The following is a 51,697-nucleotide window of genomic DNA, read 5'->3' on the forward strand; positions in this document are numbered from 1 at the left end:
CATTAACCCGGCAAAATGGGTTTCCGGGCTTCACCGCGCTGCAGCAGATTATGGTGCACTTGTTCAGGGCAACACAGCTGTTCTCGGCCTGCAAAAATCACAGCGTGGCTATTTGGTCAAGACCACACGAGGTGTGGTCAAAGCCAACAAAATATTGCTTGCAACCAATGGATACACACCCCCCCAAATGGGCGCATTGCGCCGGCGGGTGTTTCCGGTTCCTTCCTTTATAATCAGCACTGATGAACTTGGCCGTGACCGTATCCGTCAGCTATTCCCAAGCGATATGATGGTTGTCGAGTCGCGCACCCGTCATTGCTATTACCGTCCAAGCCCGGACAAAACCCGCATTATTTTTGGCGCGCGCGCTGCCATGTTTGACGCACCCGAGGCACTTGTAGTGAGCCAGTTGCGCAAATTGCTAGGTCAGATTTTCCCACAATTGCGACAGGTTAAAATTTCTCACAGTTGGCGCGGATTTACCGGATTTACATTTGAATTTATGCCGCATGTTGGGCAAATTGACGGGGTTTGGCATGCCGCAGGATATTCCGGCAATGGCAATACATTAGCACCATGGTTGGGGCATAAGGCGGCGCTGCAAATGATCGGCGATCCTGCAGGTGAAACCGCATTTTCCCATACAGAGTTGAAAACAAGGTGGTGGTATCATAATCGGGCCTGGTTTTTGCCCTTTGTCGATGTGGCCTATCGGAGCCGGGATTTTTGGAATGATTGGAACCGGACTTAGCAGTGCTGGCAATTGAGCCAAATTCCATGATTTATTTTCTTATGACCGGTCCAAAGCTCAACTGTGAATGGCTCAAGCACGAGCAAGTTCTGGATGCAAGTATGCCTTAGGATAGGGCATCGGGCGCAAAGGGCCAATGGGAACAGCAGTGTTTCCAGACCGGCCAAAATAGCCCTGGCGACAATGTTCCAAAGAGCTGCTCTGCGACACGCCCGGCAGAGCGTAAACGCGGCAAAGCCAGCGCCAAAGGTTTGGATAATCCAAAATTTTCGCGCCATTAAGCTTCATACGAAGATAGTAAATTGGATCATGGCGATAAAGAGTTGGGAAAAGGCGCAAATCGGCTTCGGTAAACCTTTCCCCCGTCAAGAACGGCCGCCCATCTGCAAAAGCAGTGTCAAGCGCGGCGAGCAAGTCAAAATATGCCTTAAATGCTTTTTCATAAATGGCCTGATCCGAAGAAAACCCCGCCTTGTACGCCCCATTGTTGATGGCATTATAAATACGGTCATTCCAGTTTTCTATTTCGGCCCGCAGGTCAGCATCACAGGGATAAAGGTTTGGTCTTTCCGCATCAGATAAAGCGCTGCCAAGCGCGGCTGACCACTGATTGAGCATTCGGATTATCTCGGCGCTTTCGTTTGACACAATGCCTCGGCTTTGCTTGTCATAAAGGATCGGGACCGACCGTTCATTTGAACCCTCTGCGGCATAAATACCCCGAATAAACCGATAGCTTTGACCGGTTGCGGTTTCTGCAGTGCACTCCAGCAGTGGTTCGCCTGTCAATGTTGCGGCACGCTCAGGTGCGAATTGCCAGTGATTGGGTCCGGCGGGATCTTCTTCGCCGGTACGGTTTGGAAACAATACGTCCAGTGTGATACTGCGCTGCAATCCAAGTATATTGCGCGCCAATGTCACTCTGTGGCACCAAGGACAATTGAGCGCCACAAAAAGGTGATACCGATTTGGTTCAGCAAGAAAATCCATATCACCGACCGCGTGTCGACAGCCACTGACACCGCGCACAAATTCCCCCTTTCTACGGCGATCTTGTGCGGCGGTTTGGTCTTCTTCAACAGATGTTTAGGAGTGAGTTTCAGCCAAAGGTTTCTCCATATTTTTGCTTGTGAGCTGCGCGGTATTTTTGGCGCCTAGCTATTGAGTCTCTGCCAGTTTAACCAACTCGCTGTTTCTTAATTTTTTTTTCGAATCTACGTCTCAACCCTTCAGAGTTTCTCTGATTTCAGTGTCTGTCACGTTCGTGAAATTCAATTTTCGTTTCAATATGCTCAATCAGCCACGGTTGTGCGGCGTTGTAAAATCAGTGTCTGGTCCTGTTGGAACGATTCGTGATGGATTTATGGAGGTATGGCTTTCATAATAGTGCCGTTTGATATGCTCCATATTGACTGTTCTGGCGATACCAGGCTGTTGATAAAGATCGCGTAGGTAATTCGACAAATTCGGGTAATCTGCAATCCGGCGAATATTACATTTGAAGTGGCCAACATAAACTGGATCAAACCGGATTAGGGTGGTGAATAACCGCCAGTCTGCTTCAGTAATCTGCGCACCAGTTAAATAGCGTTTTCGCAATAAAATATCTTCGAGCCAGTCTAAGGTGTCAAACAGAGGCGTAATCGCTTCTTCATAGGCTGCTTGTGTGGTTGCAAACCCACAGCGATAGACACCATTGTTCAAAGTGTTGTAAATGCGCTCATTCAGAGTATCAATTTCTGACCGCAAATGTTCAGGATAATAATCCCCCTGCGCCGAGCCAACCTCATCAAAAGCCGTATTGAACATGCGGATAATTTCTGGAGATTCGTTTGAAACAATTGTTTTTGTGTGCTTGTCCCAAAGCACCGGCACGGTTACACGGCCCGAATAGTCAGGCTTGGCTTGGGTATAAACCTGATACAGAAACTGCGCTCCATTTACCGTATCTGGCGCAACACCATCGCCAACATCAAAGGTCCAACCGTTCTCGGCCATATACCAATGAACGACGGATACCGAAATCATCTTCTCAAGCCCTTTGAGTGCCCGAAAAATCAAAGTACGGTGGGCCCAGGGGCAGGCTAAAGAAACATAAAGATGATAGCGCCCTATCTCAGCTTTAAAACCACCCTTTCCACTTGGTCCTGCCCTCCCATCGGTGGTGACCCAATTGCGAAACTGTGGTGCTTTGCGAACGAAACGGCCATTTGTTGATTTGGTGTCATACCATTGATCAACCCATTTTCCTTCTTGGAGTAAACCCATCTTTAAATCCTTGGTTTAGTGGTCTTTTGGCTTGATAAAGCGGTTGTTGCGAAGATCCGTAAACGCTTGATGTAATTCTTCGCGTGTGTTCATAACAATCGGACCGTGCCACGCGACAGGCTCTTGTATGGGAGTGCCAGCCACCAATAAAAACCGGATGCCTTCTGGTCCAGCTTGCACAACAAGCTCATCCCCAGTTCCAAATTGTACCAACGTCCGGTTGCCCGACATATCGCGTATGTTTAGCTCTTCACCGTGTACTTCTTTTTCCAAAAGAACCCCTTGCGGCGTTGAAGCGTCTGCAAATTTACCCGCGCCTTCGAAAATATAGGCAAATGTATTTCGGTAAGTATCAACCTTAAAGGCTTTACGGCGATTGGCTGGAACGGTGACATCAAGGTAAAGTGGATCAGCCGCGACGCCATCTACGGGGCCGCGTTGACCCCAAAACGCGCCTGTTATCACTTTGACCTGGGTGCCATCATCATCGATAATCTGTGGAATTTCTTTGCCCTGTACATCCTGATAGCGCGGCGTGGTCATTTTAAGGCTGCCGGGTAGATTGGCCCATAGTTGAAAGCCATGCATTTGTCCGTTTAGGTTACCACTTGGCATTTCTTGATGCATGATACCTGATCCCGCAGTCATCCATTGAATGTCTCCGGCCCCCAGCGTTCCACTATTGCCCAAGCTATCGCTGTGCTCAACTGAGCCGCTTAGCACATAGGTGATGGTTTCAATGCCGCGATGCGGATGCCATGGAAAGCCTCCAGCATAAGCATCTGGAGTTTCGTTGCGAAAATCATCAAAAAGTAGAAAAGGATCATGCTTTTTTGGCTCGTTAAAGCCAAAAGCCCGATGCAGATGGACTCCAGCCCCTTCTAAGGTCGGGCTCGCACTGCTTGTTGAAATAGCTGGTCTAATTGACATGATCACGCTCCTTTACTTTTCCACACCCCAAGAAGTAAGGCCTTGGTACTAGATTGCGAGTTCCAATAATGTGACGTCAGTGTTTTAATGATTGATCCTCATTTTCACGTCTTTGAAGTTAGACATTTAGTCTGTGTGGTTGAGTATTCCAGGTTTTTATGATTAGAATAAGATATAAAAAAAGTTACATATGGTGCTAATTAGGAGAACAGTTTGGGACAGATGGAGGATTTGCGACTATTCACCTTTGTCGTAGAAAATAGAGGCATTTCAAAAGCTGCGGACAAGTTAAATATTGCAAAATCGGCTGTTAGTAGGCGACTAAACCTTTTGGAAGAGCGGTATTCTGCCAAGTTGATTGATCGTGCCCCTGGCCGTTGGGATGTCACCGAGGTCGGAAGAGAACTATATCAACGCGCAACGCGGACGGTGAACGACTTCGAAGAAATTGAAGCAGACTTTAAAAGTACCCACACCGATATTTCCGGTCCATTAGCAATCTCAGTTCCACGAGAGTTTGGTATTTCCTTCCTTAGCAAGGTGTTCACCGATTTCAAAAGTAAATATCCTGAAATTCAACTGACTGCTGACTTTGACGATCGGATTATTGATCTCGATCGCGATAATTATGATTTTGCTGTTCGCATCACACCAAACGTAGATAAAAAGCTGATACTGGAAAAAATCGGAGTTGTGCGACATTATCTTTGTGCATCCCCAAACTATCTAAAGGAAAATCATACTCCAAAAACACTTGGTGATTTACAAGCTCATAGCTTGCTTCATTTCGGAACTGCCAAGCGCGGAATGTGGAGTTTTAAACATGAAGATCGAAAAAAAGAGGAGGTTTTTGAGTTTTCGCCAGCCCTAAATAGCAACAGTGGACAATTTTTGTTTAATGCAACTGTGCAGGGCCAAGGCATTGCAAATTTGCCAGATTTTATTTTAGGAAACGCGTTTGAGACGGGTCAACTCGTTGCTATTTTGCCTCGATATCAAATTGCAGATTACTCGATTTGTTTGCTACGGTCAGAGCATCGGCGCATGAATCGCCGAATGTGTCTGTTTTCAAAGGAAATAAAAGTAGCTTGCAGTCATTTCTAATTCCACAATCTAGTATATGGTTTAACCTAAAAGGTTTCTATTTTGAGAACTTAAAGTTCAAAATTTGAGGTATTTGCAAAACAGTTTGTATAGCGGAACGTTGCAAATATTCAGGGATCTCAAAACACTCCTGTTAAATAGCTAAATGTGGTTATATTTTATCTATCTGAAATACACATTATTTGTGGTGTGGCAACGGATCTTAACCTCCCTATTTTAACGCGCTTATAAAGCTAAAAAACCAAAGAGTGAAAAGATCAAATTAATAATCACCAGTTCTTTGCTAGAGATCATTATGTCGTTAGCTGACACTGTGAGTGCCGGACTAATTCAAATTAACCGCAAGTCTTTGCACCATGTCCGATGGTGCACGATTGAGGGCAAGAAAAACCGTCGATAATGACATTTGTGGGTGTTCAGATGATCCAATGTTTGCAAAACCTAGACAAGCAATAGATAAAATACACAGAAGTAAGTTCAGCCTTGGTTGGGAAGGACACAAAGTGAAACAGAACTGGTCATATTACACGACATCCGTTGCCCATAAAGATAAAAAGTATTCCTCGCATGAGCATTTGAACGAGATGGGATCCAAAGGTTGGGAACTGGTCTCGGTTGTTGCCCATGCCGATGACGGCGTAAGTGTATTTTATTGGAAACAACAAAATCTAAGTATTCATGAACATGAATCTGATTTTGAAATTGAACCTGTGCTTGAATCACAAAGCGACATAAACATCTCGGTGCCTGATGAACCCGAGCCACAAGAAGATACCACTAAGCCTTTTGAACCCGCAAAGATTGCCTTTGAGATTGGTGATCAAATTCCTGACTTCAAATTGCGCTCAACCGATGGGACATATTTTTCAACATCAAATCTAACAAAGAAGACCGTCTTGTACTTTTATCCAGCAGACGGCACAGAATATTGCACCATTCAAGCCAAAGGCTTTTCAGCTGTATATGAAACTATGACTGATATGGGTTTGGATATCATTGGAATATCGCCAGATGATATTGAGGCACACAACAGATTCAAAAATGACGAAGGCATCCCGTTTCATCTATTATATGACGAGGCTTCAAGAGTTTGTTCCACCTTCGGCTTGTTACAGAATCCGCCACCAGATGATAGATACCCAATGAGAACGACGTTTTTGATAGACACCGATAAAATAATCCTAGGTCTCTGGAATGATGTGGATGTTTCCACACACTCAGATGATGTCGTATCATTTGTCTTAGATGTGTTGGAAAAAGCTAACTAAAAGCCTTTTTTAATTTAACTGAACTCAATAGACCCATGCCATCCATTAAAATGGAACACGTAATTTCTATGCTTACCATAAAGCATGTGAACCTCAGCATTTCTTTGTATACTAAGTCATAAGTTCTTTAAGGTTTTTGGCATGATCTAAATTATAATTATGGCTTAACACGCATATGCAAAGCACTTAAGGTAAAGACCCATAGCCTAAAAAGGGTTGATAAAGCTCCGAGGACATCGAACACTTGATGTGGAGGCAAAATATTGATTTCTAAAAGTACTAATAATGAGAATGTTGTTAAATGACTTTGGTGGCGGCCCCTGAAGGACTCGAACCCTCAACCTGCCGATTAGAAGTCGGCTGCTCTATCCAGTTGAGCTAAGGGGCCGCAAGTAGATAATGCCTGATAAACCGATTACGAACGGAATTCAAAACCTAAAACTCAAGTTTTCAATTTTGTTTGCTATTAACTGATCGATTGGTGCAAGCTTTGCAAAAGCTACGCACCAAAGGCGCTCGACAATGCCACAGCCCCCAGTTTTTGATCTTGATCCGGATGTATTTCATAGCAATCCATATCCGATCCTTAAAAACTTGCGTGCTAAAGCACCAATTGCGTTTGTGCCGGCTTTGAATGCCATTTTAATCACCCGACGTGATGACATTTTTGCCCTTGAGAAGCAGATTGATGTCTTTTCTTCGGACCAACCTGACGGATTGATGACAAAGCTGATGGGCCAAAATATGATGCGTAAAGATGGCGCTGAGCATTTGGCAGAGCGCAAAGCTATATTTCCAACAGTTTCGCCAAAGACTGTTCAAAACGTATGGCGAAAAGCATTTCAGCGGGCCACGACTGCTGTTCTTGATGGCATTATGCCAAACAGCACAAGCGATTTGGTCACGGATTTTGCTATGCCAGTTTCAGCAGAAGCCCTCAAGGCAATGACCGGTCTAGTGAATATGAGTTGGCAAGAAATGGATCGGGTCAGTCAAGGCATGATCGACGGGTGCGCCAATTATTCGGCAAGCCTGCAAGTAGAGGCCCGATGTAACGAGTGTACCACATCGATAGATCGCCACATTGATCAAAGAATGGCTTCTGGATTTCTTGAAGATGATCTTTCGTTACTTGCTGTGCAACTCCGCGCGGGTTTAAGCCTTGAGCAAACCAGAGCAAACATCAAACTTGCGATTTCAGGAGGCCAAAATGAACCTCGCGATGCTATTGCAGGTCTTGTTTGGGCGCTTTTAAAGCACCCAAACCATCTTGCTGAACTTATTGCCGGCGCACTTAGCCATATACAGGTCTTTGAGGAATACTGCCGCTGGATTGCTCCTATTGGAATGTCGCCACGAAGAGTGGCAAAAGCATATAGCTATAAAGACTTGCAGTTTAACCCTGAACAAAGGGTTTTTTTCATGTTTGGATCTGGAAATCGCGACGAAGAAGCATTTGAAAACCCTGATGTCTTTGATCCTCATCAAGACAATTCAAAGGCCATTACATTTGGTGCTGGTCCTCATTTTTGTGCTGGGGCATGGGCCAGCAAATGCCTTATTGCAGAAGTTGCGATACCGATGCTTCTTAGACGGTTTCCTAGCTTAAAAATTGCCGGCCCTGTTGAATTTTCTGGCTGGGCATTTCGTGGGCCAACCTCTGTTCCAGTGGTGTGGCGGAAATAGATGTTTATATTTTTTTCCAGTTTCGCTTTTACTTAACCAGAAGATTGTTTAGAGCTTTTCTATGATGTGGACCATTCCAAATATACTGACTGTCCTGCGGTTGTTGGCAGCGCCAGGTGTGGCCGTGATGTTTTTGTATTTTACCAGACCTTATGCTGATTGGTTCGCACTCTTATTGTTTGTCTCAGCCGCAATTACGGACTGGTTTGATGGATTTCTAGCGCGCGCTTGGAAGCAAGAAACAAAATTGGGCACCATGCTAGATCCAATTGCTGACAAAGCCATGGTTGTCATCGCCTTGATGATTATTGTCGGGTACTCAAGCATGTCACCATGGTTGGTTTTGCCAGCGACAGTGATTTTGTTTAGGGAAGTGTTCATATCCGGGCTTCGGGAATTTCTGGGGGATACCGCCGGAATTCTTAAAGTCACAGTTTTGGCAAAGTGGAAAACTACGGCCCAGATGGTCGCCATTTCTTTTCTGTTCTCACAAGGGGTCTTTGAGCACTATCTCATCATGTCATCTATCGGCATGGATCAAGACGCTATTGCCTCTGTTCTGGATGGCGGCATTGATGACGAAATGGGTCTGCGCTGGAAATTCCATGCTATGGTATGGTCCGGAAATATTGGTCTTGGCCTGTTATGGATTGCTGCAGCTTTGACATTAATGACCGGGTTTGATTATTTCTCAAAGTCATTGCCTTTTTTAAAGGACGACACGTGATGAGAGTACTCTACTTTGCTTGGCTGCGAGAGCGTATTGGACTACCTGCCGAAGACATTGAAACATCGGCACAAACCGTAGAAAATCTTGTTCAAGAGCTTAGAAGTCGTGCGCCACGTTATGAGGCCGCTTTTTCTGATCTTAGTGCTGTCCGCTGTGCGATTGATCAAAACCTTGTCTCGTTTGACGCCCCGCTCGGTGATGCAAGAGAGGTTGCATTTTTTCCACCCATGACGGGCGGCTGATCATGGATGTAAAAATACAAGAAGCGGCTTTTGATGTTGGCGCCGAGATCAATGCGTTTTCTCAGCGTCATACCAAAATGGGCGCGATTACGACCTTTACGGGCATCGTACGCGATAATGACGACGAGACCCTTCAAGCAATGGAGATTGAACATTATCCAGGGATGGCCGAAAAAGCCATTTCAGAAATTATGCAGACCGCGGTCAAACGATGGTCACTGGGCGATGCTTTGGTTATTCATCGCTATGGCACACTTGCACCTGGCGAGATCATCATGATGGTTGCCACCGCCGCTATCCACCGAACAGACGCATTTCAGGCTGCTGAGTTTTTGATGGACTATTTAAAGTCTCGCGCGCCATTTTGGAAAAAAGAAATCACCAAAGAGGCGGTGACTTGGGTGCCAAGCAGGCAAAATGATGAAGATGCTCTAGACAGATGGTGAGCTAGGTTTTGTCTTGATCTTTGTTCAGCTGTGACTGCAAATCTTCGTTTTCAAGCCGCGCATTGTGCAACCCATCCATAGCTGCCTTTAATTCAGCTTCGATTTGCGCCATCTGACTGGTAAGGTCAGCTTCCCGCTGCTGCATATACGAAACCGCGCTATCGCGGGCTTCCTCTGCATCATTGAGCTCTTGCGCCATACGCTCAAATTCACTGATGTCCGATTTCGCAACCCGCGTAAAGCGAAGCAAAAGCCAATGCGCAAACCAACCCACAGCAAACGTCACAAACAAAACTATGGCAGTTGCGATGATAAATTCAATTCTGTTCATCTAAGGCCTCTTTGGGTTGTGATTGCGGCTCAGTTGGGTCATCTGACTGAAGGTTAGTTTGGTCATTAATAAGGTTAAACTCTATGCGCCGATTGGTTTCGCGCCCATCTTCTGTATCATTAGGCGCAATAGGCTGGCTTTCACCATAGCCTTTTGCAACAAAACTTGACGTCAAAATTCTTCGCCGTTGAAGCTCAACCAGAACCGCCTGAGCACGCGATTGGCTAAGGTTCTGGTTCATCTCTTCGCGTCCCTGACTGTCAGTGTGCCCTGCAATTTCAAGAGGTATCTCACCGCATGTTTTAAAGACGTCTGCCAAGTCATCTAAAAGATTATGTCCTTCAAGATCGACCCGGTCTGAACTGGGCTCAAAATTAATTTTCCGCTCGGCAAGCAATCCATTAATTTGTACAAGACACTCCTGTGCGGATGGTACATATACTTCAATTTTGCGCGGCGGGGCATATTCAACTTTTACTCTAAAGTTGTACCCTTGGGGCAATTTTTCGATCAGTTGATTGGTAATATCAGCCTTGGCCGTTTCGTGTTCTGTGCGTCCCCTAACCTCAACCTCATCCAGAGTAATGGTCACAATGCCTTGTTTTAAAAGCGACAGTGCCTCGACGCCTGCCAACACATAAATTGACCAGTCCTGAGGTAAACTGTCATCTAAACTAAGAGCACTATAGACCGCATCCTGACCAAAACGAGCTTTCGCCAAACTCTCAAATATCTCTTCGTTCACAGCGGTCTTAACCAGTCCACGAAACTGCGCTAAACCTTCAGGGCTCAGTGTGGCAATAAATTCAGCTTGACCAGGCCCAGACGTTGTTTTGGGGTGAGGCAGAATTCCTTGCACGTTGTAAACATCTGGCAGTACATTTTCTAAATCGCCAATAGCTTGATCAAATTCTTGCTGCGGGGTGGCCGCATCGCCCACCAATTTAATCTCTGTGTCAGTAATTGTTAAGCTGCCAGCTGCCAAGCTATCCAAGGCCATTAGAGAGTTTTGGATCGCTTTCGGCCAGTATACATCGGGCATACCCAATCCTATTTGGCAGCTTTGCTTACCCTCAAATGCATAAGCCATTATGCTTTTCAATATCTGACCTTGAATCTCGGCGTCCAGCGCAGAGCATGCTTCAAGACGAAAGCCCTCATTGAGCTTGATAGCGCGGAAAACAAACGGAGAAATAACTGGTCGCGGCACTGATATTTCCAGCAAAAGTACAATCCCTTTGGGTATTGAGCGCCCTAAAGAGGTCTGTAATTTACGTTTTTCCACTAAAGAATCTGCTAGGGTCTCTACCGTTACAGACCCAGCGGAAACCGTGATTTTCGCTATTTCAGTTTCTTTGACGGCCGCAAGTGCAAGGCGAAGGGTGGGCTCCCAATTGACCGGAGACGGATATGCAGTTGCAGTTATCAAATCGTTAACGTGCTTATCCACACCAGCTGCTTTAGCTAATTTTTTCAAGAATCCAGCACGGTCACTGTTTGTCGGCATCAACCCGATAACTGACACCGTTGAGATATTCTTTAAAATTTCTAAGGAAAAATTGGGAGTATACCCATCTGAGCTGTCCAACAAATCTGTTTGATCAATAAGGCGGGCTGCGTCTACAACACTGCCCGCAACACTGATTGCTTGAAATCTTTCAGCTTCATCTTCCGCGTCTCCAATGATAAAAACTTGTAGACCATCAGCTTCTGCATGAGCCCAGGTCAACCCTGCCTCTTTAAAGCTTTGATTGATAGCGTTCTTAGACGCTTCTTCTATAAATCGCACTGAAAAACCTGCTGCCGAAACACACAGACATGCTGCGATAATAAAGCAAACTAGGGGGTAAATCACCCAAAACAGTCGCATACTCATTCCATAGCTAAGAATTCTCTTGGCTTTGATAAAGCCAACCCCTTCATGTTTCAATCATGCGATCAACGCAACTATGAAAAATACAATTGGCAATAATCCTGCATCCCGATTTGATCTAAATATTGTGAGCAAAACTGTTTCGTCCTTTAAGTCTAAGCGCCGAATTTGCCATAAGAGGTGGCTTATGAACGCAAAAACTCCAAAAGTACAAAACACCCTTGGGCCTGCTTCTAGGGCAACAAAAATTGCTGAAACCATTAAAACACCGCTGGTGACCGTAAACCATCGAAGCCAGATCAAGCTATCATCGCCAAACAGCCGCGCTGTCGACTTTATGCCAATTAACGCATCATCTTCTGTATCTTGATGGGCATAGATCGTATCATAAAACAGTGTCCAAGCTATGCCAGCGAAATACAAAAGAAAGGCCGGCCAACCTAGGCCACCACTATGCGCTGCATAGCCGAGCAAAGCGCCCCAATTAAACGCAATTCCTAAGAATGCCTGAGGCCACCAAGTAAATCTTTTGGCAAAAGGGTAGATCGCAACTGGCAACAGAGCGATTACACCAAGAAAAATTGCGGCTTTTTGAAAAGACAATAAAATTAAACCCGCTAAGGCAACTTGAACAAACATCCAAATCAAAGCCTGTTTCACACGTACTTGACCAGACGGTATAGGCCGAAATTTTGTGCGCGCCACTTGTCCGTCTAGGTTTCGATCCGTGATATCGTTCCATGTGCACCCCGCTCCGCGCATCAGCAACGCGCCCATTGCACATCCGACAAATATCCATAAATCAGAAAGCCGTGGATCGTTTTTTTCAAGAATTGCCAATAATAATCCCCACCAACAGGGAAGCAATAATAGCCAGGTTCCAATCGGTCGATCCATTCGGGACAATCGTAGATAGCCTTGCGCCCAAGCCGGGGCTTTTGTATCAACCCAATTTCCTTTAACGGCATCAAAAACTTGAGCACTGGCCTCTGGCTTTGTGTCTCGCTCGGTCATATGTTGGCTTTCATGACAACTAAAATCAGGCTCTTTGTAGATCAACCACTTGGCACAGCGCAATCTGTTGAATTGACGCGCGAGCAAGCGCATTATTTATTTTCAGTTATGCGACTATCCGTAGGGACATCTGTGTCGCTCTTTAATGGCAGGGACGGTCAATGGCAGGCAGAAATAATCGAAGCGGGCAAACGCAAAGGTCTATTGCTTTGTCAAAAACGCACCAAAGCTTTGCAGATGCCGCCAGACCTTTGGTTTATGTTTGCCCCGATTAAAAAATCACGCACCGACTTCATTGTAGAAAAAGCAGCCGAAATGGGCGCAGCGCGCATCTTGCCTATACAGACGGAATTCACCAATTCCGAGCGTATCCGCCGCGATCGCCTACAAGCCCATGCCATTGAAGCTGCGGAACAATGCGGTGGCACCTATGTGCCCAAAGTTGAAGAAATGCGCTCTTTAGAAAGCCTTCTTTCCGAGTGGCCGTCAGACAGACATCTGCTGTTTTGTGATGAGGAAAAAGTAGGTCAAGCCAGCTCTCTTGCGGGTTTTGAAAATGGGCCTTGGGCAATATTAATTGGACCTGAAGGAGGATTTTCCCACACTGAGCGGCAAAAGCTAAATAACCTGACATACGCCCAAAGCATCGCTCTAGGTCCGCGCATTTTACGCGCGGATACAGCAGCCGTTGCTGCATTAACCTTGTGGCAGACACACCTTGGTGATTGGTCATGATCAGACCCGAGGCAAAACGAACGCTTTGGCGATGGCGCGAAGTTTTGTTCGGGATCTCTATTTCCGCTCTGGGCTATCTTTGGGTAGTTTCCTATTTCGGACTTTTGCGATGGCTGGGCATTGTTCTTATAATTGTTGGCGGCGCTCTTTTATTTATTGGGTTTCAACGCGGCCGTTTTCGCAGTGATCAAGACGGTCCCGGCGTACTAAAGGTGGTCGAAGGACAAATCGCATATTTTGGCCCATCAGAGGGCGGTATTGCCGCAATTTCGGACATTAGCCACATTTCTTTGGTGACACGTAACCGCGAGCGCTGTTGGCAATTGGAGCAAAAGGAATTGGCCACAATCTATATCCCTGTCACTGCCAAAGGTACGGATGACCTTTTTGATGCTTTTGCAACATTACCCGGCCTAAAGATCGAAACCATGGTACAAAAATTAACCCAAGACACTTCCAGGTCTATCTTGGTATGGGAGCGCTCAGATATTTCTCGTTCAAAAAATTATTTGCATTGACAGCACCCGTATCCACCCCCACATCTAGCAGCCAGAGCAGAATGGAGTGCCCTTAATGTCTATCCCCCAATCCGGTGAAGGGTTCATTGAGAAACCTGAACAAATGGTTGAATATCTGGCATCGGGTTGCAAGCCTAAATCGGATTGGCGCATTGGCACTGAGCACGAGAAATTCGGATACTGTAAAGATACACTTAAACCTATACCCTATTCTGGCAAGCGCTCGATCCTCACAGTATTAGAGGGCTTACGAGATGAATATGGTTGGGCTCCAATTTTAGAGGCTGGTAACCTCATCGGGTTGAGCAAGAACGGCGCCAATGTTTCGCTAGAACCGGGAGGTCAGTTAGAATTATCTGGCGCGCCACTCGAAACCATTCATGAAACCTGTGATGAGGTGAACACCCATTTGCGTGAGGTAAGATTGGTGGCTGATCGGGTAGGCGTGGGCTTTATTGGATTGGGTGCTGCGCCCACATGGAACCACGAAGACATGCCAGTGATGCCCAAAGGCCGCTACAAGCTCATGACTGATTATATGGACAAGGTTGGCAGCATGGGAAAATCCATGATGTACCGCACTTGCACTGTTCAGGTTAATCTAGATTTTGGCTCTGAGGCCGATATGGTTCAAAAAATGCGCGTCGCATTGGCTTTGCAGCCTGTCGCAACGGCCCTCTTTGCCAACTCTCCCTTTTTTGAAGGTAAACCAAACGGTCATCAAAGCTGGCGCAGCCGCATCTGGCGCGATTTAGATGCAGATAGAACCGGCATGTTGCCTTTCGTATTTGAGGACGGCTTTGGTTTTGAGGCATGGGTTGATTATGCTTTGGATGTACCGATGTATTTTGTCTACCGCGACGGAAAATACTTGAATGCCCTCGGTCAATCTTTTCGAGATTTTTTAAAGGGGCAGTTGCCTGCCCTTCCCGGCCAAATTCCTACCTTGGGTGATTGGGCAGATCACCTAACAACAATTTTTCCAGAAGCGCGCGTGAAACAGTTCATTGAAATGCGCGGTGCGGACGGTGGCCCATGGCGCAGGCTATGCGCCCTTCCGGCATTTTGGGTCGGATTGTGCTATGATCAAACCACATTGGACGCTGCTTGGGACTTGGTCAAAGATTGGGATGCCGAAACAAGAGAGAATTTGCGCGTAGCCGCATCGCAAAATGGTTTGAATGCGTCTGTCGATGGCATCGAATTGTTAGCCTTGTCCAAAGAAGTGGTAGCGCTTGCGCATCAGGGGTTAGAATCGCGGGCGCGCAAAGGTGCCAACGGATTACTAGCAAACGAAACCCATTTTTTGAATGCGCTGCATGACACTTTGGCCTCTGGAAAGTCACCGGCAGATGAATTGATAGAACTTTACAACACTGAGTGGCAACAAGATGTCTCACCTATTTTCGATGCAATGAGTTACTAATAGCAAAGTTACAAACATTCAATTTTAGCTATTAACGTATTGGTTAAGATATCCACCGTATTCTCATCATTGGGTGAAATAGGTGGTGAAATGCAAAGGTCTGACGATTCTGTCGCTCCGATTATTATTAAGCGAAAAACAATTATAAATAGCAGCGCGCACCATGGCGGGGCCTGGAAAGTGGCCTATGCTGACTTTGTAACGGCTATGATGGCATTTTTCATGTTGATGTGGCTCTTGAATGCAACAACAGAAAAACAACGTAAGGGCCTTGCCGATTATTTCAGCCCAACGCTTTCCATAAACCGGACAAGCGGTGGTGGCAGTGAAATGTTTGGTGGGGACTCCGTCGTATCGGTTGAATCTCTGCCTCATCAAGGTACCGGAGTGACATCGCCTCAAACCCCTGATTCATTAGGTGTTCATGGCATCAGTGGCCTGCAATCCAGCGCGCAAAACAGTAAAGCAGATCAGCGCGCGCTGCAAATAGTGCAAGAAAAGTTTATGGGGAAAACCGGAGAAAGTTCTATCGACGATTCTGTTCTTAAACATGTCATTACGCGCATAACCGACGTTGGCTTGATCATTGATATTTATGATCAACCAGGTTCTGTTCTTTTTGATGAGCTCAAATTACCAAGCGACACACTTAAACGTCTTTTAAATATGTTTGTTGAAGCCGCACCCATAGTAACAAATGACATTGCAATCGAAACACATGTGAGTGCTTCTCCGATCGTGCTGCAGGAACACCGAGAATGGAAGACCTCTTTCGAAAGAGCGTCAGCAGTGAGGCTATATCTGGAACAACAAGGGATGGATGCCCAAAGAATTAAAAGGATGACAGGCCATGCCGATCGAAGCCCATTTGCTGGCAACCCGATGGCAAAAAGAAATAACCGCATTTCGCTCATATTCCTGCGAAAAAAAATGCCGTAAAAATTTGACCTATTAGTCTGTTGTTAAAGCAATCGTCTTACCTGTTGCATTGAATATCCCGTTTTGCGACAGAAAGGCGTATTAAATGACTATTTCCTCATCCCTAAATGCTAGCGTTGCTGGTCTTGCGGCCAATGCAACCCGTTTGGCCACAATTGCAGATAATATTGCAAACTCTTCAACATATGGCTACCGCCGCGTCGAAACCGACTTTCACTCTCTGGTGATTGGAAGCAAGGGCGATAAATATTCTGCTGGTGGCGTAAGAACTACGAATAAACGTCTGATAGATGAGGGCGGCGCTCTTATCACAACATCAAATTCAACCGACCTTGCAGTCCGCGGCCGCGGAATGCTACCGGTTTCACGCATCTCGGAAATTTCCGCAGATAATGGCAACAGCACAATGCTACTTGCGACAACCGGATCTTTCCGCACCAACGAAGATGGTCTCTTAACGACCGAATCTGGCTTGGTGCTGATGGGATGGCCAGCGCTTCCGGATGGAACAATTCCAACGTTTCCACGTGATACAAGTGATGGGCTAGAGCCTATTCAAATCAATGTGAACCAGTTTTCTGGCGAGCCAACAACCAAGATGGATATCGCCATAAATTTACCCGCCACTGAAACAGATTCTAACGCCTCCGGAGAAGCAAAAAATACATCCATAGAGTACTTCGATAACCTAGGGCGGTCTGAGAATTTGCAAATTGAATTCTCCCCAACAATTCCTAGTGATGGGTCTTCTAACCAATGGACAATGACCTTTCGAGATACCGCGTCAAATTCTGATATTATTGGGGAATATATCATTGAATTTGAAGATGATCGTACCTCGGGTGGGACATTGAAATCCGTCACAATGACATCTGGCGGTGATTACGACAGCGGCTCCGGATCGTTGACCGTTGCGTTGGCTGGTGGACCATTAGAGATAAAAATTGGAAAAATTGGCGATAACGATGGATTAACTCAACTTTCTGATACATTTGCAAATGTTTCAATTCAGAAAGATGGATCATCCGTCGGAAACCTAACTTCAGTTTCAGTGGATGAGTCCGGTGATGTCTACGCATCTTTTGATACAGGAATATCGCGCCGCATCTATCAAGTTCCTTTGGTAGATTTACCAAACCGAAATGGTCTGGTTGCATTGGACAAGCAAACTTACATGCCATCTCCTGAAAGTGGCAGTTACTTTTTATGGGATGCCGGTGATGGGCCCACGGGCGATATTGTGTCTCATGCCTTAGAAGAATCATCGACGGATGTGGCCGAAGAATTGACGAAAATGATACAAACCCAGCGGTCCTATACATCAAATGCCAAAGTCATCCAGACTGTAGATGAAATGTTGCAAGAAACCACAAATATAATCCGCTAGAACACCCAAAAAGGTAACCCATGTCTATAGGCTCTGCTCTCTCAAATGCCCTATCTGGTTTAGGGGCCGCCGCGAAATCGGCCGAGCTTATATCTTCAAATGTCTCAAATGCTCTCACTCCGGGATATGCAAAGCGGGATTTGATAGTATCAAGCCGCCATTCCTCTCAGGGCGGCGTCAAAATTGATGGTGTTCTGCGTCAAGAAGATACAGTTGTCATCAAGGAGCGCCGTCTGGCAGATGCCAAGAATGAGCAATCATCAGCGCGGTCGCTCTTTTTTGACAACTTGATCAAGTTAATTGGCGAAACAGGTTCGGGGAATACACTTTCGGACGATATATCTAACTTAGAAAGCAAATTAATAGAAGCTTCAGGTCTGCCAAAAGATACAAACCGTTTACGGGCCGTTTTCAATGCTGCAAGCGCTGTAGCCCAGCGCTTCAATAAAATTTCAAATGGAATTCAAAAAGAAAGATTGCAGGCGGACAATACGATAAATGAGCAAGTAAAAGCACTTAATACATCATTAAATGCCTTGAAAAAATTGAACCAACAAATTGTAACTGCACAATCCTTATCAAAGAATACAGCTAGTTTGATGGATAAACGCAATCAACTGCTTGATAAAATTTCCAAAATTTTACCAGTTAAGATCTTTGATCGTGGCGAAGGTAAAATGTCATTGTATTCCACATCTGGCCAGATGCTGCTTGATAGCACTGTTGCAAAGATATCATTCGAGCCAACGAGAAGCTTAAATTCACACTCAGACGTCAAAAAACAAACGCTTTCAAAATTACTGATTGAAGGTCAAGCCAATGTTTCAAATTTTGACCTAAAACTTGCAGGTGGGACACTAGCAGCAGCCTTTGAAATCCGCGATGCTCTCGGACCCGAAATGCAGTCAACACTGGATGATCTAGCAATGAATGTCGCCAAAACCCTAGGTAATTCTGAGATTGACCCAAGTCTTGGGGAAAATGATCCAGGGTTGTTCACTGACCGCGGTGCGAACGCCACTTCAAACAACCTTGCGGGTCTTTCGGCAAGGTTGGAAATTAATGAACGGGTTGATCCAAGCAAAGGGGGTGCGCTTTGGCGTATACGCGAAGGAATAGGCATTGCAAGCTCAGTTGATGAGGGAAGCGCCGATCTACTGGTAAAGCTTGCTGAGGCCCTTGGCCATGAAAGTCCTGGCGCAGGCAGTCAAGAAATGTCTATTTTTGATCAGACTTCTTTCCTGTTATCCGATGTAACACTGCAAAGTGCCGACGCTGAAACTGAAGCAGTCTTTAATTCCAGCTTTCTCAAAGATCTAAAATTGCGTGAACAAAGCCACGCCGTAAATACCGACCAGGAAATGCAGCATCTTCTACAGGTAAAGCAAGCCTTCGCCGCCAATGCCAAAATCATCCAAGCCGCCGATGAAATGCTATCCCTCATATTGAAGCTTAAATAATGACTATATCTGCAACATCCGATTTATCCAAACTGTTGATTTTTCAAGATCGATCCAGTTTACTTAATGCAAAAATAACATCTCTCAATCAGGAACTTATCACCGGCAGGCTTTCTAATCTTGGTCAGGATCGCACAGCACATATTCCCAGAATTCAATATTTAGAGCGCCAAATTGAGATCATATCCGCCTATGAAACTGTTCAAAAGGATGCAAATTCTTATTTTGACCAAGTGGATTTATCTGTCGAAAAAATACAAAATCTAGTTCAGGATGTTGGACAAACACTCATTCAAGACATTGGCTCAAATGCACAAATCTCTCATGCGAAAACTCAAAAAATGACCATGACACTTTTTGAGGGCTTGATCTCTGCTTTGAACCGTAAAGGCCCTAGCGGATTCTTGTTTTCAGGTAGTAAAACCAGTCAATCACCCTTTCCCTTGGCAAAAGATATTATTGAAAAAGTTCAAAGTTTTTCATCAGGCTCTGCGTCAAAAGAGGAGCTTGTGGACAAACTGGATGATTGGTTTGATGGGCCGTCCTCACCGTTCCAGAAAGACATTTACAAAGGCTCTCAAACAGGCATTAAGACTTTTCAAATTTCGCCTGATATGCCTGCTCAGCTTGAACTTCGTGCAAATGATCACCATTTTCGCGATCTTCTCAAAAGCGCTGCTCTTGCTGTTGTTGCCACCACGGCCTCATTATCAAAAAACGAGCAGAAGAGTGCTCTTAAATTTGCCGCTGAAGGACTTCTGAGCGCAAATGACGCATTAATCGAAGTGCGCGCAGAGCTTGGGAGTTTAAAGGAAAAAATTGAAGATCAGGTAACACACGACACAGCTCAACTTGTCACCTTTAAGCAAAGCTATAATGATCTAACAGTTGCTGATCCTTATGAAACTGCCACTAAATTAAAAGCTGCTGAAAACCAATTGGAAAGCCTTTATCTGTTGACTTCACATTTATCCAAGCTTTCTTTCATGGATTATTTTGAATGAAGTGTTTTATGTTCTTTGTTTTGTGCATGGTGTCCTGGGTGCCTTCCGGATTTGCAACGCCCATTCGGATAAAAGATCTTGTTGAATATGAAGGTGTGCGCGCCAATGATCTAATTGGCTACGGTTTGGTGGTGGGCCTTGACGGAACTGGGGACAGCCTGCGAAATGCCCCATTTACAGAAGAAATCATGTCGAATGTTCTTGAGCGCCTAGGAGTGAATATTACCGGAGAGCAGTTTAGGCCAAAAAACGTTGCAGCCGTTTTTGCAACGGCGCATTTGCCGGCCTTTGCACGCGCCGGATCGAAAATTGATGTTTCGGTTTCTGCAATCGGTGACTCCAAAAGTCTATTAGGGGGCACCCTAATCATGACACCGCTCAATGCGGCAGATGGGCAAATATATGCGGTTGCTCAGGGCGCACTTATCGCCGGCGGCGCCTCTGTAGAAGGCGATGCCGGAAAACAAGTCAACGGCGTTCCAACATCAGGTGTGATCCCATCAGGGGCAAGAATAGAACGTGAGGTGGATTACGATTTTTCAAAAATAGAAAGATTACGTTTGGCGTTACGCGAGGCTGATTTTACAACTGCTCTGCGTATTGAAAACAGTATCAATCGTGCTTACGGCCTCAATGTCGCACGTATGCTTGACGCTGGAACTGTTGTTATCGATATTATAAAAACAAAATCCCTTTCGCCTGCACATGCCATTAGCAAAATTGAAAATCTTGTCGTCGAACCTGAACGCAAAGCTCGGGTTGTTGTGGATCAACGTTCGGGAACAATCGTTATGGGCGAAGACGTGCGCATTTCACATGTAGCAATATCCCAGGGCACACTATCCCTTCGTATTCGCGAAACCCCGCTCGCAATTCAACCCAATCCGTTTTCAAAAGGCGAGACATTGCTGGTGCCCAGAACAGATGTCAGCATCGTTGACGAAAATGAAGTGGCTTTGGCCGAAATCCCTTCGGGTGCAAGCCTATCTGAGCTAGTGTCCGGCCTTAATGCATTAGGTGTATCACCGAGAAATATGATCGATATATTGAAAAGTATCAAAGCTGCAGGCGCACTCCATGCAGAATTTGTAGTGCACTAATGGACATACCCTCGGACCAGTGCTTCTGCGATCAATGCCCAACCGTTGGCAACAACAAAAAACGCAAGCTTAAACGGCAAAGCAACCATAGCTGGGGGAACCATCATCATACCCATAGACATCAAAATAGCAGCAACCACCAAGTCGATGATCACGAACGGTAGGAAAATTAGGAATCCTATTTGAAAGGCGCGGGCTATTTCAGAGAGCATAAAACTTGGAATTAATACGGAAAGTGGCGGTGGGCTTTCGCTGTAAAGGTCTAAATTTCGAAGCGCAGAAAGCGAGGATAGAGTATCTTGGTCAACCCGGCCAAGCATAAATTTCGCAAAAGGTGCCGTTGTTTTCTTCAGCGCTTCCTCAACAGCCATCTGTTGTTGAAAATAGGGGGCGACCCCATCAATCCATGCTGCTGTGAACACCGGTTCCATAATAAAATATGTCAGGAATAATGCGAGGCTCACCAATAGCATATTTGGTGGAGCTTGCTGAAGCCCTAGTGCTTGGCGCAATATGGAAAGGACCGTTATGATAAAAGGAAAGCAGGTCACCATTATCGCAATCCCCGGGGCCAAACTAAGAACTGTAATTAAAATGATCAATTGAAGCGTCTTTAGGGTTAAAGAGCTTTCTTCCAAGAAATCTATGGAAAACCCCTGTGCGTTTGCCTGAGTTGCACACATTAAAAGTGCTAATAGGCAATATAAAATAATATGTGTAGTTTTGCTCATGAAAGCATAAATTTGCTGTCTATAATTTCGGTCAGCCGAATTGCCAACTTTCCTGCATTCATTCCATCTGCAATTTCTTCTAAATTGCCACAAGCGATTAATTGACTACCCACATAGAGCTCGACAGGATCATCGATTTGTGTGTCCAAGGCCAGAACAGCATTGTGTTCAAGTTCTAACAGCTCCTTAATTGTTGGGCGCGCTTTCCCAACTATTACCGTCACTTCAATCGGCACAGATCTGAACGGGCTTTGGTCTGTTTGAAGATTTATATCTTTTTGTTGGGGGGCTTCAGCCATATCTTACAGATCCCTTTTCTGGGTCAAAAAATGTCGATACTGTTCCAGAAATTTTTTCCAAAAATGCAGTAAAATCTATTTCCATTTCTGTGTGACCAATTTCCAATAGCGCTGTATCTTTGCTAAGGTATCGATCACCTTTGACCCGAAACGGCATATCAAGACTTTGGTCCAATTCTTTGGATAGAACGTCAGCGTGATCTGGGTGAACCCGCAAGTTTACGGTTGGATTGCTGCTATCACTGGCAAGCTCTTGAATAGTTTCTAAAACAAATGCTGGAAAGCTGTTGTGCAAAATCATCGGCAAGACAGACTGAATGATCTCTTCTATCACCGGAGCAAGACTTTTTAAAATGCCATTGCGCGCTTCATGATACGTAAATGTTAAATCCGACAGGTTTTCACGAAGGGTTGCAGAAATGGAATCTGTATTGTCTTTCAACGCCTTGGTCGCGTCATCCCAGCCAGCCTTATAGCCAGCGTCAAACCCTTCAAGGCGAACCAAATCAAAGATTTCCTCATTCGCGCTACCACCATTGCGTCGAGCGCTGTCATATGCAGAAAAATCTTCTAAAAGATGGGCGATGGTCATGGCGTTTTTCGGCCTTCTTCCAGCCAATTACGCAATATCTCGACGGTTTCTTCTTGTTTGTCTCCGATCATGTTGCGCAAACGGTTAACCGTATCATGCGCCCCTGAAACATGTTGATTTTGTGCGCCCACTTCGACCAGCGCCGTTAGTGGTTCTCGGCCCTCTGTTTCCATTTGCCCAAGAGAGACTTGCGGTTGGGGTGATCCTACGATGGGCCCCGAAATCAGATTGGTATCTGCCGCCTTAACTGTGGTTAAAACAATAGGTCGAATAACTCGTAGGCCCAAAATTAACGCTATTACGGCCAAAACTAAAACTTTTAGAAGCGAGGTTATATCAACTTCTGGAAAAAACATGCTCGTAGGGTTAGGTGTAGTCACTTGGGCAGTTCTTGGCTTAAAATCAAGCGCTTTGACCGTAATAACGTCCCCTCGGTTACTTTGAAAGCCGGCAATTGATTCAACCAGCTCTCTAATATCACTTAATATATCTAAGGTCTGCTCTGGATCGCTTGCAGCAATCGCTTGCCTATTTACCAAGACAGCCACAGTCATTCGTTCAATTCTATGTGGCGATTTCGTTAGCTCTCTTTGAGTTTCGGAAACCTCATAGTTTGTTGTTTCTCGGATTTCCGTGGTGGCGGTTTGAGAACCGCTTAAAGCTTGACCACCCGCATCTGGCAGATTTGATGCAACCCCTACAGTTTGATCGTCTGCCGCCTTTGAGGTGGACTCGGTTTCGATAGAGTTAACGCTAATTGCAACACGGCTTTTTGGGTCAAAACTTTTCTCTATAATTGATTCTGTATTTTGAAAAGTTTCAAGGCTTACTTCTGCGATGGCGTTTCCAAATCCCAGATGCGCCGCCAGCAAATGCTCAACCTTGGCCTTAATTCGCGCGGCTTGTTCGTCAGCCAGCGGCGTTGTGTTTTTAGCCTCAGAATCCGCAATCAGACCAAAGTCTTCATCAATGACAGCAACAGCAGACACAGCCAATCCTGATACAGCCGAGCTAACCAGATATTTTAGCGCTTTGGCCTGTTGCAGACTGATGCCGCCATTGGTTGGACTAATTGTTACCGAGGCTTTTGTTTTCAGCTGTTGTCCGATGAATTTAGTCGATGGATTAGAAATATGAACACGAGCCGAGTTTATGTGCGGGCTAGAGGCTATTGTCCTTGCCAATTCACCTTCTTTGGCACGCCAATAGGCTGCATCAAACATTTGCGAAGTCGTGCTGAAACCAGACAGATTATCGAGCAGCTCATAACCCTGTGTCGAGGCCTTTGGCAAACCTATACTGGCCAGTGTCATGCGAAGTTCATCGCGTTGTTTTTGATCAACGAAAATAGATCCATTTCTAATCTGATATAAGACACCACGCTGATCGAGTGCCGCTATCACATGTCCTGCAGAGCCGCTTTCTAATCCGGCATATAAGAGCTTGTAAGAAGGTGCTAAGGCCGCGCGCACAAAAAACCCAACAACCAACACAAGCAGTCCAGTTGAAAGACCCAGTAAAATACGCCTTTTGACTGACATATTTTGCATCATCATTGTGAAATTTTCCAAAGAACTCTCCGCCTGCCGCAACTTCTGTTGCACAGGTTTAGGTTTGGATGATCTGCCTTAAGATTCGGTTAGTGGCGCAGGGTTTATAAGTTAATCGTGACAGCAAAATGGAATTTGCACATGGTTGATACCAAGACAGACTCTGAAGTATTTCAAAAACCCAATTATAAGCCTCTGTTAATTATAAGCTTTATATTATCTTTGATACTAGGATTTGGGGCTTTTTACCTGATCCAATATCTATACCCATCACATACCGAATCAACCCACAAAAGCCTGGTTTCCGACCAAGCTTACGATGCTGATGATTTTGCATTTGTGCCGTTGGACCCAATCATCATTTCGTTTGGAAAGGGCGCTGACAAGTCACATTTGAGGCTTCGAGCGCAGCTTGAGGTTCCTAGCGCGCAGCAACACAAGGTGGAACAGCTCAAACCGCGTATCGTTGATGTTTTGAATACTTTTCTGAGCGCAATTGAATTGTCGGAACTAGAGCAACCAGCTGCATTGTCACTACTTAGGGCGAAAATGTTGCGCCGCGTGAAAATTGTTCTTGGTGAAACCACCGTAAACGAACTTTTGATTTCAGAATTTGTGTTAAATTAAGGACTATAAAAGTGAATTTTATCGCAGATGTACTATTAATTTCCGGCACACTGGCGGCTGGTGTATTTTGTATCATCCTATCAAAGCGGTTATCGCGGCTAAACGATCTTGAAAAAGGCGTAGGGGGCGCGGTTTCTGTACTTTCTGTACAAGTAGACGACTTAAAAAAAGCCATGACGGCGACACAAGCTTCTGCAGAACACTCGAATACTTCATTAATCGAAATTACCGAACGCGCCGAAAGCGTCGCGCGGTCTTTGGAATTGATGATGGCCTCTATGCATGACTTGCCCACAAAGCCACAAACGCCTCCTCAGCCAACAGACCAAAAACAAACGCCTCTCTTTAGTCGGCGCGCAGCCAGCGAAAGTACTGGGCAATGAGTTTATTTCCAACAAGACGGTCGCCGCTATTTGTAATTGCGGGATTTTTGCTAGTCTCGGCAGCATTGCGGGTGGGTCTATATACCGGAGAGGCCATTGCAGCTAATCCAGATATAAATACTAACGATGACCCCGAAACCCAGATCCTTAGCTCTGCCAATTGCCAGACAGATAATTCTATTGAGGAAATGATTCTCGCTATTCAGGAAAAAAGCCAATCGCTCCGCCAGAAAGAGGCATCTATTGCCTCTCAAAAACTGGCCTTAACTCTATCGCATCAGGCGGTGGATCAAAAACTTACAGAGTTAAAGCAGGCAGAAGACAATTTACTTCAAGCGATTGCAATCAGTCAGACTGCTGCAAAGTCCGACATTGAAAACCTTACATCAGTTTACGCCTCTATGAAACCAAAGCAGGCTTCGCGTCTTTTTGAAGAAATGGACTCTGAATTTGCCTCAGGATTTTTAGGGTTAATGCCACCTGAAAGCGCCGCAGAAATTATGGCCGGGCTCAGCCCTCAAAAGGCCTATGCCATAAGTATTTTACTTGCAGGTCGAAACGCCAACGCCCCAACAGATTGAAGATTGGAAACCCTTTATGTTCGAATTTCTTGGCATACTTGTCATTTTTGCGATGGTCTTTGGTGGATACCTGGCTGCAGGCGGCAAGTTAGGTATCATCCTTCATTCTCTGCCTTTTGAAATGATGATTATAGGAGGGGCCGCTGTTGGGGCATTTTTGATTGGCAATGACAAGTCTACCATCATGCAAACCCTTAAAGACTTGGGTTTGGTGTTTAAAGGGGCAAAGTGGAAGCATAAAGATTATAGGGATTTATTATGTCTTTTATTCGAAATCATAAACCTTTGCAGACAAGATGCACTGGCTCTTGAAGATCATATTGAAGATCCCAAAGCATCTACAATTTTTGCAAAATATCCAAAGATACAAGCAGACTTTGAGGCTGTAAACTTGATTTGTGATACGCTGCGATCTGCTTCAATGAATTATGATGATCCTCATCAAGTTGAAGAAGTGCTAGATAAAAGAATGCATAGCACTTTGAGCCATGCGCTGCATTCCAGTCATGCATTGCAAACAGTTGCTGACGGTTTGCCCGCTTTGGGAATTGTTGCGGCGGTTCTGGGCGTAATTAAAACCATGGGCTCAATTGATCAACCACCGGAAATTTTAGGAAAAATGATCGGTGGAGCGCTGGTTGGAACCTTTCTTGGCGTTTTTCTTGCCTATGGTCTGGTGGCACCCTTTGCGAGCAAGGTAAAAGCCTTGGTCGAACAAGACGCGCAGTTTTATAATCTTATCCGAGAGGTTTTAATTGCAAACCTACATAATCACTCGACCAGCAACTGTATCGAAGTTGGACGTCAAAACACGCCTGAACACCATCGCCCAAGTTTTTCTGCTTTGGAAACCTATTTAAAGGACATAAAAAAGGCAGCTGCATGATTAAATTTGCAGTGACCCTTTTCATTATGTGTGCTGCAACACCTTCCTTTGCACTGAACATAAAAGCCCGATCGGGGGAACATGATGGTTTTACCCGGGTTGTATTTTATATCCCTGAGCACAGCAGATGGACCAGCGAGCATACTGTGGATGGGATCGAGCTGACGTTCCATGGACACTCTGCGATATTAAATGCCAATGGGTTCTTCACGCGTTTGCACAAAGGCAGAATTAGAAATATTTTCGTCGACTCCAACAGCAAAAAGATTGTTTTGCAATTTGGGTGTCACTGTCGTGCAAATCAATTTACCACCAAAACTGGCTTATTGGTCTACGACATTAAACCATCCCTAAATGTAAAGCCTGAACAGGAAGCGGGTCCAAACGCACTATTACCCTTGTTTTTAAATAAAGCGCCAGTTCGGATGATACCTTTCATCTCGGATTTTACGGATAAAGCGGGTCCTGATTTAAATGAGCTTCCTGAGATAGGGGCCAGCCGCGCGCTCTTGATTAACGCATTGAGTGCAGCAAGCGCCGCAAACATTCTTGAAAAAACTGAACCAAACAATATCCTCTCACCTTCGGTGGGTGCAAGTTCGCAACCAAAGCCAACAAATTTGGAAATATCAGACAGCATTGACAGCACTCATCTGGCCATTGACCGAAACCCTCCACTGACTCAAGAGGGCATAAGATGCCCACCAAATGATGAACTTAGCCTTTTTGAATGGGCTGGACGGATGCCTTTTCATGAACAAATAGCCATCGCACGATCAAAGCTGGTTGGCGAATTTGATAAGATTAATCCGCTTGCGGTGGATGGTTTGATCAGGCTTTATTTGGCCTTGGGCTTTGGGGCCGAAGCGCGCCAGACTGTTAACGCGTTTCAAATAACCCAAGACCGAGAAAAATATCTCGCGATCGCGGATATTTTAGACCCTGAAGAACAGACGGCAAACACCTTTTTTAAAGAGTTTCTTAGCTGTAATACGCATGCAGCTTTATGGTCGATTTTACTTCAAGACCCGCTGCCCAAAAACCCAAATCTCAATCCTGATGCCATCGCTTTTGCCATTATGTCGCTGCCACAAAATTTAAAGCCCCGCCTTGGTGCCTTAGTCGCAGAGCGGGTTTTGCAAGCCGGATATAGCGCACTGTCTGAAACCATAGTGCGCCATATTGAACAAACTAGTTCTACACCATCTCTAGGCCAAGACTTGATGTTTGTAAGATTGCAAAGACATGCCGGTCAAAGCGATAAAGCAGTCGCGCGTTTGGAAAGTATTTTGCGCTCAACCACATCGGTGACCCCTGACGCTTTGATTGAATTTATTGACCTAAAAATATATCTAAACCAGCCCATTGACCATAAATTTGCCGATTTGGCCGGAGTGCTTGCTTGGGAATACAAAGATAGTGAAATTGGCCATCACCTACAGCACTATCAGATAAAGGCTTTTATTATGGGCGGTAAGTATCACCGAGCCCTTCAACATTACAAAACTGCGCCAAAGGCCCATCAATTTGACAATGAGTTTGCACAGCTCATGACCTCCAAAGCCTCAGATGCCGCATTCATAAAAGCAGCCTTTTTCATTCACCCAAAAGAATTGGATAGCGCATTGCCCAAAATAGCCAAGCGTTTAATAAATTTAGGCTTTTGGCAGCGTGCAGAAAGTTTTTTAAACAGCGTTAAATCAAAGCCAATGATAAACGAGCAAAAGGTTTTAATGGCTGAGATTGCACTTGAACGCAAAGCCCCAGAAAAGGCACTGGCTCTATTAAATGGCTTGTCTGATCCATCGGCTCTTATGCTCCAAGCCAAAGCTTTGATGGCTACAGGCAAATTCGGTCTTGCTGAACAGGTTTTTGCAAGTTTCAACGATGCTGATAAACAAACTGTTGCGGCATGGCATAATCAAAATGCCGATGGGCTCAGAGACCTTGGCAAACCAGCTTTGGCGGATTTGTTGGAATTGGGAAGTCAAAACCCAAGCAAAGACATGGCTGTGCTTGCCCAAAATCGTTACTTGGTGAACAACAGTCAGCAATTGCGATCCGTTCTGGGGGCCGCGCTTCTCTCAGTCCAAAGCCTGGCACAATAACCTAACTTCGTAACCAAAAAAAAACATCTTCTGAGTAGTTTCTAACCATCTTGAACCTTTGAAATATTGGTGCAGTTTTTATGATAATAAAACGGGCTTTTGGTGGATTTTTATTGGCAAGCTTATTGGTAATTAGCCACAGTTCGCCAGCAATTTCGGCAGTTTCGCAAGCTTGCGATCGCGCCGCTGTGCAGGCTGCAAAAAATACAGGAATTCCTGTGAAAATTTTACTGACAATCACCCGAATTGAAACAGGCCGTACGCGACAGAACCAGACTGAGCCATGGCCATGGACCTTGAATGTTAACGGTGCAGGCCATTGGTTTAAGACCAAAGCGGCCGCACTAAGTTATGCTAAAGATCAGCGCCAAAACGGTTCAAAGAGCTTTGATGTTGGCTGTTTTCAAATAAACTATCGGTGGCACGGGTCTCATTTTTCTTCGCTTGAAAAAATGTTCGACCCCAACGCAAATGCAGCCTACGCAGCTGCCTTTCTTAAATCACTTTTTTTGGAAACCCGATCTTGGCCAATTGCAATTGGCGCCTTTCATTCGCGAACAGACCAATATGCCCAGCTTTATAAGGCGCGGTACAAAAAGCAATTTGAGCAACTTACTATCCCTTCTGCGGTAAAGGCATCCTTAAAAAATGCTGTTTTCCCATTACCATCAGCGACTTTTCAACCGATATCCCTTGGCTCTTTGGTTCCAATATCGACCTTTGTACGCAACCCACCTTTAGTTCCACAGCTAAATTAAATGTGGCCACAGTTAAATGCTCTAGCTAAAATGGCATTGAGCCCAACCATCTTGCTGGCAGTGGCTTTAATGACCGTTATTTTAATGATGATCTTGCCCATGCCGTCATGGGCACTTGATCTGGGTCTGGCTTTTTCATTTTGTTTGGCAATTTTAATTTTTACTGTGACATTATTTATTGAAAGGCCTCTGGATTTCTCGGCTTTTCCTACGCTCTTGCTTGCATCGCTCATGCTGAGGCTGTCCCTAAATGTTTCTTCAACAAAACTCATTATTGGAGAGGGCCATAACGGAACCCACGCAGCTGGCAATGTCATTCAAAGCTTTGCAAATTTCGTTATGGGCGGCAGCGTTTTTCTTGGGCTAGTTGTATTTGGAATACTGATGATTGTTAATTTTGCAGTCATTACCAAAGGTGCTGGCCGGATGGCTGAGGTCGGTGCCCGTTTTGCCTTGGATGCGATGCCGGGAAAGCAATTGGCCATTGATAGTGATGTTGCTGCTGGGGCAATTGATCACGAAGAAGCAAAACTACGCCGCAATATTGAACAACAAGAGACAACCTTTTTTGGCTCGCTTGATGGGGCATCCAAATTTGTAAAAGGCGACGCAATAGCCGGTCTGCTCATCACCTTTTTAAATCTGGTTATGGGATTGACTATGGGATTGGTTGTCCACCAGATGCCACTTTCAGAGGCCTTTGAAACCTATGCCATTTTAACTGTAGGTGATGGGCTTGTATCACAAATTCCAGCTGTGATCATTTCAATCGCAGCTGCACTTTTACTTGCGCGGGGTGGTACTACTGGCTCGACCGATGTTGCCGTTTTTGCACAAATTTCGCGCTACCCAGAGGCTTTGATTGCTGTTGCCGTTTTAATGGTCGTTTTTGCCAGTGTGCCCGGCTTGCCCGCAGTGCCATTTCTGTTAGGGGCTTTTGGATTGGGGTTGATTACCTATTTGATGAAACAGTCTGCACCATCCTCTGCCAAAGATTTAATAGACGATAGCGAGCCCGTCTCCCAAGAAAAGTCAATTGGGGATATTATCGATCTAGAAGACATCCATGTTGAATTTGCAGCTGATCTTGTACCAATGATTTTGGATCAAAATACAGGTTTGGACATCCGCATATCAAACATGCGGCGCTATCTGGCCACGCAATTTGGTTTAATTTTACCACAGATACGCTTAACAGATGATGCTGCTCTTTCAGAAGGCACATATGTCATTCGGCTTCAAGGTGTCGAATATGCAAGCGCGACAATCAAGCCGTCAATGATTATGGCACTTTTGCCTGATGGTGACACAGATTTGATTTTAGGGTCTGAAACCAAAGAACCCGTTTACGGGGCCCCTGCGAAATGGGTCGATCCGGCCGAGCAAGAAGAACTGTCCATGAATGGAATTACGGTTGTTACGCCTTCAGAAATTTTGGCAACCCATCTACTGGAAACCTTAAAACTCAATTTTCCAAAATTAATGACCCTGAGGGCGCTTTATGGATTGCTAGATGAACTTACGTCGCTAAGTGATGCGGCCAGATCTGAGGCAAACCAAAAGCTGTTTGATGCGCTCATCCCAGAAAAGATCACAATGGCAAGATTGCTTGCCACACTGCAAGCACTGCTGGCCGAGCAGGTTTCAGTCCGCAATCTACCCGCTATTTTGGAATCAATGGCCGAAACATCTTCGCACCCGCAAGATGTCGTTGTTGAGCAGGTCAGGCAAAAGCTTGGTCACCAAATAATTGCAGCGCTCAAACGGCCAGATGGGTCAGTGCCACTTTTGCAATTGGCGCCTGAATGGGAAGAAACCTTTAGCAGCTACCAAATTGACAAGGAGCCCGGCGTCAGCGACGTGGCACTTCCACCGGACATATTCAACAATCTTGCAGAGAATATTTTCCAAACAGTGACATCAACATCAGATCAAGGCGCGGATGCCGCTCTCATTACAAGCACCAAGCGGCGAAAGTTTATCAAAACCATATTGCGCTCACGCGGGCTTCGAAACCATGTCATTGCATTTGAAGAGCTGGGGTTTGATGCAAAGCCAGCCGTTATTGGAACAATTTCAGCATGATGGATTGGGCACCCCTTATTGCTGTATGGCAGAACACTATGGGATCCGTTGCCATTGTTTTTTTGCGCATAGCATCATTGATGGCCATCTTACCTGGCTTTGGGGAACATAGTATCCCGATGCGCATTAAGGTGGGTTTATCAATTGCTTTGACTTTGGTCACGTATCCGATGGTTGAGCTGGGTGGGCGTTCTATCCAAAATCTGTCAAGCTTTACCAATTACTTGGCCAGCGAGGTCATAATTGGGCTTTTTATCGGGCTTCTTTTACGGTTGATGGTTTTGGCACTTCAAACTGCTGGCTCTATCGCAGCGCAATCCACATCTCTTTCGCAAATTCTTGGAAATACTAGTGCCGAGCCAATGCCTGCAATGGGGCATTTCTTAACCACCGGCGGGTTGGCGCTTTTAATGATCATGGGATTTCACGTTCAACTGATATCAATGATTTTTTTATCTTACGATTTGTTTCCAGCGGGTTATATTATAAGGCCGGCCACTGTGATGTCGCTAGGCGTCGACCATGTTAATTTTGTATTTTTCCTTGCGTTTGGGATTGCAGCGCCATTTTGCGTCAGCGCTCTGCTCTATAATGTCACTCTCGGTGCAATCAACAAAGCTATGCCGCAGTTGATGGTGGCATTTGTCGGCGCGCCTGCAATTACATTTTTCGGGTTATTTCTACTCTATATTTGCGCGCCATATATGCTGAAAACTTGGGCAGAAGCGGTTCACAAAGTTTTACAGTTTTCTCTAGGATCTGGCTTTTGAGCAACCAAAGCGCTTCTGAGGAAAAATCCCATAAAGCCTCTGAACACAAGCTGCAAAAAGCGCGCGAAAAAGGTGATGTTCCCCGTTCCACCGAGTTAAACTCTGCTTTGGGACTCGGTGGATTTTTAGTGGCGCTTTGGCTGTTCGGTAAAATCAGTCTTGAGCATGCAGGCGGTCAGTTGCGGCATATTTTTGCCACCGCTGATGATCTGAGTTCGAGCTTGTTTCAAGACGCCCCAAGGGCGGAACTTAGTTCGCTTGTGATTAAGATTTTGATCGCAATAGGGCCATGGTTTTTGCTACCCATTGGTATCGTCATCCTTTCCCTTATCGTGCAGAAAAGTGTCACATTTTCACCTGAAAAACTAAAACTAAAACCAAACCGGCTATCGCTAATCGAAAATGCAAAAAATAAGTTTGGGCGCCGCGGTCTTTTCGAGTTTTGCAAAAGTCTTGCCAAATTAACCCTTTTTGGGGCAAGCCTTGCGGCGTTTTTGTTTCATAATTTGGAATATATTTCCGGACTGGCATTAGTGGATGCGCGGCTCGGCCTGCTTGCTTTAGCGCAACAATTTTTTGGCCTTCTTTCGGTCATTGTCGGATTATCTTTAGCCCTCGGCGTTCTTGATCTTTTCTGGCAACGCTCCGATTTTCAAAGAAAAAACCGTATGAGCCATCAAGAGGTCAAAGAAGAGCTAAAAGAGTCAGAAGGCGATGCTCTTTTTAAGCAGATTCGGCGTCAAAAGGGATACAATATAGCAACACAAAAAATGCTTCAGGATGTAGCAAAAGCTGACGTATTGATTGTGAACCCCACACATTATGCCGTTGCACTGCAATGGTCACTTGGCTCTAAGACAGCGCCAATCTGTTTGGCCAAAGGAGTAGATCATGTAGCCCATAGAATCCGGGACTGTGCGATGGAAAACGCTATCCCAATCCACAGAGACCCGGTCACAGCCCGCGCAATTCATGCAACTGTAGACATTGGATGTGAAATTGAGCCGGCACATTACCAAGCTGTTGCAACTGCTATTCGGTTTTCAGAGTACGTCCGAAATCAGGCAAAGATCAAAAGATATGAATGAAAAGATTTTTGAAATTTACGACTTAAAGCGCGAAAAAGCTGCGCAAAATTACAAAATAGAGTGTGCACAAGAAGCCAAGCTTAGGGCGCTTTTGCAGTCAATCAGCGCGCATAAACACCCCTCTGGCAGCACATCTGTCTCTGCCATGCGGCTCACTGGTTACGAGGATAGATGGCACGTTTGGTCGGATAACCGACGAATAATTTTAAATCAGAAGCTTGCGCTATGTCTTGCGCGCAAAGATGAAAAAAGACGATTACTTGCGAGCCGGCAGGCGGAAATGATCGCGCAGGGTGATCTTATAAATTCCTTAGACTTACAACGGCGCCAAAACCTTGCTTTACGCCGCCGCGCCGATCTTCAAGATCAGATGTTATTGCAGACTATAGCCAATTGATTAATGATCCTGTCGTGCGATGTCAGTGATCAGGATATCGGTCACCTTATCTCCGAGTATCTTTTTGGCGGCACCAAACAAGTTATTTCTGAGGACATCTAAATTCAGCGAGTCGGTGAACTGACCATTAAATCCACCTATGTTGGCGTGATCGAATAATATTTGCAAAAATGCATCTCTTAATTTTGGCTCTAACGAATAAACTGTTTCTTTATATCCATAATCTAGCTCTAAACTTACGGACAGGGCTACCAAACCATTAACCGAATTCTCTTGCACCAGCGGAATAATGAATTGGTTGTTTAGCTTTAAATAGTCTTGTTTTTTAAAACTCGCAGGCGTTTGATTTTTTATGTGAGTGTCAGGTTTTGAGGACGTTAGTTCAACTGGGCTTTTTTGGTTAGCATCAATGGAAATAATTTTAGCGACCAGACCGGCAGCAACCCCGGCAGTCACTCCAAGTAAAATCACGATTAGGGCGAGAATTTTGTGCATTTATATTGACCTAAAACGGGCTCAAATCATCTAAAATTTGAAAGCCGACACGCGGTTGCTGCGCATCACTAATATGACCACGGCCGCCGTACGAAACCCGCGCAGATGCAATTTTATCATAGGTAATTTGATTTTTTCGAGAAATGTCCTCAGGCCTTACAAAACCCGATACAAGTAATTCACGCAATTCCTGGTTTACTCTGATTTCCTGAGATCCCGAAATAAAAAGGACACCATTGGGGAGCGTTTCAATAATTGTCACCGCAACGCGCAGGGTAAGCTTTTCTTTGCGTTTTATTGAACCGTCTCCAGACGAAGTGCTTTTTGAATCAATTTTTGTTAGCCTGTCATAACTGGCGGCATCAGGCAATTTTCCTGAGAACCTTTGAGGGATACCAAAAAGATCTGGCAGAGAGAGTGAGTCCGATGCGTTACGGGCACGAGATGACGAGTTTGAAATTTCTGCTTTGTCATCAATTTCAATCAGTACTGTTAAAATATCACCGCGGCGCAAGGCGCGCCTATCACCCAGCAATGAGTTTCGCGTTCTGCTCCAAAGCGAGGCTTGCTGCCGCGCGCTTGACCGAGTTGCCAATGTTGTGGCGTCAGACAGCAGCATCGCCTGTCTCTCTATCGAAGCATCGCGCGAAGAGAACGCAGGAAGCGATCCACTACTTTGACCACAGCTTGCTGTAAAAAAAACAAAAATGGCAATATTCCAATTATTCATGACGCATTCTCAATAGGTTACCCAAATAGAGCCATCGGGCTGTACTTGGCCGATTACAACGGTTTTTGAAGTGCTGTTCATCACTTTGATTTTTTCGCCAATGCCCCCTCGGGCCAAGGCTCGGCCTTGGGTCGATATCGAGATCATGTTTTGCTGGAAAACAAGCGTCACAATTTGGTTTCGCTTTATAATTGCCGGTTCTCTTAAATCCTCTGGGAAAATTGGCCGGTTTGCATAGAGGGCTATCCGCGCTTCCTTGCCAGTGATTGAGCTTAACTTTGAAAGGGCGCCCAGAACAGAATTTTCTGATTGGATGAGGTCACTTTCTAAAATCACCCGACCTGGGGCGAGCGTTCTGATCGGGACAATTGTTTCTGCCAAAAGAGGCCCGGTGATCAGCATAAGGATGAAAAAAAATTTCATCATCAGCGGACTTGTGTCGTGGCGGCCAACATTTCATCCGCTGCTGAAATGACCTTTGCATTCAACTCATACCCGCGCTGGGCTTCGATTAAATCTGTTATCTCTTGAACAGCGTCCACAGAACTGTCTTCTAAATAACCCTGTCTTAAAGTGCCTAAACCGTCCTGCCCCGGCATAGCCGTCATTGGAGCGCCAGATGCGGATGTTTCGAGAAAAAGATTGCTGCCGATCGCCTCTAATCCTTTGGAATTGGAAAATCCTGAAAGTGTAATTTGTCCCATCAACTGCCCGTCGGCAGTGTCAGCATGATAAGTATAAACTTCCCCGTCTGCGTTGATTGAAATGCTTCTGGCATCATCAGGGATGACAATTTCCGGCGAAACTGGAAACCCGTCTGAGGTGACAATTAAACCCTCTTCATTTCGTTTTAGAGCGCCGTCTCTTGTATAGGCCGTCTGCCCTGAGGCCAGTTGCACCTCAAGATATCCTTTTCCTTCGATTGCTAAATCCAAGTCGCCGCCTGTGGCTGATAATGCGCCCTGCGAAAGCATAACGGATACGGCAGCTGGCCGCACCCCTAAGCCCAGTTGAATTCCAGTTGGCAGAACGCTTCCGTCCGCTGCATTGACAGAGCCTGGTCTTGCCATTTGCTGATAATGCAGATCGGAAAATTCGGCACGTCTTGGGTTAAATCCGGTCGTACTCATATTCGACAGATTATTTGAAATGACCTCAACCCGCATTTGTTGAGCACTCATTCCGGTTGCGGCAATTTGTAGGGCGCGCATGGTTATCTCCGATTATTAGGTTGCTAGAACATCAATGGCTTTTTTGATGCGTTCGTCTTCTGCAGTCAGAAAGCTCTGACCCATTTCATAGGCTCTTTGTACCTCAATCATTCGGGCGATTTGTTGCAAAGGATCTGTATTGGACTTTTCAAGAAAACCTTGAAGCACACGGGTATTTTCAGCCGGCATTGCCGCGTCTTGGAATGCAAACTTTACTCCGTCTTCTCTTGTGACATCTTGCGCGCCAGCGGGTTTCATGAGAGCGATTTGGCCCAAAATTTGACCATCGGTGCTAAGAGTTCCGTCTGAAGCGATATTAATTTCTTTCGCATCCGGCGGCAGGAATATCTTTGTTTGCGCTTGGTCCAAGACTGCAAAGCCTTGCGCCGTGATCAAATTGCCCTCAGAGCTAAGAAAAAAACTGCCAGATCGTGTCAGTCGTTCGCCCTGTGGGGTGTCGATTAAAAAGAACCCATCACCTTCGATTGCGACGTCCAAAGGGTTTCCGGTTTGTTGAAATGCGCCTTGTGTGAAAGACGTTCTTGCGACGTTCCCATTGGCCATTGAAACCAACGTATTCTCGGACCCTTTAGTCAAATATTCAGAAAAAATAAGCCCTTGTTGGCGGTAGCCTGTGGTGGTTGCATTTGCGATATTATTTGCGATTAAATTCATTTCACGCATGAGCCCAACTTGGCGGGACAGGGTGGTATAATTGGCAATATCCATATTATCCCCCAATGATCAGTGTGAGCAGAGGACCTTGGAAAAAGGAAACCAAGCTTTGGGTCATAAAGCCCATAGAAAACCAGAAAGTAACGACAATCGCCGTGAGTTTTGGAACAAATGTCAGTGTCATTTCTTGCACAGATGTCAAAGCTTGCAGTAGCCCAATTGCCAGACCCACAAAAAGAGCTACGGCCAGTATTGGAATAGATATGGTGACCGCAATCCAAAGGCTTTGCCGGAGTACATCAAAAAAAACGCCTTGCTCTAACATCAAACAGACATCCTAAGAATTTCTTGATAGGCTTCGACAACCTTGTTGCGCACTGTGACAGCTGTTTCGACAGCAAGTTCAGATTGCACCAAGGCCTGAACCAGAGCATGTGTATCTGCTTGTCCGTTTGCAGCCGAAAATGCCGCCGTTTCACTCTGCTGTAGGGTTTGAACAAAACTTTTTCCTGCCCGAGAGAGCTCACTTGGCCCATCTAAGCTTTTTTCGGGCTGCGTGGCGGGGCGAGACCCCAGATATTGTTTAGCGCCAAAACTTGCAGAAACGTCCATTTTCTATCCTTAATTTCGCAGTAAATCTAAGAGGCTAGAGGCCATCTGCCGAGTTTGATCAAAGAGCTTTAAATTGGCTTCATAACTGCGCTGGGCTTCGCGGGCATCGGCAATTTCGTAAATCAAATTGACGTTTGATCCTTGATAATAACCGCTCTGTTCTGCCATCGGGTGTGAGGGGTCAAAAACCCTTTCCAGCTGGGCTTTATCCAAAATAGTTTGCCCCACCTTGACCCCCCCGTTTTCATGCGCTTTGAACTGAATTGATTTGCGCCGGAAGCCGGGCGTATCTACATTGGCAATATTTTCCGAGACCCGTTGAAGCCGCGCCGATTGCGCCCTTAAACCACTTGTCGAAATGGTCATAGCAGCATGAAAATCGCTCATATATTATGTCCTTTCTCTATCGCCCAAGGCTGGTTCGCAAAATAGAAAGCGTGCTGCGGTAAATTGCGATGGAATGGTCATGCTGGCGGCGAATATCAACCGAGCGGAGCATTTCATTTTCGACAGAAACCGAGTTTCCATTGGGTTCTCGGTATCCAGCGTCATCATAAACTTCTGCCACTGAACTTGAGGTTTTCATGTCTGGGTTCAGGTGACCTTGCCGGGTCGTATGCCAAGCTCGGAAACGATCACCGGACGCCGTTTGGGTGGTAAAAGGTGCAAGGTCTTTGGCTCGAAAATCGGGCGTATCTGAGTTTGCCAAATTACGCGCGGCAATGGTTTGGCGCCGGCCTGCATGTTCTGCCATGCCCGAGGCCAGTCTGAATAAATCCACTTTTTGAAACATCGGGGCTTCTCCCTCGATCAATATCAACCAAGGTTTAAGGATGATTCGTTTAAAAAGGGTTTGCAGAACATGTCAGGAGCGTTCAGTGAGCAAAAATAATCTGGAAAATCTTAAGGTCTTGCTGTCGATGACGACGCCAAAAGCGCTGCTTGGACGGGTAAACAAAATATCCGGGGGCACTATAGAAGTTTCAGGCTTGGGGCATCATGCTGCTCTTGGCAATCGTCTGCATTTGGTTCGCGAAAATGAGCCACCTCTTGAAGGAGAGGTAATTAAAATCAATAAAGCCTGCGTTTCTATGATGTGTGAAGATGAGCTGAGTGGCGTAAAACTTGGCCATCCGGTACGGTTGATGCCTTCGCTACGATTTTGTCCTGATGACAGTTGGATTGGGCGGGTGATTGACCCATTGGGACGACCGCTTGACGGCGAACCCCTACTTCCCGGATTAAAAGAGTTCCCTATCGAGACCGCACCGCAACGTGCCATTGAAAGGCGAGCGCTTGGCAATGCAATGACCACTGGGTTTTGTGTATTCAACACCGCTCTACCGATTGTACGCGGGCAACGGCTTGGATTATTTGCCGGGTCAGGTGTAGGTAAGTCGCGCTTAATTGCACAATTAGTCCAAAGCTTGGAGGCTGACTTAATCGTTCTGGCTCTGATCGGAGAACGAGGACGAGAACTGCGTGATTTTGTAAAGACCACCTTGGGACCAGAAAGTATGAAGCGCTGCGTTGTTGTTGCCGCAACCTCTGATATGGCACCGCTACTGCGGCGTAGATCGGCCCAAAGCGCCATGAGTGTGGCCGAGTATTTCCGCGATCAGGGCAAACATGTGGTTTATTTTGCCGACAGTATTACCAGATTTGCCGAAGCACATCGCGAGGTGGCTTTAAACATGGGTGAATTGCCAACACTGCGCGGATATCCGGCCTCAACAGCCCATAAAATTATGTCACTTTGTGAACGCGCTGGTCCAGGCTCTGGCACATCTGGTGATATCACCGCCATATTTAGTGTTCTGGTTGCCGGCTCTGATATGGACGAACCGATCGCAGATATTTTGCGCAGCGTTTTGGATGGTCATGTCGTTTTGGACCGCGAAGTTGCAGAGAGAGGCCGCTTTCCCGCAATTGATTTGCTACGATCTGTATCACGATCGCTTCCTGAAGCTGCTAGCCAATCCCAAAATGAAGCACTGATTGTCATGCGTAATCTACTTGGAAAGTATCAAAGGTCTGAAACGATGATACAAGCAGGTCTTTATGTTGCCGGACAGGATAGTGACTTGGATGATGCTGTGAAAATTTGGAAAGATTTGGACAGCTTTATTGGACTAAAAGAGCCAGGAACAATTGAGCAAAGTTATCAAAAGCTTTTCACATTGCTGCGCACAACTCAGCTGTATACTGCAATTAAGAACGCAAAAGCATAAGTGAGATATCTTGCGATGTCATCGCAGCCCCAGTGTTTAATTCAGATTGAAATAGATAACCTTCGATCAATTTGTTCTGGTTTTTGATCTCACTGAATTTACTGATAGACGCAAAACCAAAGCGGCTATCTATTTTGCTTTGAAATACTTCAACCTGTTTTTCCAAATCCAACCTAGCAAAGCCTTTGGGCAACCGAAGATAGGTTTCAAACAACTCTCTAAGTTGGGGGCTGCCGAGGATTTTGTAAAATTTTGTCCTATCGGAACTCTTTTCCAACGCCAGTTCCGCAAGTTCCCTTTTTGCATATAGCGCCAATCGCATGGTGTTGTCTTTTTTGCCCAGCGCGGCCTCAAATGAAAGCCTAAGGTATTTATCGGCAGCTTGATCAATAGATTGCGAATTTATCGGCTGTTTAGCGCCAAGAGCGCCAAATGCGCTGGCAAGCCTTTTGTACCGCATATCTGACAATCTATTCGCAAGTGATTTTGGATCTTGAAGATCACTTGCAATAACTTTTTTGATAAACGCTTTGTTTTTGATGTCAGCACTAAGCCCAACCGAGCCCAAAGCTACACGCAGCAATCTGTGGTTGTCCACTAATTCTTCGATAGATGTGATTTTGGGCAACTCTTTTTGGAAATAATTGATATCTCTTTGGTTATTAGCCGATGTATTAAAGGCCAGCGTTTGAGCATCTAACGTTCGATTAAGAAATAACCAGCCGCTTATTCCAGTCGTTGGTAAAACTGGCGAAAAGCTCATTTCAATTCCTTGCCACCAACAGTCTTTGTTCGCGGGATAATAAAGACCGTAGCGATTTTAGGCATTGGTAGTGTTGTCCGTCAATCAATGCGCTTGTGGCGCTGGCCAATTGTGCACGGCTATCTCCATCTGTGAGTATTTGACTGAGTTCCTCAATTCTACGCAACAGCTTTAACTGGGTGTCTTCGGCTTTGCTATCCCCGGTTAGGATGAGCTGAGCTGCATAGCACACCCGACGCACAGGGGTGGTAACCTCATCTGGGTGAAGCGCATCACGTAGTCGCAAAATCTTTGCATCTGGTGTTAGAACCGAAAACTTGCTTCGCCGATCTCCATTTTCAATGACAGCGCCATTTATAAGAACGCGTTCTTTGGGTCGAAGCTTTAAAACCAATCCAGTCATTTTGATGTCCCAACTGTTAGCCCACGCATAATTGCAAGATTTACATCAATTAGGGGCTGTAATGCGGCATTGTCAGACAGGATTTTACTGGTGTGAACATGAGTAAATTCTGCCAAGTAAAAAATTTGTGCTCTCAGCGCCGGAGAAAGTTTATTTTCATTATCTGCAACGTCACGCGCAATGGTAGACCATAGTTTACGATTTTGGTGCAAAGCGTATATATAGTCGGCAAAAGCCTCGTGTTTTTGTTTTTCGGTTGCCGACAAGCAATGTGTAATTTTTGCAAAAATAGCATATTCCGCCTGACGCGGTGCCTGAACCAAACCTGCCTCTTTATTATAGGCGATCTCTGCAGCCATAAATCCGTTCACAAAATGTCCTTTTCAAAAACTAAAAGAATTAGGGGCGAAACAGCCCCTAAATTAAGTTTGCTTTAGCGGAATAGTGACAACAAAGTTTGCGGTGCTTTATTTGCTATGCCAAGCGACTGAACACCAAGTTGTTGTTGGACCTGCAGCGCTTGAAGTCGGGCTGAGGCTTCTTCCATATCTGCATCAACTATTGACCCAATACCAGCTTTCATTGAATCCATAATTTTGCTCACAAAGTCGTTTTGCGATTGGATACGTTTGATAGAAGCCCCCAACCCCGCCGCCCCATCAACCGCCTTTTGAATAAGGCTCTCTATCTGTTCCAAAGATGCTTCCGCAGTTGCGGCACTCGTCACATCTATTGTGGCCAAATCCAGATTGGCCTCAAAATCAACCGCAGTAATAGTAATATTTGACGCTGTCACTGTGCCTGAATTGTCCCTATCCAAAGAGGATAAAATCGTGATGTCGCCACCTGCAGAGTTCAATAGGTTTGTGCCATTAAATTGTGATGCGGCGATAATGGATGTCACTTGGTCTTTCAACTCGGTCACATCACTACCAATCTTTGAGTGATCAACATTACTTCCCGTTGCCGCGACAACTTTTTCCTTTATCTCCTTCAGCAGGTCTGTGATTTTTTCGGCGCCGGTTGACGCAACCGCAACAGTAGATTCTCCAAGAGCAAGAGCAGATGAAACCGCTTTAAAGCCGCTAACATCGGACTCCATTACCTTGGATATTGCCCACATCGCAGAGTTATCCTGCGCCTTTGAAATCTTTTTCCCAGTGGAAATTTCGTTTTGAGTAGTGGCGAGGTTTTGATTGATCTGCTTTAGATTTTGCAACGCAACCATCGCCGAATTATTTGTCAGAATACTAGACATTTTTATTTCCTTTTCACTGGATGCTTTCGCATCGACCATAATAGAGCCCACTCCGGGCTTTGAATTGTCATTCTGACATCTGCTGCCAAATACCGGCAACGCCATCCCACATGATGCGCCCCTAACTTGCCCAAAGATATGCTAATAGAATCCTAATAAGCCCAACTATGTAAATTGAATTTGATACAATTAATTTACGCTTGTTTTTCTAGTCTATTTCCTGTGTCAGTGGTCACGGTTTGCAACTGTCCCTTGGGGTTATAGGTGGTTAAGCAGTCTTGGATTTGGCCAAACTCGTGTAGTTTCTGAGCTGCATAATGAAGCCCACTAAGACTGGCCTGGATCAATTTTTGGTTGCGCCGCAAGGTGTGCTGAACCACTTCCCAATCTTTTGGGTCACCAACAAATCTAGCTTGTAAATGTTCAAAAACCTCTGACTTGGACTTATGTAAATCAGCCAGCTTATGAAATTCGCCAGCTTTTAAAATCGCACGCTCACGCGCCAATATATCGAGCGTCTTTTGACGATGATCTTCAAATTGTTTAGTCAATTTGGCCACCAGCCTTTAAGGAAAGAAAAATATGCTCGGCCAATCCAATACTTTGAGTTCTAGCAATTGCTTGAGCGTGCTCTTGGGTTAGAAAAGACTGAAACTGTTCTTCGCCAGCACCGCCATTATAAGATTTTTGAATCTGTCCAAATTTAGCGGCCTTTAGCATCTCAGCCAAAAAACACCCTTCTAATTGTTGCGCGATCTTTCGCATTTTAATTTCGTTTTCTGCGCCCTTGGGGGGTGTCGACAATGAAGGAAGGGTTGAAAAATCGGTCATGAATAGCTCCAATTGCATTGATTTTTCCACTTTGCATCACAATCAGTAAAGAAGCGGTAACCAACTTATTGGATAGTGAGAGAATCAATTGAGTGGAGTTTTTTAGTCAATGAACGTAACAGACTTAGTGGCAGCAGACAGTTTTCTGGCATGCAAAAAGCCCGGTGCTGAAGGAAAAAGTTCCAAGTTCCAAGATTTCCTTTCTAAATTGCATCCCTTAGATGACCCAAATCCGCCTAATGGCAAAGCCGCATTCCTATCAGAAAGCATCCTTGATAGCTTTGAAGGGAACGAGTTTTTCAATTTTTTAAATGGGTTGGGTTCAGATGACTTCAACGCATTACTTGACGACTCGGTCGCATTGAAAGCGGCTATGATAACTTTCTTTCCTTCCCCAACCGAGCACCACGCCGTTAGGCAATTATTTTTTCATTTAGTCGGCAAAGAAAACCCAATCTCTGAAAAATTGGATAAAAAAGACGCCGCGCCGGACGCAAAGTTTACTTCAACTACTGATTATACTGAAGTTACGAAACATTTTGGGGACCCCATACAATTAGACATAAATAAAGATGGCCTTGCTCCTTCTGCCCAACTGAAAAATCAAATGAGCATACATTCCACTCAAATCCCAACTCAATCACCGTATCAAAGACTAACCGACTTTGCTTTTCAAATTTCAAACCTGCTCGCACCCTCGCCTGAAAATACTCGACCAAACCAAATCCAATCCTGTTCAAATCCTCACTCAATGAACCCATCGCTCTTTACTCTAACCCAATCAAAAAGTCAGGGCTCTGATGTCAGCTCTTCCTCCTCGGTGGATAAGGAAAAAGCGAGTGCAGAAACCAGTATTTCTTTTAGATCAACCAGTGATTTAGTCGGCGCAGCAACACATCAACCAAATTCAAAAGCTGACATCGTGGCACCCGATCAACCCGATACAGGCGCAGGTTTAAAGCCATTGGAGCAATTGAACAGATCACCGGATTTACCTATTGGCAGCTATACAAATTTGTCAAAACACACACCTCAAGAGCATCCCGCTGAGAACGGTTTAATGGAGTCAAAGGTAATCAAAAAAGCTCCTGCACAATTGATAAAAGGCGATGAGCAATATGGTTTGAACCCCAAAGTAGGTCCGCTCAATCCCATCCCTTCTGAAACCCAAGAACCATTGGATTCTATTGGACAGCCCCCACAACCAAAATTAACAACCAACAATGTGATTGAAATTGAAAGTGGTCGCCCAAGCCAGAACTATACTCAACCGAGTGCCAACACATTTTTATCAACTCAACACACCACTGGTTCAGAAAGAGTTGGATTGAACCATAATTATATCGTGCCATTATCCAAAACAGAAACTTTCATCGACAATGCGAAAACTGAAAGCCGTCACCCAAGCCGCAGTTATCTCGATTTTAGTGATAACCAGGGTTTATCAAATCTTCAAAAATTCAGCTCGAAGAGCGAGGCATGGCCCCAACACTATTTCGAGCCCTTGTCTAGAAGAGAGACTTTGGAAATTGCCACAAATAATGGTGAGCAAGCAAAATCACGGCTCGGCAAAACCAACATTTCAGAGCAACTCGCGCCTGTTTTTTTGCAGCAATCAAAGAGCAATTCAATTTTTAAGCCGTCTTTTTCGGTAACGAAAGTCGAACAGGTTGATCTGGAAATAAACCTTGCACCTCAATCTGATGTAGGCAAAACAACCCTTCAAACGGTTTTGGGCTCTGAAAAAACCCACCATCCAATGATGCAGCAAATTACGCCCAAATTGATTGATCAGTTGGTCATAAAGGGGGATGGAAAAATTGATATTATGCTGTCGCCAAAGGATCTTGGCAAAGTAGAATTTAGGTTTCAATCCCACGACAAGTCAGGGTTATCTATCGTCATTCTAGCGGAACGCGATGAAACTGCTGCGCTTGTTCGGCGCCACATGGATGTGCTGACCAAAGAATTTGAACGCTTGGGATATTCTGACATTGATTTTTCTTGCGACGGTCAGTCCGATCAACAAAAATCAAAAAATAACCCTGCAAAAGCAAGGGAAGACATAGACACGGCGAACCAGCAACAGTCGCAGGCGCAAAACGGGCCGATCACCGCCTATGACTATTCTCTCTCCACTGCCGTAGACATCAGATTGTAAGGCTAACTTATGGATATTGCAGCAAGCCCCAAAGTAGATTTTGAAACTTTTGTCAAAATGCTAACCACACAGCTAAAAAATCAAGATCCGATGGATCCGATGGATTCAGCAAGTTTTGCCAGTCAATTGGCCGCTTTTTCCTCCGTTGAACAACAGGTTCTCAGCAACAATCACCTCGAAACAATTAAAACCCATTTAGGGTCCTCTGACCTTTTGTCATTTACAAACTGGATCGGTAAGTTTGCCAAAGTGACAGGACCTGCGCATTTTTCCGGGACATCAATTGATATTGCCATATCTATGCCTGAAAGTACTGAACGGGCAGAGTTGGTTGTAAAAAACGAAGCCGGGTCCGTTATCTTTCGAAAACTGATATCCAATGATACCAAAGAATATAACTGGCAGGGTGAGGATACAGCTGGCGAAATTGCAGAAAGCGGAACCTATCAATTCTTTGTTGAGACATTCAAAAAGGATGCCAGTCAGGGTGAAACAGAGATGGCAGCCTATCAAAAAGTTAAAGAGGTGCAGTTTGAAGAAGGTCAGTATAGCATCATTTTTTCAGGAGGATTGGTGGCCGATCCAAAAACAATTTCCGCTGTAAGAGATTAAAACTCAAGCTTGCGTCAAGGCGTACCCTATCCTATTGCAGATAATTACATAGGGGGTATGGAAAGCTTGCCAACCGAACAGCTGACGCATGAACTGATAGATCATGGGATATTAAAGGCCCCCGCGGAATGGACCCAACTGGCGGGGGGGCGGTCAAATCGTGTTTGGCACTTAAGAACGAATAATGATTTGGATTTATGTGTAAAGCTCTATCCAAAAGACCCTTGGGAAAACCCCCTATTTGCAAATGATCCTTTGGGTGAACACACATGCCTAAAGGCCTTGGCGCCACATGGGCTTAGTCCAACACCTGTTGCATTTATTGAAACATCGGTTGGCCCTTGTCTGGTCTATGAGCATATTTCAGGCACCATCCTTGAAGACCAAGTTAAACTGATCGCTCAATGCTTGGCGCAGTTGCACCAGTTACCAGCCTTAGATGGTTTGCGCGATGCGTCCGTTGGCTCTGAGCAAATTGGCGAAGATGGGCTGCATATACTTGGCATGTGTCAAACCCCTACCAAAATGCGGCTTCGAAACCTTATGCCTGATACCTATGTTACGTTCGTTTCACAGCGGCGGATGATCCACGCCGATCCTGTTCCTGCAAACATTATTGTGAGTGAAGGCAAGGCAAAATTAATTGATTGGCAGTGCCCTGCCTTTGGCGATCCAGCCGAAGACTTATGCCATTTTCTATCGCCCGCAATGCAGTGGCTTTATTGTCAATCCATTTTGCCTGATGTCGAGGTTTCTTCTTTTATAAGCAGTTACGCTAAATACTCTGCAGCGTTTGATAAGTCCCGCTTTTTAGATTTGCGCGCTTGGTATTCGTGGCGAATCGCTGCTTATTGTCTGTGGCAGGTTGAACATGGAAATTCAGCCTATCAAAGGCCGCTAGAGCTTGAGATTTCTGCCCTAGAAAAACCTCATGCCAAAATAGCTTAGCAAAGCCCCACCAATTAGTGACATGACGATCCAAATTGGTAAAAAACCATTGCGCTTCTTCCGCTCTGGTTCATAAACCTCAGATTGCCGGACCAAAGCTCTTTCGACCAATTGTGGCAATCGAGGTCCGAACCGCGACAAAACCCGCGCAGTTTTAGCCAAATCATGTAAAACGGCCTTTGGGCCAATACTTTGGCGGATATAATCTTCAACAACAGGCCGAGCAACCTGCCAGATATTTATCTGTGGATTAAGCGATCGTGCGACGCCCTCAACAACCACCATAGTGCGCTGAAGTAGGATCAGTTCGGTACGGGTTTCCATACCAAACCGTTCGGTAACCTCAAAAAGGTAGCTCAATAACCGGCCCATTGAAATTCGCGTTGCATCCATGCCAAAAATCGGTTCACCAACGGCGCGTAACGCGCGCGCAAATTCGTCAACATCGCGATCAGCTGGAACATAGCCGGCTTCAAAGTGAACCTCGGCAACACGCTTGTAGTCTCTGCGAATGAAGCCAAATAGAATTTCTGCATAAACCCGTCTGGTATACTCATCGATATGACCCATGATACCAAAGTCATAGGCAACGATATCACCGCTTTCAGAAACCTTTAAATTGCCTTGATGCATATCAGCGTGAAAATAACCATCACGCAATGCGTGTTTTAAAAACAATTGCAGGACACGCTCCCCTAGCTCGGCGCAGTTATGTCCTGCCGCCTCGAGGGCGTCATTATCACCCAGTGGTGTTCCGCCAACCCAATCGAGGGTCATCACACGTCGGCTGGATAGTGTCCATTGAATGGATGGTAACTGAAAACCACTGTCATTTTTAGTGTTCGCTGCAAATTCAGAGGCCGCTGAACTTTCCAATCTAAGGTCAAGCTCACCTTGTACAACACCTTCAAAATGGGTGATCACTTCGATAGGGCGCAACCGCCGAGAAGATGGTGACAACATTTCAATCAATCGAGCTGCAAAATAAAATGCATCAATATCTTTCTGAAATGCCTTTTCAATTTTTGGACGCAGGACTTTAACCGCGACCTGCTCATCTGTTTCCCGAATTTGCGCTTTGTGAACTTGCGCGATTGATGCTGCCGCAACAGGCTCACTAAAGTCGGAAAATACGACGTCGGGATCAGATCCTGTTTCTTCAAGAAAACTCGCTTTGGCTTGCTCTATCGAAAAAGGTGGCAGCTTATCTTGCAAAACACGCAATTGAAGCGCCAAATCTTCACCAACCACATCTGGCCGGGTGGATAAAATCTGACCAAACTTGATATAGGCAGGCCCCAATGATGTAAGTGCGCGCGTGGCAGGCGGCATTGTCGGGTCACCCTTTAGCCCCAGCCATTTGAACGGCCAGCCCAATATACGTGCAGCCAATCGCAGCGACTGCGGGGCTTCAACCGCATCCAGAACAACCTGCATCGCGCCCGTTCGCTCAAACGTTGCACCCGTACGGACCAACCGCCATATGTTGTGAGGTCCCCGCACCTAAATTTTCCACCCCGAATGCAAGCAAGCTACCCCTGCTGTTAAGTTACGATATTTGGCATTTTCAAAGCCCGCAGACCGCACCATTTTCAAAAATGTCTCTTGATCCGGGAACTTTCGAATAGACTCAACCAGATATTGATAGCTGTCACGGTCATTTGCAATCAACTGGCCCATTAAAGGAATTAGATTGAAGGAATATTTATCATAAGCCCATTGCATCGCCGGGTTTGGAATTTGAGAAAACTCTAGAACCATTAGACGGCCGCCCGGCCGAAGAACCCGAAACGCTTCGTTCAATGCATCTTGAGGCCGCGTGACATTGCGAATACCAAAACTGATTGTATAGACGTCAAAGCTATTGTCGGGAAACGGCAGGGCCATTGCATCTCCAACCGACCAATCCAGTTGATCAATCATCTGACTGGCTTCAGCGCGTTTACGCCCCTCGACAAGCATTTCTTCGGTTAAATCCAAAACTGTTGCGTGACCTTGTCCTGCACGTTTTAAAAAGCGATAGGCAATGTCCCCCGTTCCACCTGCAACATCCAATAGCTTTTGCCCTGAGCGCGGGGCCAGCCAATCCATCATTGCGTCTTTCCAAAGCCGGTGAATTCCGCCGGACATCACGTCATTCATGATATCATAGCGCGAGGCAACACTGCCGAAAACGCCTTGGACACGGCCTGCTTTTTCCGACTCGGACACCGTCTCAAATCCAAAATGGGTTGTTTTCTCTGACTGGTTAGCCATATGCGGGCGCTCTCGTTTTTCAACACACACTTACAGTATGAGCAGGCGTGAATACAATGCGGCAGTTGCGCCTGTTTGTTCATCATTTTAAGTGATGAAAATAACACCAGACTTGGAAGGACAAGCCGCATTGAAATTTCACCACAGAGTTCTGGAAAGCACTGGTCCGAAGCTATATAGACAATAGAGCCAAAACCGGGAAGACCAAAAATGCCTGAATTGCCCGAAGTCGAAACCGTTCTGCGCGGCCTTGCGCCCGTTTTAGAAGGCAGAACTATTGTAAAGGCAAAGGTAAACCGCCCAGATCTAAGATGGCCATTTCCAGAAAATATGGCGGGCCGAATTAACGGACAAAAAATTCACAGGCTATGGCGCCGTTCAAAATATATTCTGTTAGATTTATCCAGCGGTGAAACCTTGCTGGTCCATTTAGGAATGTCTGGAAGAATACTAATATCGGGTGATCCTTTGGGGAAGTTTGTGCACGACCATCCAGCAGCGCAAAAGCATGACCATGTGGTTTTTGATATTGATAACGGGGCGCGGGTAACTTTCAACGATCCGCGCCGGTTTGGGGCTATGGATTTACTATGTACTGATCGCGCAGATCACCACCCATTACTGCGCGATATTGGCCCAGAACCTTTGAGCAATGCATTCAACGAAACCTATCTTATAGAACGCGTCAAAACAAAAAATTCGCCTATTAAATCCGTTCTTTTGGATCAAAAAGTTGTGGCAGGGCTTGGCAATATTTATGTATGCGAAGCGCTCTACAGGGCTGGAATTTCACCCGAGCGCCCAGCTGGAAAAACGTCAAAAAAGCGACTTGCTGCCTTGGTTCCGATCATACGCCAAGTTTTAGACGAAGCGATAAAAGCGGGTGGCTCGTCATTGCGAGATTTTCGTCAAGCTGACGGTGAGCTTGGTTATTTTCAGCACACCTTCAATGTCTATGGACGCGAAGGTTTGCCCTGCCTGACCGATGGCTGTGACCATGCCGTGCAACGCATCGTACAATCCGGAAGATCGAGTTTTTATTGTAAAAACTGCCAAAAGTAGACACACGCATATTTCTGGACATGGTTTTTCTTTATGTGCTAAGGGGTAAATTCTGATCGAAACAACCGAAAGTCTGTTTCATGGCCTATGAGACGATAATCGTCGAAGTCGAAGATCACATTGCGCTGATCACGTTAAACCGCCCCACTGCCTTAAACGCTTTGAATGACCAACTGCTTGGTGAGTTATGCGATGCTTTGGCAGATGCACAGAAAAATGAAAAGGTGCGCTGCATCGTCTTAACTGGTTCCGAAAAGGCGTTTGCCGCCGGTGCTGACATTAAGATGATGAGCGAAAAAAGTTTTGTTGATGCGTTTGCGGACAATCTTTTCACCGATGCCTCTGACCGAATTACAGCTGTGCGCAAACCTATTATTGCGGCTGTATCTGGCTATGCGCTGGGCGGCGGCTGTGAACTTGCGATGATGTGTGATTTTATCATTTGCTCTGACACCGCCAAATTTGGTCAGCCTGAAATTAATCTTGGGGTTTCGCCGGGGCTCGGTGGAACACAGCGACTGACAAAGTTCATTGGCAAATCAAAAGCCATGGATATGAATTTGACCGGCAGGTTTATGGAAGCGGAAGAGGCGGAAAGATGCGGCCTCGTTAGCCGTATAGTGCCGGTTAAAAACCTAATGACCGAAGCGATGGGCGCAGCGACTAAAATCGCAGAAAAGTCAATGATCACAGCCATGGCTGTGAAAGAAATGGTGAACCGCTCATATGAAACCACTTTGCAAGAGGGCCTATTGTTCGAGCGCCGTGTGTTTCATTCATTATTCGCCACAGAGGACCAAAAAGAAGGTATGGCTGCGTTTATGGAAAAGAGAGAAGCCAAATTTCGCGATAAATAAACAAAACCATAAAAATTTTCGCCTTGATTATCCCAAAGCCCTGTTGACTCACGCTTAAGTCAGGCATAAAGACGCGACTTCAAGTGATAGAACCCAAAAAGCGGGAAATAAAGAATGGCTAATACGCCCCAATCAAAAAAGCGCGCCCGCCAAAACGAGCGTCGCAGTGAGATAAATAAAGCGCGCCGCTCGCGGATCCGCACATTTTTGCGTCGTGTTGAGGAAGCAATTGAATCCGGTGATAAAGAAGCCGCAGGTTCTGCACTCGTTTCGGCCCAGCCCGAACTGATGCGGGGCGTTACTAAAGGTATCTACCATAAGAACACTGCAGCGAGAAAAATGTCGCGTTTATCAGCGCGGGTAAAATCTATCGCTTAAATAGCAGCCTTTTATGGATTGAAATGCGTCGCACCAGCGGCGCATTTTGTGTTTTCCAGAGTGTTGAAATTTAAAAAGAGATTCTTTTCCTATTTTATCGGAGTCAAGCTCGAAGTTCTGTTGCCCGTTCTACCAGAGTATTGTTAT

59 protein-coding genes and 1 tRNA gene (1 of these 60 cut by a window edge) are annotated in these 51,697 nt (G+C 45.5%); 32 read left to right on the top strand and 28 right to left on the bottom strand.

What is annotated here, in order from left to right:
* Positions 1 to 751, top strand: partial view of an FAD-dependent oxidoreductase gene (locus GN278_17540; protein XAT62412.1) — the 3' portion only. The gene continues 542 nt to the left of window position 1, outside the view; 751 of the gene's 1,293 nt are visible here — the last part of the coding sequence; the start codon falls outside the window, past its left edge; it ends in the stop codon at positions 749 to 751.
* 72 nt (positions 752 to 823) lie between these two features.
* Here GN278_17540 and GN278_17545 read toward each other — a convergent pair whose 3' ends face one another.
* From GN278_17545 to GN278_17555, 3 genes are all read right to left on the bottom strand, one after another.
* The gene (locus tag GN278_17545) at positions 824 to 1,780 is read right to left on the bottom strand and encodes a glutathione S-transferase (protein XAT62413.1); all 957 of its coding nucleotides are present in this window, start codon (positions 1,778 to 1,780) and stop codon (positions 824 to 826) included.
* A 267-nt stretch (positions 1,781 to 2,047) separates the two neighbouring features.
* On the bottom strand, positions 2,048 to 3,019 hold the full coding sequence (locus GN278_17550; protein XAT62414.1) for a glutathione S-transferase family protein: 972 nt from the start codon (positions 3,017 to 3,019) through the stop codon (positions 2,048 to 2,050).
* 15 nt (positions 3,020 to 3,034) lie between these two features.
* Positions 3,035 to 3,949, bottom strand: coding sequence for a pirin family protein (locus tag GN278_17555; GenBank protein XAT62415.1), 915 nt, complete (start codon positions 3,947 to 3,949; stop codon positions 3,035 to 3,037).
* A 213-nt stretch (positions 3,950 to 4,162) separates the two neighbouring features.
* Between GN278_17555 and GN278_17560 the strand changes: the two genes are divergently transcribed.
* Positions 4,163 to 5,053, top strand: coding sequence for a LysR family transcriptional regulator (locus tag GN278_17560; protein ID XAT62416.1), 891 nt, complete (start codon positions 4,163 to 4,165; stop codon positions 5,051 to 5,053).
* Positions 5,054 to 5,409: 356 nt separating this feature from the next.
* Complete coding sequence (locus GN278_17565; protein ID XAT62417.1) at positions 5,410 to 6,321, top strand: redoxin domain-containing protein; 912 nt, start codon at positions 5,410 to 5,412, stop codon at positions 6,319 to 6,321.
* Between the two features lie 311 nt (positions 6,322 to 6,632).
* On the opposite strand, the gene GN278_17570 is transcribed toward GN278_17565, so the two are convergent.
* Positions 6,633 to 6,709: transfer RNA gene (locus GN278_17570), tRNA-Arg, on the bottom strand.
* A 134-nt stretch (positions 6,710 to 6,843) separates the two neighbouring features.
* Between GN278_17570 and GN278_17575 the strand changes: the two genes are divergently transcribed.
* From GN278_17575 to GN278_17590, 4 genes are all read left to right on the top strand, one after another.
* Complete coding sequence (locus GN278_17575; GenBank protein ID XAT62418.1) at positions 6,844 to 8,007, top strand: cytochrome P450; 1,164 nt, start codon at positions 6,844 to 6,846, stop codon at positions 8,005 to 8,007.
* Between the two features lie 61 nt (positions 8,008 to 8,068).
* Complete coding sequence (gene pgsA, locus GN278_17580; GenBank protein XAT62419.1) at positions 8,069 to 8,734, top strand: CDP-diacylglycerol--glycerol-3-phosphate 3-phosphatidyltransferase; 666 nt, start codon at positions 8,069 to 8,071, stop codon at positions 8,732 to 8,734.
* Positions 8,731 to 8,979, top strand: coding sequence for a molybdopterin converting factor subunit 1 (gene moaD / locus GN278_17585; GenBank protein ID XAT62420.1), 249 nt, complete (start codon positions 8,731 to 8,733; stop codon positions 8,977 to 8,979). Before pgsA ends, moaD begins: the two co-directional genes overlap by 4 nt.
* A gap of 2 nt (positions 8,980 to 8,981) precedes the next feature.
* On the top strand, positions 8,982 to 9,425 hold the full coding sequence (locus GN278_17590; GenBank protein ID XAT62421.1) for a molybdenum cofactor biosynthesis protein MoaE: 444 nt from the start codon (positions 8,982 to 8,984) through the stop codon (positions 9,423 to 9,425).
* 1 nt (position 9,426) lies between these two features.
* Here the strand turns inward: GN278_17590 and GN278_17595 are convergent, their stop codons facing one another.
* The 3 genes from GN278_17595 to GN278_17605 are packed head-to-tail and all read right to left on the bottom strand — an operon-like array spanning position 9,427 to position 12,736.
* Positions 9,427 to 9,756 carry a hypothetical protein gene (locus GN278_17595; GenBank protein XAT62422.1) on the bottom strand — a complete coding sequence of 110 codons (330 nt, stop codon included), beginning with the start codon at positions 9,754 to 9,756 and terminating at the stop codon, positions 9,427 to 9,429.
* Positions 9,743 to 11,632, bottom strand: coding sequence for an OmpA family protein (locus GN278_17600; protein ID XAT62423.1), 1,890 nt, complete (start codon positions 11,630 to 11,632; stop codon positions 9,743 to 9,745). The genes GN278_17595 and GN278_17600 overlap by 14 nt, the downstream gene beginning before the upstream one ends.
* Before the next feature lie 54 nt (positions 11,633 to 11,686).
* Positions 11,687 to 12,736 (bottom strand): 4-hydroxybenzoate octaprenyltransferase, encoded by a 1,050-nt coding sequence (locus GN278_17605; protein XAT62424.1) that lies wholly within the window; start codon positions 12,734 to 12,736, stop codon positions 11,687 to 11,689.
* Between GN278_17605 and GN278_17610 the strand changes: the two genes are divergently transcribed.
* From GN278_17610 to flgI, 8 genes are all read left to right on the top strand, one after another.
* Positions 12,656 to 13,378 carry a 16S rRNA (uracil(1498)-N(3))-methyltransferase gene (locus GN278_17610; GenBank protein XAT62425.1) on the top strand — a complete coding sequence of 241 codons (723 nt, stop codon included), beginning with the start codon at positions 12,656 to 12,658 and terminating at the stop codon, positions 13,376 to 13,378. The genes GN278_17605 and GN278_17610 overlap by 81 nt on opposite strands.
* A complete protein-coding gene (locus GN278_17615; GenBank protein ID XAT62426.1) occupies positions 13,375 to 13,896 on the top strand; it encodes a hypothetical protein in 522 nt (173 codons plus the stop codon). Before GN278_17610 ends, GN278_17615 begins: the two co-directional genes overlap by 4 nt.
* A 55-nt stretch (positions 13,897 to 13,951) precedes the next feature.
* On the top strand, positions 13,952 to 15,322 hold the full coding sequence (locus tag GN278_17620) for a glutamate--cysteine ligase (GenBank protein XAT62427.1): 1,371 nt from the start codon (positions 13,952 to 13,954) through the stop codon (positions 15,320 to 15,322).
* A 90-nt stretch (positions 15,323 to 15,412) separates the two neighbouring features.
* Positions 15,413 to 16,261, top strand: a complete 849-nt coding sequence (locus GN278_17625) for an OmpA family protein (protein XAT62428.1) — start codon at positions 15,413 to 15,415, stop codon at positions 16,259 to 16,261.
* Between the two features lie 85 nt (positions 16,262 to 16,346).
* Complete coding sequence (locus GN278_17630; GenBank protein ID XAT62429.1) at positions 16,347 to 17,648, top strand: flagellar hook-basal body complex protein; 1,302 nt, start codon at positions 16,347 to 16,349, stop codon at positions 17,646 to 17,648.
* Positions 17,649 to 17,668: 20 nt separating this feature from the next.
* The gene (flgK, locus tag GN278_17635; protein ID XAT62430.1) at positions 17,669 to 19,108 is read left to right on the top strand and encodes a flagellar hook-associated protein FlgK; all 1,440 of its coding nucleotides are present in this window, start codon (positions 17,669 to 17,671) and stop codon (positions 19,106 to 19,108) included.
* Positions 19,108 to 20,112 carry a hypothetical protein gene (locus GN278_17640; protein ID XAT62431.1) on the top strand — a complete coding sequence of 335 codons (1,005 nt, stop codon included), beginning with the start codon at positions 19,108 to 19,110 and terminating at the stop codon, positions 20,110 to 20,112. The genes flgK and GN278_17640 overlap by 1 nt, the downstream gene beginning before the upstream one ends.
* Before the next feature lie 8 nt (positions 20,113 to 20,120).
* On the top strand, positions 20,121 to 21,212 hold the full coding sequence (gene flgI, locus GN278_17645) for a flagellar basal body P-ring protein FlgI (protein XAT62732.1): 1,092 nt from the start codon (positions 20,121 to 20,123) through the stop codon (positions 21,210 to 21,212).
* Here flgI and fliP read toward each other — a convergent pair.
* From fliP to fliF, 4 genes are read right to left on the bottom strand one after another with little or no spacing between them, the layout of a single operon-like run.
* On the bottom strand, positions 21,209 to 21,943 hold the full coding sequence (gene fliP, locus GN278_17650; protein XAT62432.1) for a flagellar type III secretion system pore protein FliP: 735 nt from the start codon (positions 21,941 to 21,943) through the stop codon (positions 21,209 to 21,211). The two genes, flgI and fliP, sit on opposite strands and share 4 nt — an antisense overlap.
* Positions 21,940 to 22,242, bottom strand: a complete 303-nt coding sequence (locus GN278_17655; GenBank protein XAT62433.1) for a hypothetical protein — start codon at positions 22,240 to 22,242, stop codon at positions 21,940 to 21,942. Before GN278_17655 ends, fliP begins: the two co-directional genes overlap by 4 nt.
* On the bottom strand, positions 22,235 to 22,834 hold the full coding sequence (locus GN278_17660) for a hypothetical protein (GenBank protein ID XAT62434.1): 600 nt from the start codon (positions 22,832 to 22,834) through the stop codon (positions 22,235 to 22,237). Before GN278_17660 ends, GN278_17655 begins: the two co-directional genes overlap by 8 nt.
* On the bottom strand, positions 22,831 to 24,405 hold the full coding sequence (gene fliF / locus GN278_17665) for a flagellar M-ring protein FliF (GenBank protein ID XAT62435.1): 1,575 nt from the start codon (positions 24,403 to 24,405) through the stop codon (positions 22,831 to 22,833). Before fliF ends, GN278_17660 begins: the two co-directional genes overlap by 4 nt.
* A 120-nt stretch (positions 24,406 to 24,525) precedes the next feature.
* On the opposite strand from fliF, the gene GN278_17670 reads away from it, so the two are divergent.
* The 10 genes from GN278_17670 (at position 24,526) to GN278_17715 (ending at position 34,067) form a co-directional block, all read left to right on the top strand.
* A complete protein-coding gene (locus tag GN278_17670) occupies positions 24,526 to 25,011 on the top strand; it encodes a flagellar basal body protein FliL (GenBank protein ID XAT62436.1) in 486 nt (161 codons plus the stop codon).
* Between the two features lie 11 nt (positions 25,012 to 25,022).
* Positions 25,023 to 25,394 (top strand): hypothetical protein, encoded by a 372-nt coding sequence (locus GN278_17675; GenBank protein XAT62437.1) that lies wholly within the window; start codon positions 25,023 to 25,025, stop codon positions 25,392 to 25,394.
* Positions 25,391 to 25,975 carry a hypothetical protein gene (locus tag GN278_17680; protein XAT62438.1) on the top strand — a complete coding sequence of 195 codons (585 nt, stop codon included), beginning with the start codon at positions 25,391 to 25,393 and terminating at the stop codon, positions 25,973 to 25,975. Before GN278_17675 ends, GN278_17680 begins: the two co-directional genes overlap by 4 nt.
* A 16-nt stretch (positions 25,976 to 25,991) precedes the next feature.
* The gene (gene motA / locus GN278_17685) at positions 25,992 to 26,861 is read left to right on the top strand and encodes a flagellar motor stator protein MotA (protein XAT62439.1); all 870 of its coding nucleotides are present in this window, start codon (positions 25,992 to 25,994) and stop codon (positions 26,859 to 26,861) included.
* Positions 26,858 to 28,969 (top strand): hypothetical protein, encoded by a 2,112-nt coding sequence (locus GN278_17690; GenBank protein ID XAT62440.1) that lies wholly within the window; start codon positions 26,858 to 26,860, stop codon positions 28,967 to 28,969. The genes motA and GN278_17690 overlap by 4 nt, the downstream gene beginning before the upstream one ends.
* A gap of 80 nt (positions 28,970 to 29,049) precedes the next feature.
* Complete coding sequence (locus GN278_17695; protein XAT62441.1) at positions 29,050 to 29,727, top strand: transglycosylase SLT domain-containing protein; 678 nt, start codon at positions 29,050 to 29,052, stop codon at positions 29,725 to 29,727.
* 30 nt (positions 29,728 to 29,757) lie between these two features.
* Entirely contained in the window at positions 29,758 to 31,812 is a 2,055-nt protein-coding gene (flhA, locus tag GN278_17700) for a flagellar type III secretion system protein FlhA (GenBank protein ID XAT62442.1), read from the top strand.
* Positions 31,809 to 32,582, top strand: a complete 774-nt coding sequence (locus GN278_17705) for a type III secretion protein (protein XAT62443.1) — start codon at positions 31,809 to 31,811, stop codon at positions 32,580 to 32,582. Before flhA ends, GN278_17705 begins: the two co-directional genes overlap by 4 nt.
* The gene (gene flhB, locus GN278_17710) at positions 32,453 to 33,670 is read left to right on the top strand and encodes a flagellar type III secretion system protein FlhB (GenBank protein XAT62444.1); all 1,218 of its coding nucleotides are present in this window, start codon (positions 32,453 to 32,455) and stop codon (positions 33,668 to 33,670) included. The genes GN278_17705 and flhB overlap by 130 nt, the downstream gene beginning before the upstream one ends.
* Entirely contained in the window at positions 33,663 to 34,067 is a 405-nt protein-coding gene (locus GN278_17715) for a hypothetical protein (protein ID XAT62445.1), read from the top strand. The genes flhB and GN278_17715 overlap by 8 nt, the downstream gene beginning before the upstream one ends.
* On the opposite strand, the gene GN278_17720 is transcribed toward GN278_17715, so the two are convergent.
* From GN278_17720 to GN278_17760, 9 genes are read right to left on the bottom strand one after another with little or no spacing between them, the layout of a single operon-like run.
* Positions 34,068 to 34,562, bottom strand: coding sequence for a flagellar basal body-associated protein FliL (locus GN278_17720; protein ID XAT62446.1), 495 nt, complete (start codon positions 34,560 to 34,562; stop codon positions 34,068 to 34,070).
* Positions 34,563 to 34,572: 10 nt separating this feature from the next.
* Positions 34,573 to 35,292 (bottom strand): flagellar basal body L-ring protein FlgH, encoded by a 720-nt coding sequence (flgH, locus tag GN278_17725; GenBank protein ID XAT62447.1) that lies wholly within the window; start codon positions 35,290 to 35,292, stop codon positions 34,573 to 34,575.
* A gap of 9 nt (positions 35,293 to 35,301) precedes the next feature.
* Complete coding sequence (flgA, locus tag GN278_17730) at positions 35,302 to 35,718, bottom strand: flagellar basal body P-ring formation protein FlgA (protein ID XAT62448.1); 417 nt, start codon at positions 35,716 to 35,718, stop codon at positions 35,302 to 35,304.
* The gene (gene flgG, locus GN278_17735; protein XAT62449.1) at positions 35,718 to 36,503 is read right to left on the bottom strand and encodes a flagellar basal-body rod protein FlgG; all 786 of its coding nucleotides are present in this window, start codon (positions 36,501 to 36,503) and stop codon (positions 35,718 to 35,720) included. Before flgG ends, flgA begins: the two co-directional genes overlap by 1 nt.
* A 15-nt stretch (positions 36,504 to 36,518) precedes the next feature.
* Positions 36,519 to 37,232, bottom strand: coding sequence for a flagellar hook-basal body complex protein (locus GN278_17740; GenBank protein XAT62450.1), 714 nt, complete (start codon positions 37,230 to 37,232; stop codon positions 36,519 to 36,521).
* A gap of 1 nt (position 37,233) precedes the next feature.
* On the bottom strand, positions 37,234 to 37,503 hold the full coding sequence (locus GN278_17745) for a flagellar biosynthetic protein FliQ (protein XAT62451.1): 270 nt from the start codon (positions 37,501 to 37,503) through the stop codon (positions 37,234 to 37,236).
* A complete protein-coding gene (gene fliE, locus GN278_17750) occupies positions 37,503 to 37,790 on the bottom strand; it encodes a flagellar hook-basal body complex protein FliE (protein ID XAT62452.1) in 288 nt (95 codons plus the stop codon). Before fliE ends, GN278_17745 begins: the two co-directional genes overlap by 1 nt.
* A gap of 9 nt (positions 37,791 to 37,799) precedes the next feature.
* A complete protein-coding gene (gene flgC / locus GN278_17755; protein ID XAT62453.1) occupies positions 37,800 to 38,177 on the bottom strand; it encodes a flagellar basal body rod protein FlgC in 378 nt (125 codons plus the stop codon).
* A gap of 16 nt (positions 38,178 to 38,193) precedes the next feature.
* Positions 38,194 to 38,583: a FlgB family protein gene (locus tag GN278_17760; GenBank protein ID XAT62454.1), complete on the bottom strand. Its 390-nt coding sequence runs from the start codon at positions 38,581 to 38,583 to the stop codon at positions 38,194 to 38,196.
* A gap of 127 nt (positions 38,584 to 38,710) precedes the next feature.
* Between GN278_17760 and GN278_17765 the strand changes: the two genes are divergently transcribed.
* Positions 38,711 to 40,021: a FliI/YscN family ATPase gene (locus tag GN278_17765; GenBank protein ID XAT62733.1), complete on the top strand. Its 1,311-nt coding sequence runs from the start codon at positions 38,711 to 38,713 to the stop codon at positions 40,019 to 40,021.
* On the opposite strand, the gene GN278_17770 is transcribed toward GN278_17765, so the two are convergent.
* From GN278_17770 to GN278_17795, 6 genes are all read right to left on the bottom strand, one after another.
* Positions 40,002 to 40,784, bottom strand: a complete 783-nt coding sequence (locus tag GN278_17770) for a DUF1217 domain-containing protein (GenBank protein ID XAT62455.1) — start codon at positions 40,782 to 40,784, stop codon at positions 40,002 to 40,004. The genes GN278_17765 and GN278_17770 overlap by 20 nt on opposite strands.
* 1 nt (position 40,785) lies before the next feature.
* The gene (gene flbT, locus GN278_17775; protein ID XAT62456.1) at positions 40,786 to 41,187 is read right to left on the bottom strand and encodes a flagellar biosynthesis repressor FlbT; all 402 of its coding nucleotides are present in this window, start codon (positions 41,185 to 41,187) and stop codon (positions 40,786 to 40,788) included.
* A complete protein-coding gene (gene flaF, locus GN278_17780) occupies positions 41,184 to 41,546 on the bottom strand; it encodes a flagellar biosynthesis regulator FlaF (protein ID XAT62457.1) in 363 nt (120 codons plus the stop codon). The genes flbT and flaF overlap by 4 nt, the downstream gene beginning before the upstream one ends.
* Positions 41,547 to 41,620: 74 nt before the next feature.
* Positions 41,621 to 42,445 carry a flagellin gene (locus GN278_17785; GenBank protein XAT62458.1) on the bottom strand — a complete coding sequence of 275 codons (825 nt, stop codon included), beginning with the start codon at positions 42,443 to 42,445 and terminating at the stop codon, positions 41,621 to 41,623.
* Between the two features lie 194 nt (positions 42,446 to 42,639).
* Complete coding sequence (locus tag GN278_17790; protein ID XAT62459.1) at positions 42,640 to 42,996, bottom strand: hypothetical protein; 357 nt, start codon at positions 42,994 to 42,996, stop codon at positions 42,640 to 42,642.
* Positions 42,989 to 43,276 (bottom strand): chemotaxis protein chel, encoded by a 288-nt coding sequence (locus GN278_17795; GenBank protein XAT62460.1) that lies wholly within the window; start codon positions 43,274 to 43,276, stop codon positions 42,989 to 42,991. The genes GN278_17790 and GN278_17795 overlap by 8 nt, the downstream gene beginning before the upstream one ends.
* 109 nt (positions 43,277 to 43,385) lie before the next feature.
* On the opposite strand from GN278_17795, the gene GN278_17800 reads away from it, so the two are divergent.
* The 3 genes from GN278_17800 to GN278_17810 are packed head-to-tail and all read left to right on the top strand — an operon-like array spanning position 43,386 to position 46,997.
* Complete coding sequence (locus tag GN278_17800) at positions 43,386 to 45,437, top strand: hypothetical protein (GenBank protein XAT62461.1); 2,052 nt, start codon at positions 43,386 to 43,388, stop codon at positions 45,435 to 45,437.
* Positions 45,438 to 45,446: 9 nt separating this feature from the next.
* Complete coding sequence (gene flgD / locus GN278_17805; protein XAT62462.1) at positions 45,447 to 46,049, top strand: flagellar basal body rod modification protein; 603 nt, start codon at positions 45,447 to 45,449, stop codon at positions 46,047 to 46,049.
* Between the two features lie 57 nt (positions 46,050 to 46,106).
* Complete coding sequence (locus GN278_17810; GenBank protein ID XAT62463.1) at positions 46,107 to 46,997, top strand: phosphotransferase; 891 nt, start codon at positions 46,107 to 46,109, stop codon at positions 46,995 to 46,997.
* Here the strand turns inward: GN278_17810 and ubiB are convergent.
* The gene (gene ubiB, locus GN278_17815; GenBank protein XAT62464.1) at positions 46,968 to 48,500 is read right to left on the bottom strand and encodes a 2-polyprenylphenol 6-hydroxylase; all 1,533 of its coding nucleotides are present in this window, start codon (positions 48,498 to 48,500) and stop codon (positions 46,968 to 46,970) included. The genes GN278_17810 and ubiB overlap by 30 nt on opposite strands.
* A complete protein-coding gene (gene ubiE, locus GN278_17820) occupies positions 48,501 to 49,253 on the bottom strand; it encodes a bifunctional demethylmenaquinone methyltransferase/2-methoxy-6-polyprenyl-1,4-benzoquinol methylase UbiE (protein XAT62465.1) in 753 nt (250 codons plus the stop codon).
* Between the two features lie 210 nt (positions 49,254 to 49,463).
* Here ubiE and mutM point away from each other — a divergent pair, with 210 nt between their 5' ends.
* The 3 genes from mutM to rpsT all read left to right on the top strand — a co-directional run bounded on the left by mutM (position 49,464) and on the right by rpsT (position 51,550).
* Positions 49,464 to 50,315 carry a bifunctional DNA-formamidopyrimidine glycosylase/DNA-(apurinic or apyrimidinic site) lyase gene (mutM, locus tag GN278_17825; protein ID XAT62466.1) on the top strand — a complete coding sequence of 284 codons (852 nt, stop codon included), beginning with the start codon at positions 49,464 to 49,466 and terminating at the stop codon, positions 50,313 to 50,315.
* An 80-nt stretch (positions 50,316 to 50,395) separates the two neighbouring features.
* Positions 50,396 to 51,172, top strand: a complete 777-nt coding sequence (locus GN278_17830; protein XAT62467.1) for an enoyl-CoA hydratase — start codon at positions 50,396 to 50,398, stop codon at positions 51,170 to 51,172.
* Between the two features lie 114 nt (positions 51,173 to 51,286).
* Entirely contained in the window at positions 51,287 to 51,550 is a 264-nt protein-coding gene (rpsT, locus tag GN278_17835; protein ID XAT62468.1) for a 30S ribosomal protein S20, read from the top strand.
* The last annotated feature ends 147 nt before the right edge of the window (positions 51,551 to 51,697 follow it).

This window comes from Rhodobacteraceae bacterium Araon29, from assembly GCA_039640505.1.
Lineage (GTDB): Bacteria > Pseudomonadota > Alphaproteobacteria > Rhodobacterales > Rhodobacteraceae > CABZJG01.

Excerpts from the sequence above, each read along its gene's own strand:
- flgI (XAT62732.1), top strand. The coding sequence starts at position 20,121 with ATGTTCTTTGTTTTGTGCATGGTGTCCTGGGTGCCTTCCGGATTTGCA.
- GN278_17800 (XAT62461.1), top strand. The coding sequence starts at position 43,386 with ATGAACGTAACAGACTTAGTGGCAGCAGACAGTTTTCTGGCATGCAAA.
- GN278_17705 (XAT62443.1), top strand. The coding sequence starts at position 31,809 with ATGATGGATTGGGCACCCCTTATTGCTGTATGGCAGAACACTATGGGA.
- pgsA (XAT62419.1), top strand. The coding sequence starts at position 8,069 with ATGATGTGGACCATTCCAAATATACTGACTGTCCTGCGGTTGTTGGCA.
- GN278_17695 (XAT62441.1), top strand. The coding sequence starts at position 29,050 with ATGATAATAAAACGGGCTTTTGGTGGATTTTTATTGGCAAGCTTATTG.
- mutM (XAT62466.1), top strand. The coding sequence starts at position 49,464 with ATGCCTGAATTGCCCGAAGTCGAAACCGTTCTGCGCGGCCTTGCGCCC.
- GN278_17625 (XAT62428.1), top strand. The coding sequence starts at position 15,413 with ATGCAAAGGTCTGACGATTCTGTCGCTCCGATTATTATTAAGCGAAAA.
- GN278_17630 (XAT62429.1), top strand. The coding sequence starts at position 16,347 with ATGACTATTTCCTCATCCCTAAATGCTAGCGTTGCTGGTCTTGCGGCC.
- GN278_17575 (XAT62418.1), top strand. The coding sequence starts at position 6,844 with ATGCCACAGCCCCCAGTTTTTGATCTTGATCCGGATGTATTTCATAGC.
- flgK (XAT62430.1), top strand. The coding sequence starts at position 17,669 with ATGTCTATAGGCTCTGCTCTCTCAAATGCCCTATCTGGTTTAGGGGCC.
- GN278_17810 (XAT62463.1), top strand. The coding sequence starts at position 46,107 with ATGGAAAGCTTGCCAACCGAACAGCTGACGCATGAACTGATAGATCAT.
- GN278_17640 (XAT62431.1), top strand. The coding sequence starts at position 19,108 with ATGACTATATCTGCAACATCCGATTTATCCAAACTGTTGATTTTTCAA.
- flgD (XAT62462.1), top strand. The coding sequence starts at position 45,447 with ATGGATATTGCAGCAAGCCCCAAAGTAGATTTTGAAACTTTTGTCAAA.
- GN278_17765 (XAT62733.1), top strand. The coding sequence starts at position 38,711 with ATGACGACGCCAAAAGCGCTGCTTGGACGGGTAAACAAAATATCCGGG.
- GN278_17770 (XAT62455.1), bottom strand. The coding sequence starts at position 40,784 with ATGAGCTTTTCGCCAGTTTTACCAACGACTGGAATAAGCGGCTGGTTA.
- flgG (XAT62449.1), bottom strand. The coding sequence starts at position 36,503 with ATGCGCGCCCTACAAATTGCCGCAACCGGAATGAGTGCTCAACAAATG.
- GN278_17550 (XAT62414.1), bottom strand. The coding sequence starts at position 3,019 with ATGGGTTTACTCCAAGAAGGAAAATGGGTTGATCAATGGTATGACACC.
- GN278_17555 (XAT62415.1), bottom strand. The coding sequence starts at position 3,949 with ATGTCAATTAGACCAGCTATTTCAACAAGCAGTGCGAGCCCGACCTTA.
- GN278_17600 (XAT62423.1), bottom strand. The coding sequence starts at position 11,632 with ATGAGTATGCGACTGTTTTGGGTGATTTACCCCCTAGTTTGCTTTATT.
- motA (XAT62439.1), top strand. The coding sequence starts at position 25,992 with ATGTTCGAATTTCTTGGCATACTTGTCATTTTTGCGATGGTCTTTGGT.
- flgA (XAT62448.1), bottom strand. The coding sequence starts at position 35,718 with ATGATGAAATTTTTTTTCATCCTTATGCTGATCACCGGGCCTCTTTTG.
- GN278_17690 (XAT62440.1), top strand. The coding sequence starts at position 26,858 with ATGATTAAATTTGCAGTGACCCTTTTCATTATGTGTGCTGCAACACCT.
- GN278_17670 (XAT62436.1), top strand. The coding sequence starts at position 24,526 with ATGGTTGATACCAAGACAGACTCTGAAGTATTTCAAAAACCCAATTAT.
- GN278_17620 (XAT62427.1), top strand. The coding sequence starts at position 13,952 with ATGTCTATCCCCCAATCCGGTGAAGGGTTCATTGAGAAACCTGAACAA.
- GN278_17720 (XAT62446.1), bottom strand. The coding sequence starts at position 34,562 with ATGCACAAAATTCTCGCCCTAATCGTGATTTTACTTGGAGTGACTGCC.
- GN278_17565 (XAT62417.1), top strand. The coding sequence starts at position 5,410 with ATGTCCGATGGTGCACGATTGAGGGCAAGAAAAACCGTCGATAATGAC.
- GN278_17610 (XAT62425.1), top strand. The coding sequence starts at position 12,656 with ATGACAACTAAAATCAGGCTCTTTGTAGATCAACCACTTGGCACAGCG.
- fliP (XAT62432.1), bottom strand. The coding sequence starts at position 21,943 with ATGAGCAAAACTACACATATTATTTTATATTGCCTATTAGCACTTTTA.
- GN278_17785 (XAT62458.1), bottom strand. The coding sequence starts at position 42,445 with ATGTCTAGTATTCTGACAAATAATTCGGCGATGGTTGCGTTGCAAAAT.
- flbT (XAT62456.1), bottom strand. The coding sequence starts at position 41,187 with ATGACTGGATTGGTTTTAAAGCTTCGACCCAAAGAACGCGTTCTTATA.
- flaF (XAT62457.1), bottom strand. The coding sequence starts at position 41,546 with ATGGCTGCAGAGATCGCCTATAATAAAGAGGCAGGTTTGGTTCAGGCA.
- GN278_17660 (XAT62434.1), bottom strand. The coding sequence starts at position 22,834 with ATGACCATCGCCCATCTTTTAGAAGATTTTTCTGCATATGACAGCGCT.
- GN278_17745 (XAT62451.1), bottom strand. The coding sequence starts at position 37,503 with ATGTTAGAGCAAGGCGTTTTTTTTGATGTACTCCGGCAAAGCCTTTGG.
- GN278_17605 (XAT62424.1), bottom strand. The coding sequence starts at position 12,736 with ATGCGCTTGCTCGCGCGTCAATTCAACAGATTGCGCTGTGCCAAGTGG.
- GN278_17680 (XAT62438.1), top strand. The coding sequence starts at position 25,391 with ATGAGTTTATTTCCAACAAGACGGTCGCCGCTATTTGTAATTGCGGGA.
- GN278_17595 (XAT62422.1), bottom strand. The coding sequence starts at position 9,756 with ATGAACAGAATTGAATTTATCATCGCAACTGCCATAGTTTTGTTTGTG.
- ubiE (XAT62465.1), bottom strand. The coding sequence starts at position 49,253 with ATGGCTAACCAGTCAGAGAAAACAACCCATTTTGGATTTGAGACGGTG.
- flgH (XAT62447.1), bottom strand. The coding sequence starts at position 35,292 with ATGAATAATTGGAATATTGCCATTTTTGTTTTTTTTACAGCAAGCTGT.
- GN278_17830 (XAT62467.1), top strand. The coding sequence starts at position 50,396 with ATGGCCTATGAGACGATAATCGTCGAAGTCGAAGATCACATTGCGCTG.
- GN278_17715 (XAT62445.1), top strand. The coding sequence starts at position 33,663 with ATGAATGAAAAGATTTTTGAAATTTACGACTTAAAGCGCGAAAAAGCT.
- GN278_17590 (XAT62421.1), top strand. The coding sequence starts at position 8,982 with ATGGATGTAAAAATACAAGAAGCGGCTTTTGATGTTGGCGCCGAGATC.
- GN278_17740 (XAT62450.1), bottom strand. The coding sequence starts at position 37,232 with ATGGATATTGCCAATTATACCACCCTGTCCCGCCAAGTTGGGCTCATG.
- GN278_17760 (XAT62454.1), bottom strand. The coding sequence starts at position 38,583 with ATGTTTCAAAAAGTGGATTTATTCAGACTGGCCTCGGGCATGGCAGAA.
- GN278_17655 (XAT62433.1), bottom strand. The coding sequence starts at position 22,242 with ATGGCTGAAGCCCCCCAACAAAAAGATATAAATCTTCAAACAGACCAA.
- rpsT (XAT62468.1), top strand. The coding sequence starts at position 51,287 with ATGGCTAATACGCCCCAATCAAAAAAGCGCGCCCGCCAAAACGAGCGT.
- flgC (XAT62453.1), bottom strand. The coding sequence starts at position 38,177 with ATGAGCGATTTTCATGCTGCTATGACCATTTCGACAAGTGGTTTAAGG.
- GN278_17795 (XAT62460.1), bottom strand. The coding sequence starts at position 43,276 with ATGACCGATTTTTCAACCCTTCCTTCATTGTCGACACCCCCCAAGGGC.
- flhA (XAT62442.1), top strand. The coding sequence starts at position 29,758 with ATGGCATTGAGCCCAACCATCTTGCTGGCAGTGGCTTTAATGACCGTT.
- fliE (XAT62452.1), bottom strand. The coding sequence starts at position 37,790 with ATGGACGTTTCTGCAAGTTTTGGCGCTAAACAATATCTGGGGTCTCGC.
- GN278_17615 (XAT62426.1), top strand. The coding sequence starts at position 13,375 with ATGATCAGACCCGAGGCAAAACGAACGCTTTGGCGATGGCGCGAAGTT.